The sequence below is a fragment of the Paenibacillus sp. BIHB 4019 genome (assembly GCF_002741035.1).
Lineage (GTDB): Bacteria > Bacillota > Bacilli > Paenibacillales > Paenibacillaceae > Pristimantibacillus.
Genome location: NZ_CP016808.1, coordinates 2,720,001 through 2,776,306 on the forward strand (window position 1 = coordinate 2,720,001; position 56,306 = coordinate 2,776,306).

Consider the following 56,306-nt stretch of genomic DNA (forward strand, 5'->3'; position numbering starts at 1 on the left):
CTCGGGAGTCAGACAGTGAGTGCTAAGATCCATTGTCAAGAGGGAAACAGCCCAGATCATCAGCTAAGGTCCCCAAGTGTGTGTTAAGTGGGAAAGGATGTGGAGTTGCAAAGACAACCAGGATGTTGGCTTAGAAGCAGCCACCATTTAAAGAGTGCGTAATAGCTCACTGGTCGAGTGACTCTGCGCCGAAAATGTAACGGGGCTAAACACACCACCGAAGCTATGACATGTACCGAATGGTACTTGGGTAGGGGAGCGTTGAATATAGGTTGAAGGTATACCGTAAGGAGTGCTGGACTGTATTCAAGTGAGAATGCCGGTATGAGTAACGAAAAGACAAGTGAGAATCTTGTCCGCCGAAAGCCTAAGGGTTCCTGAGGAAGGCTCGTCCACTCAGGGTAAGTCGGGACCTAACGCGAGGCCGAAAGGCGTAGTGGAAGGACAACAGGTTCAAATTCCTGTACCACCGTAAACCGTTATGAGCAATGGGATGACGCAGAAGGGCAGTGACGCGGACTGATGGAATAGTCCGTCCAAGCAGTGAGGCTGATGAGTAGGCAAATCCGCTCATCGTAAGGCTGGGCTGTGATGGGGAGCGAAAATTACAGTAGCGAAGGTCATGTACTCCGGCTGCCGAGAAAAGTCTCTAGCCAGGTGAAGGTGCCCGTACCGCAAACCGACACAGGTAGGCGAGCAGAGCATGCTAAGGCGCGCGGAAGAACTCTCGTTAAGGAACTCGGCAAAATGACCCCGTAACTTCGGGAGAAGGGGTACCTCGGTAGGGTGAATAGCCCGAGGGGGTCGCAGTGAAAAGGCCCAAGCGACTGTTTAGCAAAAACACAGGTCTGTGCGAAGCCGTAAGGCGAAGTATACGGGCTGACGCCTGCCCGGTGCTGGAAGGTTAAGGGGAGCGGTTAGGGGTAACCCGAAGCTGTGAACCGAAGCCCCAGTAAACGGCGGCCGTAACTATAACGGTCCTAAGGTAGCGAAATTCCTTGTCAGGTAAATTCTGACCCGCACGAATGGCGTAACGACTTGGGCGCTGTCTCAACGAGAGATCCGGTGAAATTTTAATACCTGTGAAGATGCAGGTTACCCGCGACAAGACGGAAAGACCCCATGGAGCTTTACTGTAACTTGATATTGAACTTTGGTACGATCTGTACAGGATAGGTGGGAGCCATTGAAGCATGAGCGCCAGCTTGTGTGGAGGCGACGTTGGGATACCACCCTGATCGTATCGGAGTTCTAACCTAGGACCATGAAACTGGTTCGGGGACCGTGTCAGGTGGACAGTTTGACTGGGGCGGTCGCCTCCTAAAATGTAACGGAGGCGCCCAAAGGTTCCCTCAGAATGGTTGGAAATCATTCGGAGAGTGCAAAGGCATAAGGGAGCTTGACTGCGAGACCTACAAGTCGAGCAGGGACGAAAGTCGGGCTTAGTGATCCGGTGGTACCGAATGGAAGGGCCATCGCTCAACGGATAAAAGCTACCCTGGGGATAACAGGCTTATCTCCCCCAAGAGTCCACATCGACGGGGAGGTTTGGCACCTCGATGTCGGCTCATCGCATCCTGGGGCTGAAGTAGGTCCCAAGGGTTGGGCTGTTCGCCCATTAAAGCGGTACGCGAGCTGGGTTCAGAACGTCGTGAGACAGTTCGGTCCCTATCTGTCGCGGGCGCAGGAAATTTGAGAGGAGCTGTCCTTAGTACGAGAGGACCGGGATGGACGTACCGCTGGTGTACCAGTTGTTCCGCCAGGAGCACCGCTGGGTAGCCAAGTACGGACGGGATAAGCGCTGAAAGCATCTAAGCGCGAAGCCCCCCTCAAGATGAGATTTCCCAATTAGTAAGACCCCTTGAAGACGACGAGGTTGATAGGTTCGGGGTGGAAGCGCAGCAATGCGTGCAGCTGACGAATACTAATCGGTCGAGGGCTTATCCTAACAACACGCTAAAGTTTCAGACTTGTCTTTCGCATCCAGTTTTCAGGGTAGCAATACCCGTTCTATCCGTTTGGTGGCGATGGCGGAGGGGAACCACGCGTTCCCATCCCGAACACGACCGTTAAGCCCTCCAGCGCCGATGGTACTTGGACCGCAGGGTCCTGGGAGAGTAGGACGTCGCCAAGCACGAGAAGCCTGCCGCAATCATTGCGGCAGGTTTTTTGTTGTCCTGTAAACTGATACATAATCTTATAGCGAAAATGCTGTGCACAACTTATCTACAGCCGTGGATGAGGGGCATAGTATTTTTTTGTGGAAAGAATAAGTCTGTATTCGCACGGTTGTTCACATGTGCGTAAGTTTAATTAGCTTTATATGAACATAATGTAAACACGAGTTATGCACATTCGTTCACTTTTTATGCACAGCCTGTTTATAAATAGGGCCGATCTATGCTGGTCGGGTATAAATAGTGCTTTTTCGCATCATGCTAAGTAGTAGCCTTGTGTATAAATGCTTGTGGATGAATAGTCAGAAAATTAAGATTCCATCTCTTGACCTTTCTTAAATTTTGCGTATAATAAAGTTAAAGTCAAAGAAAGTCAAAGTCAGTTGGAGCTGCATATGAATGAGCGTAAGCTTGTGCTCCATGCAGTACCAGGGAGGTTGGTGATATGCGAAACATTTCCGATCTCATTGAACAGTATTTGAAGAATATGCTGCAGGAAAGCACGGAAGGCTCGGTAGAAATACAGCGCAATGAGCTGGCTGAGAAGTTCTCGTGCGTCCCTTCCCAGATTAATTACGTTATAAGTACACGTTTTACGCTGGAGAAGGGTTACATGGTTGAATCGAAGCGTGGAGGCGGAGGTTATGTCCGGATTCAACGGGTAGAGCTGCCAGCCTTGCAGACGATTCAATTTCATATTCGGCAGACGATTGGAGATTGCGTGGAGCAGAGCGTGGCGGAAGGGCTGATTTATCAGCTTGAAGAAGCGCTGTTGGTGACGAAGCGCGAAGCACAGCTGCTGCGGGCAGCAATTGATCGGGAAACGATTGCCGTCAAGCTCCCGCTGCGTGATGAGGTAAGGGCCCGTTTGCTAAGAGCGATGCTTATATCGCTTCTGGTTAAATAACTTTACCGTGCGTAAGTGCATGGAAAGGGGTGATTTGTCTTGATTTGTCAGGAATGCGGCAAGAAGCCGGCAACGCTTCATTTTACGAAGATTGTCGGCGGAGAGAAGACAGAGTTTCACATTTGTGAAGCTTGTGCGCGTGAACGGGGTGAAGGCATTCCAGGAACGGCAAATGGCTTCTCTATCCACAGCTTGCTGTCGGGTCTGCTTGATTTTGACCCATCTGGAACATCGGGTTCAGCAGGGACGAAGCCTTGCCCGGTCATACGCTGTGACGAATGCGGCTTCACTTATGCACAGTTCAGCAAGATCGGACGCTTTGGCTGCAGCGCCTGCTATAAACATTTTTCAGATAAGTTAGATCCGCTGCTTAAAAGGGTACATGGTAGTACGGTGCATACGGGGAAAATTCCGAAACGCTCCGGAGGGCAATTGCAAAATAAACGAGAACTTGATCAGCTCAGACGCGAGTTGTATGATCGTATTGAGCAAGAAGAATTTGAAAGTGCGGCTCAAATCAGGGATCGTATTCGTGAGCTTGAGCGTAAAATAGCAGAGCTGTAAGTCGTGAAGTAAGGAGGATACCTCTTGAAGAGTCGTCGTTTTTCAGAGCAAGCGTTAAGCGATTGGATGAAAGGGGATGGTCCCGAGTCAGATATCGTCATCAGCAGCCGTATACGCATCGCCAGAAATTTAAACCATCATCCGTTTCCGTTGCTTGCTACGAAGGAGCAGTCGCTTGAGGTTATGGAGCAGTTGGCTGCGATCGGGGCATCTGGAAAGCTTGAGCCTATCGGCCATTTTGATACGATCGTGTTATCCGATCTTACGGAGCTGGAGAAGCGTGTATTGGTCGAAAAGCATTTGATCAGCCCTAATCTGGCTAATGAATCTCGAGGCGGAGCCTTCATCCTCAGCGATAATGAATCGGTGAGCATTATGATTAATGAAGAAGACCATCTGCGAATTCAATGCCTGTATCCGGGTTTTCAAATTCAGGAGGCTTGGACGCTGGCGAATCGGATCGATGATATTTTTGAGGCAGAGACCGAATACGCTTTTGATGAGAAACGCGGTTATTTAACGACATGCCCAACCAACGTTGGAACAGGCATTCGCGTATCCATTATGGTGCATTTGCCGGCACTCGTGCTATCATCGCAAATCAATCGGATTTTGCAGGCGGTCACGCAGGTAGGACTCGCGGTTCGCGGATTGTATGGGGAAGGCAGCGAAGCGCTGGGCAATGTGTTTCAAATCTCGAACCAAATTACACTCGGGCAATCGGAGTCGGAAATTATTGACAACTTGTACAGCGTAGCCAGACAAATTATTGAGCATGAGAAAGCAGCTCGAATACGGCTTCTTGCTGAGTCTAAGCTGCGCATTGAAGATAGAGTAAAGCGGTCCTATGGGATTTTATCCTATGCGGCTATTATGGATACGAAGGAAGCAGCACAGCGGCTTTCAGATGTAAGGTTGGGCGTTGATTTGGGATTGCTGGATAATATAACGCCTCAAGTCATGAATGAATTAATGATTATGACACAGCCTGGCTTCTTGCAGCAAGTATTTAAGGAAACGATGAATGCAGAGCAGCGGGATTATCGCCGGGCAGAACTTATTCGCAAGCAGTTGCGAAGTCAAATGGAACATGGGGGTGCGTAACGATGATGTTCGGAAGATTTACGGAACGGGCACAGAAGGTGCTTGCATTGGCGCAGGAAGAAGCGGTTCGTCTTGGACATAACAATATTGGCACAGAGCATATTTTACTTGGACTGATTCGTGAAGGGGAAGGCATTGCTGCGAAAGCGCTGATTGGACTTGGCCTGGGCCTAGAGAAAATCCAGGATGAGGTTGAAGCTTTAATCGGAAGAGGCCAGGAGCAGCCGACGAATATTGCCTATACGCCACGCGCGAAAAAGGTCATTGAGCTCTCTATGGATGAAGCGAGAAAGTTGGGCCATACGTATGTAGGTACGGAGCATATTTTGCTCGGACTCATTCGTGAAGGAGAAGGGGTTGCAGCCCGCGTGCTGAACAATCTCGGCATCAGCTTGAATAAAGCACGCCAGCAAGTGCTGCAGTTGCTTGGCAGCAGCGAAGCAATCTCCAGCAACCATGGCGCTCCATCTAATGTGAGCACGCCAACGTTGGACGGACTTGCCCGCGATTTGACCTCCTTCGCTAAGGAAGGCAATCTCGATCCGGTTATTGGCCGCAGTAAAGAAATCGAGCGCGTTATTCAGGTGCTTAGCCGCCGGACGAAAAACAATCCGGTTCTCATCGGGGAACCCGGCGTTGGTAAAACGGCGATCGCTGAAGGACTGGCGCAAAAAATCATTGCAAACGAAATTCCAGAAACGCTGCGCGACAAACGCGTAATGACGCTCGATATGGGCTCTGTCGTAGCTGGTACGAAATACCGCGGTGAGTTTGAGGACCGCTTGAAAAAAATTATGGATGAAATCCGCCAAGCCGGCAATATCATCCTCTTCATCGATGAGCTGCATACGCTGATCGGTGCAGGCGGGGCTGAGGGCGCGATTGATGCTTCGAATATTTTGAAACCGGCACTAGCACGGGGCGAGTTGCAATGTATCGGTGCGACTACGCTGGATGAATACCGCAAATACATCGAGAAGGATGCTGCGCTGGAGCGCCGTTTCCAACCGATTACGGTAGATCAGCCTTCTCCGGAAGAAGCGGTACAAATTTTGTACGGCCTGCGCGATCGTTATGAAGCCCATCACCGGGTGAAAATTACGGATGAAGCGATTGTTCAAGCGGTTAAGCTGTCCGACCGCTACATTACGGATCGTTTCCTGCCGGATAAAGCGATTGACTTAATTGATGAAGCGGGCTCGAAAGTTCGCCTCAATTCGTATACGATTCCGCCGAACCTCAAGCAGCTGGAGAACCGTCTGGAGGATATCCGCAAGGAGAAAGACTCCGCTGTTCAAAGCCAGGAGTTTGAGAAAGCGGCTGCGCTTCGCGATACCGAGCAGAAGATGCGTGAAGAGCTCGATATTACGAAAAACCAATGGAAAGAAAAACAAGGACGCACCGATTCCGAAGTGACACCTGAGGATATTGCACAGGTAGTAGCAAGCTGGACCGGCATTCCGGTAAGCAAGTTGGCAGAGGAAGAAACCGAGCGTCTGCTGAAAATGGAATCCATTCTTCACGGTCGTGTCATTGGCCAAGAAGAAGCAGTCAAAGCGGTATCGCGCGCTATGCGCCGTGCTCGTGCTGGACTGAAGGATCCGAAGCGTCCGATGGGTTCATTTATTTTCCTCGGTCCAACTGGTGTAGGTAAAACCGAGCTTGCCCGTGCGCTTGCAGAAGCGATGTTCGGCGATGAAAATGCGATTATCCGCATCGATATGTCGGAATATATGGAGAAGCATTCGACTTCCCGTCTCGTTGGAGCTCCTCCGGGATATGTTGGTTATGAGGAAGGCGGTCAATTGACCGAGAAAGTACGCCGTAAGCCATATTCGGTTGTATTGCTCGATGAGATTGAGAAAGCCCATCCAGAAGTATTCAACATTTTGCTGCAAGTGCTGGAAGATGGCCGTCTGACTGACTCTAAAGGCCGTGTAGTCGATTTCCGCAATACGCTGATCATTATGACGTCGAACGTGGGCGCGGATCAAATTAAACGGAATTCTTCGCTGGGCTTCACAGCTGTTCATGACGCTGGCCGTGACTTCATTCAAATGAAGGATAAAGTAATGGCTGAGCTCAAAAAGAGCTTCCGTCCGGAGTTCCTGAACCGGATTGACGAAACGATCGTGTTCCACTCGCTGGAGCAAGAGCATATCGCCGAAATCGTCACTTTAATGTCCGACGATTTGCGCAAACGCCTGCGTGAGCAAGATGTAGACTTCTTGCTGACCGATACAGCGAAGGCGTTCCTCGCGAAAGAAGGCTTCGATCCGCAGTATGGTGCTCGTCCATTGCGCCGTGCGATTCAGAAGCATATCGAAGACCGATTGTCCGAGGAATTGCTCGTTGGCAACATTCAAAAAGGCGACCGCTTCACGATTGATGAGAAGGATGGGGCGTTGACAGTAACGAAATCGGAGCCGCTTGATTTGGAGAAAGCGTCCGAAGAGCCGGCAGCTAAGTCATAATAAAAGTGAGGATGCTGCACAGCTGATTACAGGTTATCCGCACATCCGTCGAGCCAGCTTTATGCAGCTCGGCACAAAAATAGAAAGCTTCCAGAACCCGTGATCTTGACGGATTCTGGAAGCTTTTTTTATGCCTTACACAGACAATCCCCATTCATTTTTATTTGACAATGAGAATCATTATCGTGTATCTTATAAGAGTAGACATTACTTTGAACATACACTCTTTCATATACAAAGACGAAGACCGGAACAGATGACGGAAGGCGGTAATAAGGATGGGTTTGCATGCTGCCAGAATAACGGCTGAAGAGGCGTCATATTTATCAAATGAATATATTAAGCAGTTCGTTAGAGCTGCGCACATGGATTTTGACAAGGTAAAGCAAATGCTGAGTGAAGAGCCCGAGCTGCTGCACGCTTCCTGTGATTGGGGCGATGGCGATTGGGAAAATGCGCTAGGCGCAGCCGCCCATGTCGGGCGCAGGGATATTGCGCTGTACTTGCTGGAGCGTGGTGCAAGGCTGGATCTTTTTGCTGCTGCGATGTTAGGCAAGCTGGAAGTAGTTCATGCGATTTTAAGTGACGATCCTGCAGCGAAGGATGCCATTGGCCCGCATGGAATTCCACTCATCGTTCACGCCAAGATGGGTGGCGAGGAATCGCGCTTGGTTTATGCTTATTTGGAAAGCCTTCAGGCTTGATAGGAGGAGTAACAACATGATCGTGGTCACGAACACCATTAAAGTGAAGAAAGGGCACGGGGAAGCCGTTGCCGAGCGGTTCCAGCATACGAAGGGAATTGAGCTTTCTCCCGGCTTTATCCGGATGGAAGTGCTACTTATGGAAAACTTGGTGGACTATGATGAGCTGAGAGTCGGCACAACATGGGAAAATAAAGCGTCGTTTGAAGGCTGGGTCAACAGCGACTCCTTCCGTCAGGCACATGCGCATCGTCAAACGAAAGCAGGGGAAGGCTGCAAAAGTCAGCAAAATGAAGTCATTATGCTGGGCTCCCAGCTTTCAACGCACCGGGTTATTGTGGCGCGGCAAGCGGCTATCCAGGCTTAAACGATAGCGTGTATAGGTTATCTTTTTCAGAAAGTTCCCTTCTTCCTCTTGTGGATGACAGGGAACTTTCTTGCTGTATAAGGAAGAAAGGGTTTATACAATCCACATTAAATGGTAAACTTTTAATGATAGTGTTTTTAGTAAAAGGAGCCGGACATGGCAAAAATAAAAACGAAATTCGTATGCAATGAATGTGGAACAGAGTCGCCTAAGTGGATGGGCAAATGCCCAGGGTGCCAGTCATGGAATTCCATGATTGAAGAGAAGGAAACCGTTGTCAAGACGCAGGGAGTCGGTTTGCGTGTTGCGCAAACGAAAGAAAAGCCACAGTCGATCATACATATAGAGAGCGGGAAGGAACCGCGCATTGAAACGAGCTTGAAGGAGCTGAACCGCGTACTTGGCGGGGGCGTTGTGCCGGGCTCCCTTTTGCTGGTAGGGGGCGACCCCGGTATCGGAAAATCCACGCTGCTGCTGCAAACCTCGCATGCACTGGCAACGAAGGGATTGAAGGTTCTCTATATTTCAGGTGAGGAATCGGTGCGGCAAACAAGACTAAGAGCGGATCGGCTTGGTGCGCTGACGGAGTCCTTGTATGTGCTTTGCGAAACGAACATGGATCATATTAACGAGGCGATTGAATCGGTGGACCCCGATTTTCTCGTTATTGACTCCATCCAGACGGTTTATGATCCGGGTGTGCAATCAGCGCCGGGCAGCGTATCCCAGGTTCGGGAATGCACCGCGCATTTCATGCGAGTCGCCAAAATCAAAGGGATTGCAACGGTGCTGGTCGGACATGTGACGAAGGAAGGCGCCATCGCCGGACCGCGGATGCTGGAGCATATGGTCGATTGCGTATTGTATTTTGAAGGTGAGCGCCATCATACCTACAGGCTGCTGCGCGCGGTTAAAAACCGGTTTGGGTCGACGAATGAGATCGGAATTTTTGAAATGGGCGAGGAAGGCTTGCGTGAGGTGCTGAATCCTTCTGAGCTGTTTTTATCAGAGCGCCCGCTTGGCGTAGCAGGTTCTATTGTTGTAGCAAGCATGGAAGGAACACGTCCTGTATTGGTGGAATTGCAGGCGCTGGTGGCAACGACGAATTTCCCTTCGCCGCGCCGCATGACGGCCGGGCTTGACCATCATCGGATGGCGCTGATCATTGCAGTGCTTGAGAAGCGCAACGGGATGTTTCTTCAGACGCAGGATGCTTATCTAAATGTCGCGGGCGGCATTAAGCTCGATGAGCCAGCCGTTGATTTAGCAGCAGCGGTATGTCTCGCTTCGAGCTTTCGGGATGCGCCAACGAGACCTTACGATGTTGTGTTCGGGGAAGTTGGATTGACGGGCGAGGTACGTGCTGTCTCGCGGGCTGAGCAGCGGGTAAAGGAAGCCGAGAAACTGGGCTTCAAACGAGTTATTATGCCGGAGAAAAGCCTGAAGGGCTGGAAGCCGCCGGCATCCATTGAGATTATTGGTGTAAACACCGTAGCGGAAGCGCTCTCGGCAGCACTAGGATAGGGGGAAGATGATGAAGGAACAGAGCCAGCTAGAAACGATGAACCAGCTTTTGCAGCTAGTCGCGCCCGGTACCCCGTTCCGTGACGGCTTAGAGAACGTGCTGCGGGCGAAGACTGGAGCATTAATCGTTGTCGGATACAGTCCTGAGGTAATGGAAGTTGTAGATGGGGGTTTCTCCATCAACTGCGATTTCTCGCCCAACTATTTGTATGAGCTTGCGAAGATGGATGGCGCAATTATTTTGAGCGAGGATATGCGGCGGATTTTGTATGCCAACACGCAGCTTATTCCGAACAGCTCCATTCCGTCGATTGAGACGGGAATCCGCCACCGTACCGCGGAGCGGGTTGGCAAGCAGACGGGCAAGCTCGTCGTATCCATATCGCAGCGCCGCAATATTATTACGCTGTATCAAGGCAATTTGCGGTATGCGCTCAAGGAAATGGGCAACATTTTGACAAAAGCGAATCAGGCGATTCAGACGCTGGAAAAATATAAGGCGGTGCTGGGCCAATCGTTCAAAAATTTGTCTGTGCTTGAGTTCGAAGAGCTGGTCACCTTGCAAGAGGTTGCCCATGTCGTGCAGCGGGTAGAGATGGTGCTGCGAGTCAAAATGGAAATCAAGCGTTATGTGACCGAGCTGGGAACGGAAGGACGCCTCATTGCGATGCAACTGGAAGAGCTGGTCGACGGTGTAGATGAGGATGCTTGGTATTTGCTTAAGGATTATGCGAAAGATAATTCAGATGAGAAAATCCGGGAAATCCGGCTGGCGATGAAAAAACTGAGCTCGGATGAGCTGCTGGACGCATCGCCGATTATCCGGCTTCTTGGCTACCCGCATACCGGTTCCATGGCAGAAGAAGCTATTTCGCCGCGAGGCTTCCGCTTGTTGAACAAAATCCCGCGTTTGCCGCTCATTATTATGAATAATTTGATTGAGCGCTTCGCCAGACTGCCGCATATTATGATGGCGACCATCGGCGAATTGGATGATGTTGACGGAATTGGGGAAGTTCGGGCGCGGGCGATCAAGGAAGGTTTGAAACGGATTCAGGATCAAATGTTCATTGACAGGCAAATCTAAATCCCATACAATTGATGGAATGTGAACGGCCCGATCATCATACATTAGTATTTGGTCTTAGGGCATAGTAGAGAAGAGGTGGAACAGATGATTATAAAGTCAATACCGAGCCTTTTCACGGTGGGGAATTTGTTTCTTGGCGTAATCGCCATTATTATGGTGTTTAATGAGAAACCTGAAATTGCAGCGATGATGGTTATTATTGCAATGCTGCTGGATGGCGTAGATGGCAGAGTGGCACGTGCGCTTAATGCACAGAGCGAATTCGGCAAGGAGCTCGATTCGTTATCCGACGTCATTTCCTTCGGAGTCGCTCCAGCGTTCATTATGTATGTCGTCGCTTTTCAGGATTTAAATACAGCAGTGGCTTGGATTATTACCGCGTTATTTCCGATTTGCGGAGCTTTGCGCCTGGCGAGATTTAATGTCGTAACGAAGACGCCGAGCGGTTATTTCATCGGACTGCCGATTCCAGCAGCTGGTGGTGTTTTGGCAACGCTGGCTCTTTTCAAAAATGATATTTCGGTTATTGTGCTGTTAATCAGCACGCTCGTTCTTTCCATTCTTATGGTGAGTACGGTTCGTTACCCGAACTTCAAGAAAATTGGCATTCCGAAGAGTGCGATTTGGGTTGTGCCGATTATCGTCGTGTTTTCTCTTGTAATCGGTATTTGGTTCAATCAATATTTGTCGAAGCTGATTTTCATCCCGCTTTTGCTGTATGCGCTGTGGGGCTTAAAAAAAAACGTTGATCGGCGCATTAAGCCGCGCAGACGTAAAAACAAGCATGCGGAACTGAGCGAAGAGCAGGTGCAGTCGGAGACGATTGCCTAATATGCAGCGCTGCTAGCGTAGAAGCATTTTTCACAAGTAAACAAGAAACATCAAAAAAGCTGTAAACCATGTAAACGTGGTTTGCAGCTTTTTTTGTTGAAATGGCTTTGCCGCCAGAGGACGGCGACAGTCGGTTACACTTGTGCATCTTGCACCATTATGTTGAGGTAGCAATGGCTTTGCAGGCATTCGCTTTACGTTAAATTAAATAGGCCGAGCGTTGAGCATTTGTCATACTCATCGGCGATGACTTCGTCCAGCTGGATATCCAGCAGATTGCACATCGCGGTCATGTAGAACAGATTGCGTCCGAGGTCGGCCTTAAGCACATCGCGGCAGTGCTCGCACAGCTCGCCAGAAAGGTGGCTTTGCAGCGTTTCTTTCGCGTTGGTAAGATTCGGCTCATCGGAATAATGCTGCTTGCGGGCAGCAAGCTCAATGCAGCCGCAGTCGGTCACGGCTTTCGTTACCGCACGATTGACGGACGTTCCAGCCTGCCCAAACTTTGACATCACATCTAGCAGGCTCCGATGCCTTAGCAGTAACTCGGATACTTGCTGTTGAAATTGATCCAATGTTGGTGCGCTCATCGGTTACACCTCTTTCATCAACTTTAGCAACTTCTGATCTTGTTTCCATTATAAGCTTACTTGGTCCGCATTTCAAAATGAAAAATCATTTACCTTTGACGGTTAGAGTGTTCCCAATTGGAACATAATTGTAATGGAGGTGGATGAATATGGTAAGACGTATCATTCAATTAATTGGAATAATGTTAGGTGCAATGGCAGGACGCGAGCTTCACAGCATGACCAGTTTATCGGGATTATGGGCTGAGCCATCTATTGGGATGCTTGAGCATTCCGGCACTTATTACATGAATGTCGGAATCGGCGCATTGTGCGGGGTCATTCTCGCGACCTTGGCAGCAAATCCGCTCATTCGTTTAATGCAGCGTGGTGCGGAGCAGACTTCGGCTATGCCGGTCAAGGATCTGCTTGCTAGTGCAGCAGGATTGTTCGTAGGGCTGCTGCTGTCGGTGCTGTTGTACCCGGCGGTGTCGGACATTGGAGGCATAGGTGTTATGCTGCCGGCCATTATGGCGCTGCTCTTCGGCTATCTGGGCGTGCGCATTGCTTGGAACAAGCGGGATGAGCTGACGGAAAAGCTGATTGAGCTGTGGAACCAGCGCAAAGCGGCTCCTGCTATCGATGAGACGAGCGGGTTCGAGGAGCATAAGATTTTGGATACGAGCGTCATTATTGATGGGCGGATCGCCGACATTTGCAAAACCGGCTTTATTGAGGGAACGCTGGTCATTCCTGAATTTGTGCTGGAGGAGCTGCAGCATATTGCCGATTCTTCGGACTTGCTCAAGCGCAACCGCGGCCGCCGGGGGCTGGACATTTTAAACAAAATCCAGAAAGAGCTTGATGTGCGCGTGCTTATCTATGAAGGAGATTTCGAGGAAATCAGCGAGGTGGACAGCAAGCTGGTGAAGCTGGCGAAGGCGCTGCATGGCAAAGTGGTAACGAATGATTTTAACCTGAATAAGGTGTGCGAGCTGCAAGGCGTATCTGTGCTCAACATTAACGATTTGGCGAATGCGGTGAAGCCAGTTGTGCTGCCGGGCGAAGAAATTATTGTGCAGGTCATTAAGGACGGCAAGGAGCATGGACAGGGTGTCGCTTATCTCGACGATGGCACGATGATCGTAGTAGAAGGCGGACGCGAATATATCGGCACAACGATGGAAGTGCTTGTAACGAGCGTGCTGCAAACATCTGCGGGACGGATGATTTTCGCAAAGCCGAAGCTGTTGGAAAAAGCACAGTAAAAAAGGTATGATAGAGGGGATACAATACCGGCACACAGATTTGAGGGGAATAGGGCATGGGGGCAAAATGGGGAGTTGTCGTCGTCGCGGCCGGACGCGGTTCGCGAATGGGGACAAAAGAAAGCAAGCAGTACCTGGAAATGCAGGGCAAGCCGATCATTGTACATACGCTTGAGCTGTTTGCTTCGCTTGATAACCTTGCTGAAATTATCGTCGTTGTCGGCGCTGATGATGTGGGGCGCGTGGGAGAGCTGGTCAAGCGCTTTGGCATTGCCAAGGTGAAGGCAGTTGTTGCAGGCGGCAGCGAAAGGCAGCACTCGGTGTACAGCGGCATTCAGGCGCTTTCGCCTGCGATAGAGTGGGTCATGGTGCATGATGGCGTGCGGCCGCTTGTGACGGCAGCTGCGGTCGGCGCCTGCTGCTCTGTGGCGGAGCGTGAAGGAGCGGCTGTGCTGGCAGTACCAGTGAAGGATACGATTAAACAGGTGGGCGATAACGGCTTGATCGTATCGACGCCTGACCGCCGAAGCTTGTGGGCGATTCAAACGCCGCAGGCTTTTCGTCGTGAACTGCTTGTGCGTGCGCATGAGCTGGCCCATGCAGAGGGTTTTCTGGGGACGGACGACGCGATGGTTGTCGAGCGAATGGGCGCACCGGTTGCCGTAGCGGAAGGCGATTATACAAATATAAAAATTACGACGCCTGAAGACTTGCCATGGGCGGAGTTTTTGCTCGCAAAGCGGGAGAGAGGGGAACGCTGACTATGATTCGTGTAGGACAAGGCTTTGACGTTCATCAATTGGTAGAAGGCAGGCCGTGCATTATCGGCGGTGTAACCATTCCATATGAAAAAGGGCTGCTAGGGCATTCCGATGCCGACGTGCTGCTGCATGCGATTACCGATGCGATTTTGGGCGCATTGGCGCTGGGCGATATCGGGAAGCATTTTCCCGATACGGACCCTGAGTTCAAGGATGCGGACAGCTTGAAGCTGCTTGTAAATATTTGGGGACTCGTCAAGGAGCGCGGCTATAAGCTGGGCAACATTGACTCGACCATTATTGCACAGCGTCCCAAGATGCTGCCCTTTATTCCGCAAATGGCGGAAATTATCGCAGGCGCCTTGGAGGCAGATGTGTCCCAGGTGAATGTGAAGGCGACGACGACGGAGCAGCTCGGCTTCACCGGACGAGGCGAAGGAATTGCGGCGCAATCCGTTGTTTGCCTGATTAAAGATGTGATATAATCGCAATAATTTTTTAGTGCTGGGATGGGAAAAAGACTTCTTCACGCTCTTGGTTTATCTAGGGTGTGTATGCAAACCAGAATCCGGATACTCATGCACAGGTAGCTTTGCTGCCAGAGGCTGGCGACAGCCGTTACGCTTGAAATATAGGAAAGCATATGATTTCGCCATACTTTCACTATATTTCTCGGCATGAAACGCGCCACGCCGCAAAATGACAGCGAAAGCCGTTTCACCTTGAGGACTGAAGTTCCGCTATTCTGGCTTTTGAGAGGATTTGAGGTCTTGGGCGGACAGGAAATCCGTTATGCCCTTGATTTTCCTGTCAAAATAACGATCGGAAGCACATTAGCGTACTCTGAGTCCGCGTCCTCTGCCATATCCCGTGTTTCGGCTGTAATAGCGGCTGCTGTGTCCGCATAAAGCCTATGGCCTATGCATGAAGCTGACTTTGGATACGCAGGCTTCTGCTCATGTTTGATGCTATAATCGATCAAGATTATAATGGCTTGCTTACGTTTGCATACATGTCCTAAAGTGTTTTGCTAAAGATATAGCAAAAGCATTTTGTTTAAGGCAAGGCGAAGGTTATATTTAGGAAACGCAGCAGGCTTTTTTTTAAGGAAAGCTTAGTAATAGCTGATTTACTGCAAGGATGTAAGAAGTAGGGTGAAAAAGTCGTAGTGGAGAGTAAAGGGGTTTCTGGAGAAGCGGTAGCGTTCGTTTAAAGCTTTCCGTAGGAAAGCAGCATCGTAAGCTTATGCTTTTGGCCCTGAGTTTCAACGGCCTAGCCGGTTAATTCAAGGAAACCCAGGGGTAATGGCGATCGGAAGCAAGCTCTTTTCGCGCAGCGCAGACTCTTTTTCACCCTACTTATCTTATGAGTTTGGCAGTACTAAAAGCGCAAGACTGCAAGCGACTAGGGAGGGGCGATTTACCAATGACACAAGAAATTCGCGTACGATACGCACCGTCGCCGACGGGGCATCTGCATATTGGAAATGCAAGAACGGCCTTATTTAATTATTTATATGCCCGCAATTTGGGCGGAAAGTTTATTATCCGCATCGAAGATACGGATGTGAAGCGCAATATTGCCGGCGGAGAAGAAAGCCAGCTCACTTATTTGAAATGGCTCGGCATTGACTGGGATGAAAGCATCGACGTTGGCGGCGACTACGGTCCTTACCGTCAGACGGAGCGTCTTGATATTTACGAAAAATATTGGCAGGATTTGCTGGATCGCGGCCTGGCTTACCGCTGCTACTGCACCGAAGAGGAGCTGGAGCGTGAGCGCGAGGAGCAGACAGCCCGGGGCGAAACGCCGCGTTATTCCGGACTGCATCGCAATCTGACAGATGAGCAGCGCACGGCATTTGAGGCAGAAGGCCGCGTGCCAAGCATTCGTTTCCGCGTGCCGGAAGGCCGCACCTACAAATTTGACGATGTCGTAAAAGGGGAAATCAGCTTTGATACGGCGGAAACAGGCGATTTTGTCATTGTGAAAAAAGATGGCATCCCGACGTACAACTTTGCCGTTGCGCTGGATGACCACCTGATGAAAATTAGCCACGTGCTGCGGGGCGAAGACCACATTTCCAACACGCCGCGCCAATTGATGATTTATGAAGCATTTGGCTGGGAGCCGCCTCGCTTTGGTCATATGACGCTGATCGTTAACGAAACTCGCAAAAAGCTCAGCAAGCGCGATGAGTCGATTATCCAATTCATTGAGCAATACGATTCGCTGGGCTATTTGCCAGAGGCGATGTTCAACTTTATTACGCTGCTCGGCTGGTCGCCGGAAGGCGAGCAGGAGATCTTCACCCGTGAGCAATTAATTGAAGTATTCAATGCTGAGCGTCTCAGCAAAAGCCCGGCCGTATTCGATACGCAGAAGCTGAGCTGGATGAACAATGAATACTTGAAGAAAACAGATTTGGCGCGCGTCGTCGAGATGTGCCTGCCGCATTTGGTTAAAGCTGGCCGCGTATCTGAGCAGTTGGATGAAGCTGGCCGCGCATGGGTGAGCAGTCTCGTAGCGTTGTACCAGGACAAGCTGCGTTATGCAGCGGAAATCGTACCGCATACCGAGATTTTCTTCCAAGAGGCTGCCCAAGATGAAGAAGAAGCGACGACTGTGCTTGCAGAAGAGCAGGTGCCTGTCGTGCTTGCGGCTTTCCTCGCACAAGTAGAAGCAACTCCAGCCGAGGCATTTGATGAAGGCAGCGTGAAGGCTTCCATTAAAACGGTGCAAAAGGATACCGGCTTCAAAGGCAAACAGCTGTTTATGCCTATCCGTGCCGCTTTGACCGGACAGACGCATGGACCGGACTTGAACCAATCCATCGTGCTGCTTGGCCAAGCGAAAGTCATCGCGAGACTGAACGAGCGGTTGGGCCGCTAGGCTTGCTGCACGGAGAGAAGGCTGCGGCGCGAGTATTCGCGCTGGGCGTACTCTTTTTCACTATACGATTACGGCCGGACACAATGCCTCTTGTCACATAAGGGTGGATTGGGTATACTAGGGCTACTATTAGGAAGTTTACAGTTAACAAGCTATGAACAGGAAAAGTACGTTTTGCTGGATTTGCAGAGAGGACAACCGTCATTGCATCCAGGCCGGGTTACCCGCGGCTATTGGACAATGTAGCTGCAAGTTGTCTAATTCGGCGGGCGGAAAATTGCACCTGGGAGCTTTGTTCCGAGCCAGAGGCCCGAACAGCTGTCATGGAACGAGAGAAGTTTCGTTCGCATGCTGCGTCGGCGGCGCTTGTGGGGTAGGCGGCAACGTAGGCCTGCGTTAAAGGCTTTGAGATGGATAGCAGCTGAGCTATCTGGCAGCCATAGGTTGAAGCGGGCGAAGGCAGAAATGCCGAAGCTTGCTGCGAGCGGCGCAGATATGTTGTCAGGCTATTCAAGCAGAGTGGGACCGCGATTGAACACACGCCTCTGCAGCATGCAAATGCTGTGGGGGCTTTTTTATATGGATATGCGGCGGCCAGCTAGGCAGGACTAAGGAGCTGCGAGGAAATTAGCGTAAATCATTTCGTCGCAGTCTCTAAGAGGGGCAGCGGCCTGCTGGCTTGAGAGGAGATAAGCTGATGTTTCGCCATATTCGTTCAGATATTGAAGCGGTATTCGAAAATGATCCGGCCGCCAGAAGTCGCTTTGAGGTCGTCTTCACTTATTCCGGCCTGCATGCGATTTGGGCGCATCGGGCAGCGCATTATTTTTTTCGTCACAAATGGTTTACGGTTGCGCGTATCATATCTCAATTCAGCCGTTTTATGACGGGCATTGAAATTCACCCAGGCGCTACGATTGGCGAACGGCTGTTCATCGACCACGGGATGGGCATTGTCATCGGCGAAACATGCGAAATTGGCAATGATGTCGTCATTTATCAAGGGGTCACGCTTGGCGGTACGGGCAAGGAGAAGGGCAAGCGCCATCCGACCATCGGCAACAATGTCGTTATTGGCTCGGGCTCGAAGGTGCTGGGATCGTTCAAAATTGGCGATAATTCAAATGTAGGCTCGAATGCCGTTGTGCTGCGCGAGGTACCGCCTAATTGTACGGTTGTTGGCAACCCCGGCAGAGTGGTGAAACGAAATGGCGAGCGGGTGAAGGACAGATTGGAGCACAACCAGCTGCCTGACCCGGTTATCGAAATGCTGCGGGATATGCAAAATGAAATTGATCGTTTGAAAACAGAGTTGAAAGAGCTCAGGGAGCCTGTAACTGGAGGGGAATATCGAAAATGACGCTACATCTATATAACACGCTGACCCGCACGAAGGAAGCTTTTGAATCGCAGGAGCCGGATAAAGTTAAAATGTACGTTTGCGGGCCGACGGTATACGATTATATTCACGTTGGAAATGCAAGGCCGGTTATTTTCTTCGATGTCGTTCGGAGATATTTGGAGAGCACAGGTTATGAGGTTGATTATGTAGTCAACTTTACGGACGTGGATGATAAATTGATCCGCAAAGCGGAAGAGCTGGGATCTACCGTTCCAGAAGTGGCAGAGACCTTCATCGCGGCATTCAATGCGGATCTCGAAGCGCTTGCGGTGCATAAGGCAACGCTGAGCCCGCGCGTAACGGAGCATATTCCGGAAATCGTCGAATTTATTCAAGGCCTGCTGGACAAAGACATCGCTTATGAGAGCGAAGGCGATATTTATTTCCGCACCGCGAAGTTCGAGGACTATGGCAAGCTGTCGCATCAAAATCTGGAGGAGCTGCAATTCGGCATTCGGATTGAGGTAGGCGACCGCAAGGAGAATCCGCAGGATTTTGTGCTGTGGAAAGGGGCAAAGCCAGGCGAGATTTTCTGGGAAACTCCTTGGGGACCGGGCCGTCCCGGCTGGCATATCGAATGCTCGGCGATGGCGCGCAAATATCTCGGAGACACGCTTGATATTCATGGCGGCGGACACGACTTGCAGTTCCCGCATCATGAATGCGAGGTTGCACAATCGGAAGCATTAACGGGCAAGCCACTCGCGAATTATTGGATGCATAACGGCTATATTAACATTGATAATGTGAAAATTTCCAAGTCGCTTGGCAACGGAATCTCCGTACATGAGCTTGTAAAGCAAGTGAAGCCGCAAGCCATTCGTTATTTTGTTTTGTCGGGACACTATCGCAGCCCGCTTAATTTCAATGAAGAAGCGCTGAAGCAAGCAGTGAACAGCGTGGAGCGCATCGCGAACAGCGCATCCAATTTGCGCCATCGCCTGCAAGTGCTGGAGAGCGCGGAGCAGACGGGAGCTGCGGTTGCGGCGTTCGAGCTTGATGCTCGCTTGGCGGAAATTATGAGCGTATTTGAATCGAAAATGGACGATGATTTCAATACGCCGGATGCGATTACCGCAGTCTTTGATCTGGTTGGCGAAGCGAATCAATATTTGAATCGCGCAGATGTGAGTGCCGAGGGCGTGCAGGCTTTTCTGGATGTGCTGGAGCAAATGGACGAGGTGCTTGGCTTAATTCCGCCACAGTCGGCCGAAGCGGATCTGCTTGATGAGGAGATTGAGCAGCTGATTGTCGAAAGAACGGAAGCGCGCCAGTCGAAAAACTGGGCTAGAGCAGACGAAATTCGCGATTTGCTGACAGAGAAAGGCATCGCTCTTGAGGATACGCCGCAAGGCATCCGTTGGCGCCGCCTATGAGTGAACCGCATAACAGCGAGGCGCTAGCGAACGATTTATTGTTTTACTCGCCTTCGAAAAAAACAAACCTGCTGAATCCCGTCGTGCTCGCCTATGTGGGCGACAGTGTGTTCGAGCTGCTGGTTCGCCAGTATTTGGTGTCGCTGCCGAATCACAAGCCGCATCACCTGCACCGCGAAGCGACGGGCATCGTCTCGGCCAAGGCGCAGCGGCGGATTTTGCTGGAGCACTGGCAGCCGCTGCTGACCGAGGAAGAGGCAGATGTGGTGCGGCGCGGACGCAATACGAAGTCAGGTGCGCCGCCAAAAAATGCTGACCCCGCCGATTATCGTCAAGCTACCGCGCTTGAATGTCTCGTTGGGTATTTATATTATGAAGGCCGCATTCAGCGCTTGCATGAGTTATTCGCCTGTGCGATTGCAGCAAGAGAAGACGGAGAGGAACGGCCGGCACAGCCAGCCGCCCCTCCCACCGCAGCCAAGAAAACAAAGGAGGGCGAATAATGACTGAGACTACCCCGCAAGATGAAATTATTGCTGGCAAGCATCCCGTACTGGAGGCGCTTCGTTCCGGGCGTGAAATCAATAAAATTTGGATCGCCGAAGGCGCCCAGAAGAGCATGACACAGCCGATTACGGCAGAGGCGAAAAAAAGCGGAATTATCGTGCAATTTGTCGATAAAAGGAAGCTTGATGGCATGGCCGAGGGCGTTCAGCATCAAGGCGTTATTGCGCAGGCGGCTGCTTTTCGCTACGCCGAGATTGAAGAAATATTAGAAGCGGCGCGCAGCCGCAATGAGACGCCTTTTATTTTGCTGCTGGATGAAATTGAGGACCCTCATAATTTGGGCTCCATTCTGCGGACCGCGGAATGCACCGGCGTTCATGGCGTTATTATTCCGAAGCGCCGCGCGGTCGGATTAACGGCTACCGTCTCCAAAACGTCGGCGGGAGCGGCGGAATATGTGCCGGTTGCCCGCGTGACAAACCTGGCGCAAACGATTGATCGGCTCAAGGAAGAAGGCATATGGATAGCAGGTACGGATGTCAGTGCCAAGCAGGAAATTTATTCGATGAAATTCGACATGCCGCTTGCTGTCGTCATCGGCAATGAAGGCAAAGGGATTGGCCGCCTCATCAAAGAAAAATGCGATTTTCTGGTGAAGCTTCCGATGCAGGGCCAGCTTAATTCGCTGAATGCCTCCGTTGCTGCGGGCGTGTTCATGTACGAAGTGGTTAGACAGCGCCGGAGCGTTTAAAGCATGAAACGGCGTGACGATATTTTGCTAGTGGATGGCTACAACATGATTGGGGCCTGGCCCGTGCTGGAAAAGCTGAAAGCCATCGATCTCGAGGAAGCAAGGGACAAGCTGCTTGATATGCTCGCGGATTATCAGGGGTTTACCGGCATGGCGGTCTATGTCATTTTCGATGCGCATCAGGTGCCTGGGCTTGGAGCGACCTTTAAGCACCATAAGCTGACAATTGTGTATACGAAGGAAAAGGAAACAGCGGATGAATGCATTGAGCGTATGGTAGTTGAGCTGTTTCAAAAAAGACGCCATTTGTATGTCGCTACTTCTGATCTCGTAGAACAGCATGTCGCTTTCGCCCATGGGGCGCTTCGCCTCTCGGCACGAGAGCTGTTAATTGAAATTGAGCAGAACCGCAAGCAAATTGAGCTTACGCTGAGGGAAGAAACGAAGAGCCGCCGCAATACGGTGGACAACAGTCTTAGCCTTGAAATTCGCATGCAGCTGGAAAGGCTTAGGCGGGGCAAGAAATAACCGGGCGCCCTAAGGCTGCGGCGAATTATTTCTGGATGTATCTGTAAAATTTTCGACACTTTGAATAGGTTTTGTTATCGATTCGGGGTCTAAATCGGTTGACGTTGTCAGGTTACATAATGTATACTGGCTCTATATTTGCTGGCTATGAATCTAGCGGCGTACGCCTTGCAGGCCGGAGGGATAGTTTGTGAGCATCGACCTCAAAGAATGGAGTACGCTCGAATATGACTGCAGTACGGACGAGGAAATCGTAGAAGCGGTTCGCAATGGCGACAGTCTGGCGCTCGAATATTTGATTAACAAATATAAGAATTTCGTTCGAGCTAAAGCACGCTCTTATTTTCTTATCGGTGCGGACCGGGAAGATATTGTGCAGGAAGGCATGATCGGACTGTATAAGTCTATTCGCGACTTTAAAGGGGACAAGCTCGCAAGCTTTAAAGCATTTGCAGAGCTGTGCATTACGCGGCAGATTATAACGGCGATTAAGACGGCCACCAGGCAGAAGCATATCCCGCTCAATTCCTATGTCTCGCTCGATAAGCCCATTTACGATGAAGACTCCGATCGTACTTTGCTTGATGTCATATGCGGGACCCGGGTATCAGATCCGGAAGAGTTGATCATTAACCAGGAAGAGTTTAGCGGTCTGGAAGACAAAATGTCCGAGATTTTGAGTGATCTTGAACGCAAGGTGCTCATGCTTTATTTGGATGGAAGGTCCTATCAGGAAATAGCAGTTGATCTGGATCGTCATGTGAAGTCTATTGATAATGCACTACAGCGCGTGAAGCGGAAGCTGGAACGTTATTTGGAAGTCCGGGACATAAGCGGGTAACAGTGTCATCATACTTATAGCTTAAGTGAGAATGCAGAAGCTGTCCTTTTCTCTGTAATTGTAGAAGAGGATGGCTTCATTTCCGTTTTAAATCGGAAAATGCTGCCTATACTTGTAGAAACAGGGCGGACCCGATGCCGCCTTGTTTCCAGCTTTTGTACAAGCTCGCATTCTATCTTTTACATTGACATCCAGTATGTCGTGTGATAAAGTGTTCGGGTAGGCCTAAATATGAGGTTTTTTTTCGTGTTGGCCTTCATTTCATCTTGAGGTACTGCATGTTTCAGGGTGAACAGGTATTTAGTAGCAGTTCGGGAGGTGTAATTCAATGCGGGTTATTATCACGTTGGCATGCACAAACTGCAAACAGAGAAACTATGCGAGCAGCAAGAACAAACGCAATCACCCCGACCGCATCGAGTTGAAGAAGTTTTGCAAGTTTTGTAACGAGCAGACTCCTCATCGCGAGACGAGATAGTCAAATGGAGGTGTGACCGTGGCATTTTTGGCTAAAGTGAAGCAAAGCTTCGGAACAACGTTTGGTTTCTTTGCTGACAGCTGGGCAGAACTGAAAAAGGTTCGTTGGCCAAACCGTAAAGAGTTGACAAGCTATTCTATCGTTGTCGTTTTGACGATTACGGCTGTGACGATTTACTTTTGGCTTCTTGACATCGGGATCTCGTCTCTAGTTGAACTGATTGTTTAAGAAGGGTCCAAAGGTGAATTGAAATGGAAAAAAGATGGTATGTCGTACACACTTACGCCGGTTATGAGAACAAAGTAAAAGCCAATTTGGAACGCCGTTTGGAATCGATGGGCATGGAAGACAAGATCTTCCGCGTACTAGTTCCGATGGAAGAAGAAGTGGTCGAGAAGGACGGCAAGAAAAAAACCGTTCAACGTAAAGTTTATCCAGGCTACGTTCTCGTAGAAATGGTTCAAACTGACGATTCTTGGTATGTTGTTCGCAATACGCCGGGTGTTACAGGATTCGTAGGATCGACAGGATCAGGCTCGAAGCCGATCGCTCTTATGCCAGACGAAGTCGAACAGATTTTGAAGCATATGGGTATGGAGGAACCGAAGCCGAAGATCGAATTCGATCTGAAGGAAACTGTACGGGTCAAGGAAGGTCCGTTCGCGGATTTCGTTGGTACAGTAGAAGAAATTTTGCTGGACAAAGCGAAGCTCAAGGTTCATGTCAACATGTTTGGCAGAGAAACGCCAGTTGAGTTGGATTATACTCAAGTGGAGAAGATCTAGTTCCGGTATTTCTGTAGAACGCCAGCTTGCTGGAGTGATGCAGAAGCACCAAACTCGTTAGTTGTATGTTGTGGATTACCAGGGTAAGGAGGTGTATAGTCATGGCTAAGAAAGTCATCAAGATGGTCAAACTGCAAGTTCCTGCAGGTAAAGCGAATCCAGCTCCACCTATCGGTCCGGCGCTCGGTCAAGCAGGCGTTAACATTATGGCGTTCTGTAAAGAGTTTAACGCTCGTACAGCAGATCAAGCAGGTTTGATTATTCCGGTTGTTATTTCCGTATTTGAGGATCGTTCATTCACATTCGAAACTAAAACTCCACCGGCAGCAGTATTGCTCCGCGTAGCAGCAGGTATCGAAAAAGGATCAGGCGAGCCGAACAAGAAGAAAGTAGCTACCGTTAATCGCGCTAAGGTCCGTGAAATCGCGGAACAAAAAATGCCCGACTTGAATGCAGCTTCCGTTGAAGCAGCAATGCTTATGATCGAAGGCACTGCACGCAGCATGGGCGTTACAATCGTTGACTAATTGCGTTTGATCCGTTAGGATAACAAACGAAGGGCTGACTGTTACAAGGATGCTCGGACTGTGAAGCTTAGGCTTCACTGTGGGAGGATTTTCCCTAGGAGGATTTTCCGCTATAACCACTTGAGGAGGATATTTACAATGGCTAAACATGGCAAGAAGTATGTAGAAGCTTCCAAGCTGATCGATAGCGAAGCGACTTACGAGTCGTTAGAAGCGATTGAGCTTGTGAAAAAAGCAGCAACAGCTAAATTCGACGAATCCGTTGAAGTAGCTGTACGTCTGGGTGTAGACCCTCGTAAACAAGACCAAGCAGTGCGCGGCGTCGTTGTACTTCCGCACGGTACTGGTAAAACTAAACGCGTCCTCGTATTCGCAAAAGGCGACAAAGCGAAGGAAGCAGAAGCTGCTGGCGCTGATTTTGTCGGCGACGCAGACATGATTAACAAAATCCAACAAGGCTGGTTCGATTTCGACGTTTGCGTAGCAACGCCGGATATGATGGCTGAAGTTGGTAAACTTGGTCGTATTCTCGGTGGTAAAGGCCTTATGCCTAACCCTAAAGCCGGCACAGTAACGTTTGACGTTTCTAAAGCCGTGCAAGAGATTAAAGCCGGTAAAATTGAATACCGTCTGGACAAAGCTGGTCAAATCCATGCTCCAATCGGTAAAGTATCCTTTGATGCTGATAAGCTTGATGCTAACCTTCGCGCTCTTGTAGAAGCTTTGGTTCGTGCTAAACCAGCTGCAGCTAAAGGTGTATACTTGAAAAACATCGCCGTTTCCTCGACAATGGGCCCTGGCGCTCGCGTCTCCGCTGCTAGCTACCGCTAATAGCAAGGAACGGAACTAAAATCGAACACGCATACCGTAGACAGTAGGTGCCGAAAGGCTTAATTTCCTACCGAGGTGTTATGATAAAGCGTTTGGGTGCAGCCTTGGGTTGCACTAACGAACCATCATGGCCTTCGCTACTTATAGCGGAGGCTTTTCTCATGCATCGCGGCAAGAGATCTGACTCGTCAAATAACGGAATGTACAAATAATACAGGAGGTGTACAGTTTGGCAAACGCAAATATCATCCAAGAGAAACAACAAGCGGTTGAAGTTATTACAGCAAAACTTCGTGATAGCTCCAGCACTGTCGTTGCCGATTATCGCGGATTGAACGTTGCGCAAGTTACAGAACTTCGCAAACAACTGCGTGAGGCTGGCATCGAGTTTCAAGTTTTGAAAAACTCGCTAGTTCGCCGTGCTACTGAAGCAGCTGGTCTTTCTGAGTTGAATGAGATTCTAACTGGACCGACAGCTATTGCTTTCGGTAACGAAGATGCAGTTGCTCCAGCAAAAATTCTTAATGATTTCGCTAAAAAGAACGACGCTCTGAAACTTAAAGGCGGCGTTGTTGAAGGTAAAATCGTTGATATGGATCAAATCAAAGCGCTGGCGGAACTTCCGTCCCGCGATGGATTGCTTTCCATGCTCCTCAGCGTATTGCAAGCCCCAGTGCGCAACTTCGCGCTTGCGGTTAAAGCAGTTGGCGAGCAAAAAGAAGCTCAAGCTTAATTTTTTTCACACGTATCGAATCTGCTGCTCGTTTAAACTGGCAGCTTAAAAAAACTAAACCCACTTCTGGAGGTATAACCATGTCTAAAGATCAAATCTTGGAAGCCATTAAAGTTATGACCGTTCTTGAACTGAACGATCTTGTTAAAGCAATCGAAGAAGAATTCGGCGTTACTGCTGCTGCTCCTGTAGCTGCTGTTGGCGGCGGCGCAGCTGTTGAAGCTGAGCAAACTGAGTTCACTGTTATCCTTAACAACGCTGGTGCTTCCAAAATCAACGTTATCAAAGTCGTTCGCGAAATCACAGGTCTTGGCCTGAAAGAAGCGAAAGATTTGGTTGATAGCGCTCCTAAAGCAATCAAAGAAAACGTTGCTAAAGAAGAAGCAGAAGCAGTTAAAGCTAAGCTTGAAGAAGCTGGCGCAGCTGTAGAAGTTAAGTAATATCTCTTCTTTAGAAGATAGCGGGCCCCTTGAAACGCTACGTTTCAAGGGGTTCGTTCTATGTTTAAAATAAAAGTAATTATAAGCTAGACACTTATAAATGCTTTTATTTCATCGCGAAACGGAAGTTTTGCCACCAGAGGATGGCAACAGCCGTTTACGTTTGAATCTATGCAAGTATAAGGTTCGATCTTATCAGGTCAGGGGGGATTCGCATGTCAGACCATTACTATTCGCCAAGCCCCGGCGTGAAAAGTGACCGGCGCGTTCACGAAGAAAAGCTGCGCGGTTTTGAATTGAAATTTATGACGGATGCTGGCGTTTTTTCGAAAACGGGTGTCGATTATGGCACGCGTGTGCTGCTGGATGCACTGGAGCTGAAGGGCGAACGCAGCGTATTGGATGTCGGGTGCGGATACGGGCCGATCGGTCTTACCATTGCTCGGCTTGCTCCGGAAAGCCATGTTACGATGATAGATGTGAATGAAAGAGCGGTAGAGCTGTCCAAAGAAAACGCGCACAACAACGGCATAAAGAATATAACGGTTTATCAAAGCGACGTGTATGAAGCGGTTCGGCAGTCCACATTTGATATGATCGTCACTAACCCTCCTATACGGGCTGGGAAAGAGATTGTACATCGTATTTTTGAAGAAGGCTATGGGCTATTGGCTCCTGGCGGAACGATGTGGGTCGTCATTCAGAAAAAGCAGGGCGCCGCATCAGCGGAAGCGAAGCTTGAGACGTTGTTCAGTGAAGTAATCGAAGTGACGAAAGATAAGGGCTATCGAATTTACAAAGCTGTTAAATGAGTCATTTGATTTCTTGACTTGACTTTCTATATGTGGTAAGATTATAAAATGTCAGCATTAAATTGGGCTAAATCTCTTTAGTCAACTAAAATGTCAAGTGCGAATTTTTAGCGCAAAATGCATATAGAATGCGTAGTTGACGTATAATGTTTACATTTTGGGCAAAATTACTTGATATGGATTCTATACGCTTGCGCTGCGTATGGTTGGCTCGTGGAACATGCTCTTTTTTCGAACTATTCGATAAGGGCTTTTCTTTATTTGAATAAGTAAGCAGTTACGCAGTACGTTTCGTTGCTGTGAGACAGACATGAGGGGTGAGGTTAAGTTGGCAGGACAACTTGTTCAGTATGGTCGGCGCACGCGGAGAAGTTATGCCCGAATCAACGAGGTGCTGGAAGTCCCGAACCTGATTGAAATCCAACAAAAATCGTACGAAAAATTCTTGGAAACGGATTTAATTGAATTATTCCAAGATATTTCGCCGATTCAGGACTTTACGGGCAATCTATCGCTTGAGTTTATCGACTACAGCTTGGGCGAACCGAAATATTCGGTCGATGAATCAAAAGAACGCGATGTGACGTATGCTGCTCCACTACGCGTGAAAGTGCGTCTCTTTAATAAAGAGACGGGCGAAGTGAAGGAACAGGAAGTTTTCATGGGTGACTTCCCGCTGATGACAGAGACCGGCACGTTTATCATTAACGGAGCGGAACGGGTTATTGTCAGCCAATTGGTGCGCTCCCCAAGTGTGTACTTCAGCACGAAGGTTGATAAAAACGGGAAGAAAAACTACACAGCGACCGTTATCCCGAATCGTGGAGCTTGGTTAGAGCTGGAGACGGATGCTAAAGATATTGTCTACGTTCGTATCGACCGCACTCGGAAAATTCCGGTTACGGTACTTTTGCGTTCGTTAGGCTTCGGCACTGACGCTGAAATATTGGAATTGCTCGGCCATGACGAGTATATTCGCAATACGCTTGATAAAGACAACACGGATTCTACCGAGAAAGCGCTGATTGAAATTTATGAGCGCCTTCGTCCAGGTGAGCCGCCTACGCTTGATAACGCGAAGAGCTTGCTTGTAGCACGCTTCTTTGATCCGAAACGCTATGATCTAGCAAATGTAGGACGTTACAAGATTAACAAAAAGCTTCATATCAAAAACCGTCTGTTCAACCAGCGCTTGGCTGAAACGCTTGTCGATCCTTCGACAGGTGAAATTATTGCCGAAGCAGGTCAAATGATTGACCGCCGCTTGCTGGATGACATTTTGGAGAAGCTTGAAACGAATGTCGGCTTCAAAACGTATCATGTCGCCAATGGCGTACTTGATGCAGATAGTATTCCACTGCAAGCAATCAGTGTATTCTCGCCGCTTGACGAATCCAAAGTGATTAAAGTCATCGCGAACGGAATTATTGATAAAGCAGTGAAACACGTCACGCCGGCAGATATTATTGCTTCCATTAACTATTTCCTTAACCTGCTTCAAGGTGTAGGAAGCACGGATGACATTGACCACTTGGGCAACCGTCGTCTGCGTTCTGTAGGGGAGCTTCTGCAAAACCAATTCCGTATCGGTTTATCCCGTATGGAAAGAGTTGTGCGTGAACGGATGTCGATTCAGGATGCTAATGCAATTACGCCGCAGGCGCTGATTAACATTCGTCCCGTTATAGCTTCGATTAAAGAGTTCTTTGGATCCTCACAGCTCTCGCAGTTTATGGACCAAACGAATCCGCTTGCTGAACTGACGCACAAACGCCGTCTGTCTGCACTCGGACCCGGCGGTTTGACGCGTGAGCGCGCGGGCTTTGAAGTCCGTGACGTCCATCACTCCCACTATGGGCGGATGTGTCCAATCGAGACGCCAGAGGGACCGAATATCGGTCTGATCAACTCCTTGTCCTCCTTTGCCCGCATTAACGAATATGGCTTCATTGAAGCTCCTTATCGTTGGGTAGATGCGAAGACAGGAATTGTAACGGAACAAATTTCATATTTGACTGCAGATGAAGAAGACAACTATGTAATCGCGCAAGCGAATGCGAAGCTGACTCCAGAAGGAACATTCGAAGAGAGCAGCGTTATCGTTCGTTACAACAAGCAAGCTGATAACATCCTTACGATGCCAAGCGAGCGCGTTGACTACATGGACGTTTCTCCTAAGCAGGTAGTATCGGTTGCGACGGCGCTTATTCCGTTCCTGGAAAACGATGACTCCAACCGTGCGCTAATGGGTTCCAACATGCAGCGGCAAGCTGTACCTCTCTTGATCCCGAAAGCACCGCTTGTCGGTACGGGTATGGAGCATAAGTCGGCTAAAGACTCCGGTGTATGTATTGTCTCCAAACATGATGGAATTATTGAACGTGTATCTGCCAATGAAATTTGGCTTCGCCGTGTAGAGCAAATTGACGGCAAGTCGGTAACTGGCGATCTCGTTAAGCATAAGCTTCATAAGTTTACGCGTTCCAACCAAGGAACATGCATTAACCAGCGTCCGCTTGTACACAAAGGCGACGTTATCCAAAAAGGCGATATTCTCGCTGATGGACCGTCAACTGAGCAAGGCGAATTGGCACTGGGCCGCAACGTGGTCGTTGCCTTTATGACATGGGAAGGCTACAACTATGAGGATGCTATCCTTCTTAGTGAAAAGCTTGTTAAAGAAGACGTATATACCTCGATCCATATTGAGGAGTATGAGTCGGAAGCCCGTGATACGAAGCTTGGACCAGAAGAAATTACACGCGACATTCCGAATGTCGGGGAAGAAGCACTGAAAAATCTTGACGAGCGCGGTATTATTCGTGTTGGTGCAGAAATCAGTGCAGGCGATATTCTCGTTGGTAAAGTAACACCTAAAGGTGTAACAGAGCTGACAGCTGAAGAGCGTCTTCTTCATGCGATTTTCGGTGAAAAAGCTCGTGAAGTAAGGGATACTTCGCTTCGCGTACCGCATGGTACTGACGGAATCGTTGTGGACGTAAAAGTATTTACCCGCGAGAACGGCGATGAGCTGCCTCCTGGTGTAAATCAACTCGTTCGTGCATATATCGCTCAAAAACGGAAAATTTCCGAGGGTGATAAAATGGCCGGACGTCACGGTAATAAAGGGGTTATTGCCCGCATTATGCCGGAAGAAGATATGCCTTTCCTGCCAGATGGCACACCAGTAGAAGTTGTTCTCAACCCGCTGGGCGTACCTTCCCGTATGAACATCGGCCAAGCGCTGGAAGTTCACTTGGGTCTCGCTTGTAAACGTCTTGGCTTGCATGCTGCGACGCCGGTATTTGACGGCGCGCGGGAGAATGACGTTTTTGATGCCATGGAAGAAGCTGGCATGCAGCGTAATGGTAAGACTGTACTTTATGATGGCCGTACGGGTGAAAACTTCGAACGTGAAGTTACCGTTGGCGTCATGTACATGATCAAGCTTGCGCACATGGTTGATGATAAAATCCATGCTCGTTCCACAGGTCCTTACTCGCTCGTTACGCAGCAGCCATTGGGTGGTAAAGCTCAATTCGGCGGACAGCGTTTCGGTGAGATGGAAGTATGGGCGCTTGAAGCATATGGTGCTGCTTACACCTTGCAAGAAATTCTTACAGTCAAATCCGATGATGTTGTTGGTCGCGTGAAGACGTATGAGTCGATTGTTAAGGGCGAGAACGTGCCAGAGCCGGGCGTACCAGAGTCATTCAAAGTATTGATCAAAGAACTTCAAAGTTTGGGTATGGACGTCAAAATCCTGACCGAAAATGAAGAAGAGATCGAGCTGAGAGAGTCGGATGACGATGATGACGCAGCAGGAGATAAGCTGAATCTTAATTTAGAAGGCGCTGAAGTAGGCGCTCTTGAATAAAAACCTAGCCCAGCTGCGTGTGCGCTCTAGCGAATACGCAGCCGCTAGTATGCATGAAATAGCCATACATGACGAAGGAGGGTTGCTCCTTGTTGGACGTGAACAACTTCGAGTATATGAAAATTGGGCTTGCCTCGCCTGAGAAAATTCGTTCCTGGTCCCGCGGAGAAGTTAAAAAACCGGAAACGATCAACTATAGGACGTTAAAACCGGAGAAGGAAGGCCTCTTCTGCGAGAAAATTTTTGGTCCTACCAAAGACTGGGAGTGTCACTGCGGCAAGTACAAGCGCGTTCGCTATAAAGGCGTCGTCTGTGATCGCTGTGGCGTTGAAGTAACACGTGCGAAAGTTCGCCGTGAGCGTATGGGACATATCGAGCTTGCAGCTCCTGTATCCCATATCTGGTATTTCAAAGGGATTCCTAGCCGCATGGGCTTGGCATTGGATATGTCGCCTCGTTCGCTTGAGGAGATCATCTACTTTGCATCTTATGTTGTAACTGATCCTGGTGATACGCCGCTGGAGAAAAAGCAGCTGCTGTCCGAAAAGGAATACCGCAGCTACCGTGAGAAATATGGCTACGGCTTCCACGCTGGAATGGGTGCTGAAGCAGTCAAAAAACTGCTGCAGGACATTGAAGTGGAGAAAGAGCTGGAACAGCTTAAAGAAGAGCTTCGTACGGCTCAGGGCCAACGCCGTAACCGTGCGATCAAGCGTCTTGAAGTTATCGAAGCATTCCGTAATTCTGGCAATGAGCCGGAATGGATGATTCTCGATGTGCTTCCAGTTATCCCTCCTGAGCTTCGCCCGATGGTACAACTGGATGGCGGACGTTTTGCAACGTCTGACCTTAATGACCTGTACCGTCGTGTAATCAACCGTAACAACCGTCTGAAGCGTCTGCTTGATCTGGGTGCTCCTGACATTATCGTGCAAAATGAAAAACGCATGCTTCAAGAAGCAGTTGATGCGCTGATTGATAACGGCCGTCGTGGTCGTCCAGTGACTGGACCGGGTAACCGTCCGCTCAAATCGCTCAGCCATATGCTTAAAGGTAAGCAAGGACGTTTCCGTCAAAACTTGCTCGGTAAACGTGTCGATTACTCTGGCCGTTCCGTTATCGTAGTAGGACCGAACCTGAAGATGTTCCAATGCGGACTTCCGAAGGAAATGGCGCTTGAGCTGTTTAAGCCATTCGTTATGAAAGAACTCGTCAACAAAGGACTTGCGCACAACATTAAGAGCGCGAAGCGCAAAGTTGAGCGCGTAAGCCCTGAAGTATGGGATGTTCTTGAAGAAGTAATCAAGGAGCACCCGGTTCTTCTTAACCGTGCCCCGACCCTTCACAGACTCGGTATTCAAGCATTTGAGCCGATTTTGGTTGAAGGCCGCGCCATCAAGCTTCACCCGCTCGTATGTACCGCTTATAACGCGGATTTCGACGGTGACCAAATGGCCGTTCACGTACCTTTGTCTGCAGAAGCACAAGCGGAAGCTCGCTTGCTCATGCTTGCATCGGGCAACATTTTGAACCCTAAAGACGGCAAGCCAGTCGTTACGCCTTCCCAGGATATGGTTCTCGGCAGTTACTATCTGACGATGGACAACAAGGAAGCGCATGGTACGGGTTCGGTGTTTGCAACGGTGAATGAAGCGGTATCGGCGTACCAACGCGGTATTGTTTCGCTGCATGCACGGATCTTTATTCCGGTGAAAGTTTTGAAAAAGACTGTGTTCACCGAAAAACAACAGCAGTCGTTGATGTCAACGACGGTTGGTAAAGTTATTTTCAACGAAATTTTCCCGGAAGATTTCCCGTATATCAACGAGGCTACGAAAACGAACCTTTTGAACGGTACGCCGGATAAATATTTTGTTTACGAAAAAGGCAGTGATTTGAAAAAAATCATTGAAGAATTGCCGATAGCAGGCGGTGTAGGTAAAGATTATCTCGGTAATATTATTGCTGAGTGCTTCAGAAACTACCATACGACGCTGACGGCTGTCATCCTTGACCGTATCAAGCAGCTCGGCTTCACTTACTCCACGCGTGCAGGTATTACGATCGCCGTATCGGACGTTATCGTGCCGCCAGAGAAAACAGAGCTTCTTAAAAAATCGGATGATCAGGTTGCTATCGTTATGAATCAGTACCGTCGTGGTCTGATTACGAACGAAGAGCGTTATGACCGGATTATTAGCATTTGGAGCAAATGTAAAGACGAGCTGACGGAAATTTTGATGAAGTCTATGGATCGTTACAACAACATTATGCTCATGGTTGATTCGAAGGCACGGGGTAACAAATCGCAAATCACCCAGCTGGGCGGTATGCGTGGTCTGATGGCCAACCCATCGGGCCGCATTATCGAATTGCCAATCAAATCGAACTTCCGTGAAGGTCTGACGGTACTCGAGTACTTCATCTCGACGCATGGAGCGCGGAAAGGTCTCGCGGATACAGCTCTTCGTACAGCTGACTCCGGTTACCTGACTCGTAGGCTCGTTGACGTTGCACAAGATGTTATCGTTCGTGAAGAAGATTGCGGAACCGATAAAGGCTTCTCCGTGAGCAAAATTCAAGACGGTAAAGAGGTTATTGAGGATCTGTACGATCGTATTGAAGGCCGTTACGCTTTCGAGACGGTTCGTCATCCGAAGACTGGCGAAGTTATCGTCAGCCGCAATGATCTGATTGACTCGAACAGAGCCGATGCGATTATTGATGCGGGTATTGAAAAACTGCAAATCCGTTCCGTGCTTAGCTGCCGCGCTCGTCATGGCGTATGTAAAACTTGTTATGGCCGCAACCTGGCAACAGGCAAGCATGTTGAAATCGGAGAAGCAGTAGGTATCATTGCCGCTCAATCCATCGGTGAGCCAGGAACACAGCTCACGATGCGTACATTCCATACCGGCGGTGTTGCCGGAGACGATATTACGCAAGGTTTGCCGCGTATCCAGGAGCTTTTCGAGGCGCGTAATCCGAAAGGTCAAGCGATTATCACCGAGCTTGATGGTGTGGTCAAAGAAATTCGTGAAGCGAAGGATCGCCGTGAAATCGAAGTTCAAGGTGAAGCGGAATCCAAAACTTATGCGATCACTTACGGTTCGCGTATCCGTGTTGTAAAAGGTCAGCATCTGGAAGCCGGCGACGAGCTGACTGATGGTTCGATTGACCCTAAAGATATGCTTCGGATTAAAGGTATCCGCGGCGTTCAAAACTATATTTTGCAGGAAGTACAGCGCGTCTACCGGAACCAAGGGGTAGAAATCAATGACAAGCACATTGAAGTCATGGTTAAGCAAATGCTCCGCAAAATCCGTATCGTTGATGCGGGAGAAACGAAGCTTCTGCCAGGCGCATTCGTAGACATTCATGAATACGAGTCTGCCAACCGCGAAGCAATCTTTGCTGATAAAGAGCCAGCAGTAGCCAAACCGGTATTGCTCGGTATTACGAAAGCGTCTCTTGAGACGGATTCGTTCTTGTCGGCAGCTTCTTTCCAAGAAACGACTCGCGTCTTGACTGACGCTGCTATTAAAGGCAAAGTCGATCAATTGCTTGGTCTGAAGGAAAATGTTATTATCGGTAAGTTGATTCCAGCTGGTACGGGTATGCCGCGTTATCGCAATATCCGTCTGGTAGGGCTTGAGGATGAGCAGGAAACTGTTGTAAACCAAGGCGAATTGGAATCAGAAGCAGTTACCGTTGACTAAAGCTTGAAGCATGCATGCGGCGGCGGCCTCCCCTAGTAATTGAGGGGAAGCTGCCTGCGTATGCGTACATCGAGGCTATAGCAGCTTTTCAGAAGAGGCAATGACTAGCATTTGCGGTTTTTCTGATAAAGCTACTTGACACTCTAGGTGTACAGGTGATACTATATCGAAGTGTGCCTAATTGTGTGATCTTCTACCGCTAAAGGATAGGTGATTCCATGCAGTTTAAAGTTGGCGCGAAACAGACGACGAAGATGCTTGAGCAAGATAAAGCAGTCGAAGTCTACATTGCTCAAGATGCAGATCCGCGAATGAAAGAGAAAGTTATTCATTTGTGTGAGCGGTCGAGTATCCCGGTCAAATGGGTAGAAACGATGCAAGACCTTGGGAAAACCTGTGGAATTGATGTCGGAGCTGCTATGGCAGCGCTCGTAACCGATGATGAATAAAGGAAAAAAGCATTTTTGCTGGTGCAACTTCAACCTGATGATGGACTGGTAAGAATTTTTATTTGTTCTTTTATGAACCACCTGGATCTGTGGGCTTTAAAATTAGGTGTAATGTCTACCATATTAAATGACATGAATAACGGAAGGGGGTGGCAACATGCCAACAATTAACCAGCTAGTCCGTAAAGGACGCCAAGCTAAAGTCGTAAAATCGAAATCGCCAGCTTTGCAAAAAGGTTTCAACGCCTTGAAACGTGAAGCTACAAACATCAGTGCTCCGCAAAAACGCGGTGTGTGCACTCGTGTAGGTACAATGACTCCGAAAAAACCGAACTCTGCACTTCGTAAATACGCGCGTGTACGTTTGACTAACCGCGTAGAGGTTACAGCTTACATTCCGGGTATCGGACATAACCTTCAAGAGCACAGTGTCGTATTGATCCGTGGCGGACGGGTAAAAGACCTTCCGGGTGTACGTTATCATATCGTTCGCGGCGCTTTGGATACAGCGGGTGTTAACAACCGTAACCAAGCTCGTTCGAAATACGGTGCTAAACGTCCTAAAGTTAAGAAATAAAAATGGTTTTACCACTAATGAAATTATCATTCAAGAAAGGGGGACTTTCTCATGCCACGCAAAGGTCCTGTAACAAAACGCGATGTGCTTCCGGATCCGGTTTACAATAGCAAACTGGTAACGAGACTCATCAACCGCATTATGATCGACGGTAAACGCGGAACAGCTCAAACGCTGTTGTACGATGCCTTCAAACTGATCCAAGAACGCACGGGTAAAGATCCGATGGAAGTGTTCGAAGCAGCTTTGAAAAATATCATGCCAGTACTTGAGGTTAAAGCACGCCGTGTCGGCGGTGCCAACTATCAAGTGCCGATCGAAGTTAAACCTGAGCGCCGTACATCGCTTGGTCTCCGTTGGCTCGTGAACTACTCACGTAACCGCGGTGAGAAAACGATGGTAGAGCGTTTGGCTGCTGAAATTACTGATGCTTCCAATAACACTGGTGCATCCGTTAAGAAGCGCGAAGATACACACAAAATGGCAGAAGCGAACAGAGCGTTTGCTCACTACCGTTGGTAGGATTCGGCTAACGCTGAATCAACAAATAATCTCATTTAATGAGAGGAGATCAGTTCATGGCTAGAGAGTTCTCCTTGAAAAATACACGGAATATCGGGATTATGGCGCATATCGATGCGGGTAAAACCACTACAACTGAGCGTATCTTGTTCTACACAGGCCGTACTCACAAAATCGGAGAGGTGCATGAAGGCGCCGCTACGATGGACTGGATGGAACAAGAGCAAGAGCGCGGTATTACGATTACGTCTGCCGCGACGACTGCTCAATGGGATGGTCACCGCATCAATATCATCGATACCCCAGGACACGTTGACTTCACAGTAGAAGTTGAACGTTCCCTCCGCGTATTGGACGGGGCAGTTGGCGTTTTCAGTGCAAAAGAAGGCGTTGAGCCTCAGTCCGAAACCGTATGGCGTCAAGCAGACCGTTACGGTGTACCTCGGATCGCTTATATCAACAAAATGGACATTATCGGTGCAGACTTCTTGAACGTTATCAAGGATATGCGCGAGCGTCTACAAGCAAATGCTGTTGCGATTCAAATTCCGATTGGCGCTGAAAGTGATTTCGTAGGCGTTATCGATATCGTTGAACGCGTAGCTTACAAATACAAAGATGATCTCGGAAAAGACCCTGAGAAAATCGAAATTCCTGCAGAGTACGCCGACCAAGTCGAAGAACTCCGTACGGAATTGATCGAGAAAGTTGCCGAGCTGGACGAAGAATTAACAATGAAATATCTGGAAGGCGAAGAAATTACGATTCCAGAAATTAAAGCAGCGCTTCGTAAAGGCGTTTGTGAAGTTAAAATCTTCCCAGTTATCGTTGGCTCCTCGTACCGTAACAAAGGCGTTCAAATGATGTTGGATGCTGTTGTTGACTATCTTCCATCGCCACTTGATGTACCAGCTATTAAAGGTATGCTTGATGACGGTAGTGAGGAAATTCGTCAATCTTCGGATTCAGAACCGTTCTCGGCTCTGGCATTCAAAATCATGACGGATCCTTATGTAGGTAGATTGACGTTCTTCCGTGTGTATTCTGGCGTCCTGAAATCCGGTTCGTATGTTCTGAATGGTACAAAGAACAAACGTGAGCGTATTGGTCGGATTCTGCAAATGCATGCGAACAGCCGTCAAGAGATTTCCGAAGTTTACTCCGGAGATATCGCAGCTGCAGTTGGTTTGAAAGATACCATTACAGGCGACACGCTTTGTGATGAAAAACATCCGATTATTCTTGAATCGATGAATTTCCCTGAGCCAGTTATCTCGGTTGCTATCGAACCAAAAACGAAAGCTGACCAAGACAAACTCGGTATCGCGATTTCCAAGCTTGCGGAAGAAGATCCTACATTCCGTGCGCATACGGATGAAGAAACAAACCAAACGATTATCTCTGGTATGGGTGAGCTTCACCTTGAGATTCTAGTTGACCGTATGCTTCGCGAATTTAAGGTTGAGACAAACGTTGGTAAGCCTCAAGTTGCTTATCGTGAGACGTTCCGTCAAGCTGCAAAAGTCGAAGGTAAATTCGTACGTCAATCCGGTGGTAAAGGTCAATATGGCCATTGCTGGGTTGAATTCGTTCCACAAGAGCCGGGTGAAGGCTTCGTGTTCGAAAACAAAGTTGTGGGTGGATCGATTCCTCGTGAATTTATCGCTCCAATCCAAGCTGGTATCGAAGAGTCGATGAAAAACGGCGTTATCGCTGGATTCCCGCTCGTTGATGTTAAAGCAATTGTTTTCGACGGATCTTATCATGATGTTGACTCCTCGGAGATGGCGTTTAAAATTGCAGGTTCGATGGCGCTTAAAGCTGCCAAAGAAAAATGTAAGCCAGTTCTGCTTGAGCCAATCATGAAAGTTGAAGTTACTGTTCCTGAAGAGTACATGGGCGATGTAATGGGTATGTTGAACTCCCGTCGTGGTCGCATTGAAGGTATGGATACTCGCGCAGGTGCGCAAATTATCCGTGCTAAGGTGCCTCTCTCCGAGATGTTCGGTTATTCCACAACACTTCGTTCCGGTACACAAGGACGCGGTGTATTCTCGATGGAGCTTTCTCACTATGAAGAAGTTCCTAAATCGATTGCTGAAGAGATTATTGCCAAAAACAAAGGCGAATAATATTTTCCTTTGTCTTAGGTTAGTCTTTTTTACTCCGGTTGGCATTACAGCTTGCTAAGCAAGCAAGTGTTCAGCCACTATATAAAACCTTTTAAATATTGAGGAGGATTAAGTTCAATGGGAAAAGCTAAATTTGAACGTAACAAACCGCACGTTAATATCGGTACTATTGGTCACGTCGATCACGGTAAAACGACTCTGACTGCAGCAATCACTACTGTACTTTCCAAAAAATACGGCGGTGCTGCTATCGCTTTTGACCAAATCGATAAAGCTCCAGAAGAGCGCGAGCGTGGTATCACGATCTCGACAGCTCACGTTGAGTATGAGACGCCAGCTCGTCACTACGCTCACGTTGACTGCCCAGGTCACGCCGACTATGTAAAAAACATGATCACTGGTGCTGCACAAATGGACGGAGCAATCCTAGTAGTTTCCGCAGCTGATGGCCCTATGCCACAAACTCGTGAGCACATCTTGCTGTCCAAGCAAGTTGGCGTTCCTTACATCGTTGTATTCCTGAACAAATGCGACATGGTTGAAGACGAAGAGCTTCTTGAACTGGTTGAGATGGAAGTTCGCGACCTTCTTTCCGAGTATGAGTTCCCAGGCGACGACACTCCAATCATCCGTGGTGCAGCTCGTGAAGCTTTGCAAAACCCTGATGGTCCTTGGGCTGAAAAAATCATCGAGCTCTTCGAGCAAGTTGATACTTACATCCCAACTCCTGAGCGCGATGTTGCAAAACCTTTCCTTATGCCTGTCGAGGACGTATTCACAATCACTGGCCGTGGTACAGTAGCAACTGGCCGTGTTGAGCGTGGCGTTATCAAAGTAGGCGACGAGATCGAAATTATCGGTCTTGCTGAAGAGTCCCGCAAATCCGTAGTAACAGGCGTTGAAATGTTCCGTAAATTGCTTGACTCCGCTCAAGCAGGCGACAACGTTGGCGCATTGCTTCGTGGTGTAGACCGTAAAGATATTGAGCGTGGACAAGTATTGGCTAAACCGGGTTCGGTTAAACCACACACTAACTTCACTGCACAAATCTACGTTCTGACTAAAGAAGAGGGTGGCCGTCACAAGCCTTTCTTCACTGGATACCGTCCACAGTTCTACTTCCGTACAACTGACGTTACTGGTATCATCAACCTGCCAGAAGGTACTGAAATGGTTATGCCTGGCGACAACATCACAGTTACTGTTGAGCTTATCGCTCCAATCGCGGTTGAAGAGGGAACTCGTTTCTCCATCCGTGAAGGCGGCCGTACTGTAGGCGCTGGCGCTGTAGCAACTATCCAAAAATAATCGCGTGCGGCTTTAAGCCGCGCACGAATCAAACCTCTCACCTCGGTGAGAGGTTTTTTATTTTCCAAGGACAAGTCATTGACGGGGCTGCTGCATCGCCCTTAATATGAGAGAAGATGTATACAGCTGCGATAGAGGGAAACCTTATGGGAACGTAAGACAGATGCAGCTTATTATGTAGGGGAGGTTTTAAAGAAGATGAGAAAAAATATGTGGGTAGGATTAATGCTGGTCCTCGTTTTGGTCATTTCGGCATGTGGGGGCAGCAAAGGAAACGGCAATACAGGGGAACAGGCTTCAACTGCACCAAGCAGTTCTGCTGAAGCAACGGACAGTGGGGCGAAAGAAAATTATAAAATTTCAATCTCGCAATATGTAGAGCATCCGTCGCTTGATGCAACAAGAGAAGGATTTATTGCTGCCTTGAAGGATGCGGGCTTGGTTGAAGGACAGAATTTAACCATTGATTTTAATACGGCTCAAGCAGATCAAGCAAACAACCAAACGTTGGCTCAAAAGATCGCGGCTGATAAAAGTGATTTGGCGTTAGGTATTGCTACACCATCAGCACAAGCGCTTGTTAAAGAAGTGACTGATCGTCCTGTGCTGTTCGCAGCTGTTACCGATCCGATTGATTCAAAGCTCGTTACAAACCTTGATGCACCAGGCGGTCTTGTTTCGGGAGCGTCCGATACAAATCCTGCAGCGATTACAGAGCTAATGGACTTTGTAGCTGCTAATTTCCCTAATGTTAAAAACGTGGGCCTAGTTATTAATGAAGGTGAGCCAAATGCCGTTGTTATGGCTAAAATTGCTGAAGAAGCGCTAGCTAAGCATGAGATTAAGCTCGTTCGTGCAGCTGTAAGCAACACAGCAGAAGTTCAGCAGGCAGCAGCTTCCCTTGTGGGTAAAGTGGACGCCCTGTATATTACGCTGGATAACTCAGTAGTGAGCAGTCTGGATACTCTGATTAAAGTAGCAAATGATAATGATCTTCCGTTTTTTGCGAGCGATCGCGATACGGTTGAGCGCGGCGCCTTTGCAACAATTGGTTTCAAATATTATGATCATGGTTACCAAGTAGGTCAAATGGCTGTGGATATTTTGAAAAACGGCAAGAAGCCGGGCGATATGAAAGTAACTGTGCCGGACAAGCTTGATCTTATTTTGAACATGAAGGCAGCTAAGGAACAAGGCATTACGGTGACCGATGAGATGAAAAATCAAGTCAAGGATGCTGCTTCCAACATTATTGAATAGTTCGCAACTTAACGGAAAATTTTATTGCAAAGTAACGTAACGGCTATTGTCGCCATTAGACGGCAGTAGCCGTTTACAATTGGCCCGTTTTTCATGAGGAGGTTTCCTATTGCTTAGTTTGTTGAAATCGATGCCTGGTGCAATTGAGCTTGGCTTAATTTATGCGTTGATGGCGCTGGGCGTCTACATTACGTATCGGATTTTAGATTTTCCCGATTTGACCGTGGAAGGCAGCTTCACTACAGGCGGCGGCATTGCAATGATTTTGATAACGAATGGCATGTCGCCTTGGGTGGCTACTATTGCTGCTTTTGGCGGTGGTGCGGCTGCGGGAGCCATTACCGGGCTTTTGCATACGAAAGGCAAAATAAATGGGCTGCTCTCCGGCATTATTATGATGATTGCCCTATATTCCATTAATCTGCGAATTATGGGCAAGCCGAATGTGTCGGTATATGGAATGGATACGATTTTTACGACTAGCAACGTGCTTGTTATTGTCGTAATCGTTGTTATTGTGACGAAGCTTCTGCTGGATTTGTTTCTGCATACGGACTTAGGGCTAAGCTTGCGTGCAACGGGAGATAATGAGCGGATGATTCGGAGCTTTGGCTCCAATACGGATACGACTAAAATTATCGGCATATCCCTCTCCAATGCACTTGTTGCTTTGTCTGGAGCCTTATTCGCACAGCAGTCAACTGCTGCTGATATTTCTATGGGGATCGGCGTTATCGTCGTCGGCTTGGCATCGGTTATTATTGGCGAGGCTATTTTTGGAGCCCGGAAGGTGTTTTGGGCCACGCTGGCGGTTGTTCTTGGTTCCATTGTGTATCGGATCATCATTACAATTGCCTATCGGGTGGAGTGGCTCAAAGCTTCTGACTTAAAGCTGATTACAGCGGTAATCGTTATTGTTGCCCTTGTCGTTCCAACCATTCAGAAATCGTTTAAGCAGAAAAAAATGGCACGCAAACGCTCGGCGGAGCTGCTGACTGATCCTGTACAACGTGGAGGTGGGCAGTAATGCTGAACATTTCAAAAGTGTCCAAGCTGTTTAATCCAGGAACTGTTGATGAAAAGACAGCTTTGATTAACATTAATCTGCATCTGATGCCGGGCGATTTTGTAACGGTTATTGGAAGCAATGGAGCAGGGAAATCTACTTTAATGAACATTATCTCGGGTGTCATGCGTCCAGATGCCGGCGATGTTGAAATAGCTGGGGATAAAATGACACTGCTGCCCGAATTTAAACGCAGCAAGTGGATCGGGAGAGTCTTTCAAGATCCTATGGCGGGTACAGCGCCGCGCATGACGATTGAGGAAAACCTGGCTATGGCCTATAAAAGAGGCAAGCCGCGTACGCTATTGATAGGTGTGACACCGGCCAAGCGCGCTTTTTTCAAGGAGCAGCTTTCTAGGCTCGGCATAGGGCTTGAGAATCGCTTGGGCGCGAAGGTTGGACTTTTGTCCGGTGGCGAGCGGCAAGCGCTTAGCCTGTTGATGGCGACCTTTACGAAGCCACAAATTTTGCTGCTTGATGAGCACACGGCGGCGCTTGATCCTTCGCGTGCAGAGCTGATTACAGCGCTCACCGATTCGCTTGTACACGAGATGAAGCTGACGACGCTGATGGTGACGCATAATATGGAGCAGGCGATACGTCTGGGCAACCGTCTTATTATGATGGACAAGGGCCGGATCATTCTCGATGTTAATGAACACCGCAAAAAGGATCTTACGGTAGCGCAGCTGCTTAACGAGTTTGAACAAATTAGCGGCAAGAAGCTGGCTGACGACCGGATTGTGCTAGGTTAATAAGCATAGAGTAAAGCGGATTGAGTAGAGCAGTAGTAATACATTGTCCATAAAGCAAAGAAGATCGCTTTTCTGCCGGGCCATGGGTGAGAGGTTGCCGATGTACGGACAGAAGTGCGATCTTTTGCTGTTTTAGCGGTTTGCAGCCGTTAGTTGAAGGTATTCAGGTGAGTTTCTTCTATTATATATAGAAGGCACAGCAATCGTTTTGTTTATGAAGCGGGCAATGTGTCGAAGCTAATAACCTAAAAGACGTTATATTCTTGCCTAAAAGGATGAAAGAACGCTAATTTAATTGAAAATAGCATGAAAGCAAAGTTCTGCTTGCATTTGCCTATTCATTTCGTTATAATAATGTCTGTTGGTCTGTGACGTTGCGATGATGTGAGAGGTTGCCGACACACCCGGCCCCTTTGCCATGGGGCATGTGCCGGGTTTTCTCATGGAGTATGTCCGATAATAAATTGGGCGATAGAAGGAGGGACTTATATGGCAAAGCAAAAGATTCGTATTCGCTTGAAAGCGTACGATCACAGGATTCTTGATCAATCCGCAGAGAAAATTGTGGAAACTGCAAAACGTTCCGGAGCGAGTGTTTCCGGGCCGATTCCGCTTCCAACGGAAAAGCAAATCATCACCATTCTCCGTGCGGTGCACAAGTACAAGGATTCCAGGGAGCAATTCGAAATGCGTACACATAAACGCTTGATCGACATTGTTAACCCTACGCCGCAAACGGTTGATGCGTTGATGCGCCTGGATTTACCATCCGGTGTAGATATCGAAATCAAACTGTAAAAGCAACACCAGTATATGTGATATAGAAGGGAAATGAGGTGTCAACATGAAAGGTATCTTAGGTAAAAAACTTGGAATGACTCAAGTGTTTACTGCTGAAGGTAATGTAATTCCGGTTACTGTTATCGAAGCTGGACCATGTGTCGTTTTGCAGAAGAAAGACCAGGAAACTGATGGTTACGAAGCTGTTCAACTCGGTTTTGCCGACAAGAAAGAAAGCAGAACTATTAAGCCGGAAATTGGCCACGCTAAAAAAGCGGGAGCTACTCCTAAGCGCTACGTTCGTGAAATTCGCGGCATCCAATTGGGTGACTACGAAGTTGGTCAAGTGGTTAAAGCTGACCTTTTCGCAGAAGGCGAATTCGTTGACGTAACAGGTATTTCTAAAGGTAAAGGCTTTGCCGGCGTTATTAAACGTTGGGGACAAAGCACGGGTCCTATGTCTCACGGTTCCCGTTACCACCGCGGTCCAGGTTCCATGGGTTCGATTCAAGCGAACCGCGTACCGAAAGGCAAACGCCTTCCAGGTCACATGGGTACTGACGCTATCACGATTCAAAAGCTTGAAGTTATTCGCGTAGACGCTGAGCGTAACGTGTTGCTAGTTAAAGGTTCTGTACCAGGCCCTAAAAACGGTTTTGTGAAAGTTAAACTTACCGTTAAGAAATAAATTCTTAGAAGAAAGGAGGAACAATAAATGCCTAAAGTATCATTATACAATGTGAGCGGTTCGCAAGTAGGCGAGGTTGAATTGGCAGATAGCGTTTTCGGTATCGAGCCTAACAAACACGTTCTACACAGCGCTGTTACGCTTCAGCAAGCTGCTGAGCGTGCAGGTACTCACAAAACTAAAGGACGCTCTGAAGTACGTGGTGGCGGTCGTAAACCTTGGAAACAAAAAGGAACTGGCCGTGCTCGTCAAGGTAGCATTCGCTCCCCGCAATGGGTTGGCGGCGGTACAGTATTTGGACCGACTCCACGCTCTTACGGTTTCAAGCTTCCTAAGAAAGTTCGCCGTTTGGCAATCAAATCGGCTCTATCTTCGAAGGTGATCGCTAACGAAATTATCGTTCTTGATCAATTGTCGTTCTCGACTCCTAAGACGAAAGAATTCGTAGCGATTCTGAACAATCTGAAAGTGGCTCGTAAAGCGCTTGTTGTTTTGCCTAGCTATGATGACAATGTAGCATTGTCTGCTCGTAACATCCCAGGTGTGAAATTCGTCGCAGCTGACGGCATTAATGTTCTGGATGTACTTGTATATGACAAGCTCATCATCACTAAAGATGCTGTAGAGAAAGTACAGGAGGTGTTTGCGTAATGAAAAACCCTCGCGATATTATTAAACGTCCTGTTATTACAGAACGTACTAGCGAATACATGGTTTCCAAACGTTACGTGTTCGAAGTTGATCTTCGCTCTAACAAAACAGAAATCAAAAACGCTATTGAGCAAATTTTCAAAGTTAAGGTTACTAGCGTTAACACAATGCGTGTTGCTGGCAAACCTAAGCGCTATGGTAAATATAGCGGTTATAGATCCGAATGGAAAAAAGCAATCGTTCAACTGAGCGATGATAGCAAAGAACTTGAGTTCTTTGAAACGTCTGTTTAGAAAAGGAGGAAATTCAAGTGCCAATTAAAAAGTATAAACCGACCTCTCCTGCACGTCGTGGTATGTCGGTCTCGACTTTCGAAGAGATCACAACAGACACACCGGAGAAATCGTTGCTAGCACCACTTTTCAAAAAAGCTGGTCGTAACAACCAAGGTAAAATTACGGTTCGTCATCAAGGCGGCGGACACAAACGTAAATATCGGATTATCGACTTCAAGCGTCTTAAGGATGGAATTGCTGGTAAAGTGGCAACGATCGAATACGATCCAAACCGTACTTCCAACATCGCTCTAATCCACTACGCTGATGGTGAGAAAGCCTACATTATCGCTCCTAAAGGTCTTAAAGTTGGAGATCAAGTAATGTCCGGCCCTACTGCTGATATCAAAGTAGGTAACACTCTTCCACTTGGTAACATTCCTGTTGGTTCGGTTATCCACAACATTGAATTGCAACCAGGCAAAGGCGGACAATTGGTTCGTGCTGCTGGTACAGAAGCTCAGCTTCTTGGTAAAGAAGAAGTTTACGTATCGATCCGTCTTTCTTCCGGTGAGGTTCGTCGCATTCTGAAAACTTGTCGTGCAACAATCGGTTCTGTTGGTAACGAAGATCACGAACTCGTGAAAATCGGTAAAGCCGGCCGTTCCCGTTGGATGAACAGACGTCCAGAAGTCCGCGGCGTAGTAATGAACCCTAACGATCACCCACACGGTGGTGGTGAAGGTCGCGCTCCGATCGGTCGTAAATCGCCAATGTCTCCTTGGGGCAAACCAACACTTGGTTACAAAACCCGCAAGAAGAAAAAAGCTTCGAGCCAATATATTATTCGTCGTCGTACGAAGTAATAACTGCTTAATAGAAGCTGCGTGACCTTGAGTCACGCTATGTTTCCGCGAAGGGAGGACTCCAAATGGGTCGCAGTTTGAAAAAAGGGCCGTTTATTGACGGTTACCTGCTCAAAAAAGTCGAGGATTTGAATGAAGCAAACAAAAAAGTCGTGGTCAAAACTTGGTCCCGTCGCTCGACAATTTTCCCACAATTCATTGGTCACACTTTCGGCGTTTATGACGGTCGCAAGCACGTGCCAGTATACGTAACGGAAGATATGGTTGGACACAAGCTTGGTGAGTTTGCACCAACTCGTACGTACAAAGGTCATGATGACGATAAGAAGACGGGCAGAAGATAATTTTGCCTATAAGATCTTTATCGATTGAAAGGAGGTTCACACATGTCTGAAGCTAAAGCGCATTTGAGATTCGTACGTATTGCTCCTCGTAAAGCTCAACTCGTTGCGGATTTGATTCGTGGCAAGAAGGTTGGCGAAGCAATCGCGATTCTGCGTCACACGCCTAAATCTGCTTCCCCGATTTTGGAGAAGCTGCTGAACTCTGCTATTGCTAACGCTGAGCATAACTATCAATTGGACGTTAACAAGCTGGTTATTTCCCAGGCTTTCGTTAACCAAGGTCCAACTATGAAACGTTTCCGCCCACGTGCAATGGGACGTGCAAGCAAAATCAACAAAAGAACCAGCCACATCACTTTGGTGGTATCTGAGAAATAAGGAGGGATAACGTGTGGGTCAAAAGGTAAATCCGGTCGGTCTTCGTGTTGGGATTATCCGTGATTGGGAATCCAAATGGTACGCAGGCAAAGACTTCGGCGATCTTCTGATTGAAGACGTAAAAATTCGTGAATACCTGAAGAACAAACTTAAGGATGCGGCAGTATCCCACATCGAAATCGAGCGCGCGGCTAACCGTGTTAACGTGACGATTCAAACTGCGAAGCCGGGTATGGTTATCGGTAAAGGCGGTTCTGAAGTGGAGAACCTGCGCACGGAGCTTGGCAAGATCACTAAAGGCAAAAAAGTTCACATTAATATTTCTGAAATTAAACAAGCAGATATGGATGCTATTCTTGTAGCAGAAAGTATCGCACAACAGCTGGAGCGTCGTGTTTCTTTCCGTCGTGCTTTGAAACAAGCGATCCAACGTTCGATGCGTGCTGGCGCTAAAGGGATCAAAACCGCTGTTAGCGGACGTCTCGGTGGTGCTGAAATTGCTCGTTCAGAAGGCTATAGCGAAGGTACAGTTCCACTTCATACCCTTCGTGCTGATATCGATTATGGTACAGCTGAAGCGCATACGACTTATGGTCGTATCGGTGTAAAAGTTTGGATCTACCGTGGCGAAGTCCTTCCGGTTAAGAAGAAAGCTCCCCAGGAAGGAGGCAACTAATCATGTTGGTACCTAAACGTGTCAAACACCGCAAGCAACAACGCGGACATATGAAAGGTCGCGCTAAAGGCGGTACTGAAGTTTCTTTCGGAGAATACGGTCTTCAAGCGCTTGAGCCGTCATGGATTACGAACCGTCAAATCGAATCGGCTCGTATTGCTATGACTCGTTACATCAAACGTGGTGGTAAAGTATGGATTAAGATTTTCCCTGCTAAGCCAATCACTCAAAAGCCTCTCGAGGTTCGTATGGGTAGCGGTAAAGGTAACGTTGAGAAATGGGTTGCTGTAGTTAAGCCAGGCAAAATTATGTTTGAGCTTGCTGGAGTACCTGAAGAGGTTGCTCGCGAAGCAATGCGTCTTGCGTCACACAAACTGCCTGTTAAAACGAAGTTCGTGAAACGCGAAGAAGTAGGTGGTGAAGCAAATGAAGGCTAGTGAATTTCGTAACCTAACCTCTGCTGAGATCGAACAAAAGGTAAATGGTTTTAAAGAGGAGCTATTCAACCTTCGTTTCCAATTGGCTACTGGCCAACTGGATAATCCGACACGGATTCGTGACGTACGGAGAGAAATTGCTCGTGCTAAAACCATCTTGCGTGAAAGAGAACTCGGAATCAGCAGCTAAATAGTAGTCCTTAACTAAGGAAAAATTGCCAAGGTTTAAGGAAGGAGGAAGAACATGAGCGAACGTAATGCCCGCAAAGTGTTAGTCGGTAAAGTGGTGAGTGACAAAATGGATAAAACAGTTGTTGTTGCTATTGAAACATATAAAAAACACAACCTGTACCATAAACGCATTAAATCCACGAAAAAGTTCAAAGCCCATGATGAGAACAACGAAGCTAAAATCGGCGATGTTGTAAAAATTATGGAAACTCGTCCGCTTTCGAAAGACAAACGCTTCAGACTCGTGGAGATTGTTGAAGTAGCGATTGTCCTTTAAGTTTGAAAATGTAATCTAGTTTTGTCCGAAAGGAGGACGTTGACATGATTCAACCATTTTCCCGTTTGCGTGTCGCTGATAACTCAGGTGCAAAAGAACTGATGTGTATCCGTGTACTTGGTGGAACTGGTCGTCGCGTAGCGGCTATCGGTGATTTGATCGTTTGTTCCGTTAAACAAGCAACACCAGGCGGCGTTGTCAAAAAAGGTGATGTTGTTAAAGCAGTTATCGTTCGTACAAAGCGTACGGTTCGTCGTAAAGACGGTTCCTACATCGCGTTTGACGAAAATGCAGCTGTAATCGTTAAGGAAGACAAGAGCCCACGTGGTACTCGTATTTTTGGACCAGTTGCCCGTGAGCTTCGCGATAAAGATTTCATGAAAATCGTATCGCTTGCACCAGAAGTTATCTAATAAAAGTCCCCAAGGGATTGCAATAGCTTGATCATCAAGCATGCAGGAGGTGTAACTCATGCCAAGATTGAAAAAAATTCTTGAATCGCATAACAATAAATTGCACGTTAAAAAAGATGATACGGTCATCGTCATTTCCGGTAAGGATAAAGGCAAAAAAGGCCGTGTAATCGCTGCATATCCGCGTGAAAACCGCGTACTTGTAGAAGGCGTCAATATGGTTAAAAAGCATACTCGTCCATCGCAGGCTAACCCGCAGGGCGGTATCATCGAGCAAGAAGCGCCGATTCACGTATCGAACGTGATGCACATTGATCCGAAGAGCGGTAAAGTAACTCGCATTGGATACAAAGTGCTTGATAACGGCAAAAAAGTTCGGATCGCAAAACGTTCCGGCGAAGTAATCGACTAACGTTACTGTAGGAAGGAGGACCATGAATCATGGCTGCAAGAATGAAGGATCGTTTTCTTAACGAGATCACTCCTGCTCTGATGCAGAAGTTTAACTATACAACAGTTATGCAAGTGCCTAAAATCGAGAAAGTCGTCATCAATATGGGTGTCGGCGAAGCGGTTGCTAACTCGAAAGTACTTGATGTTGCTGTTGATGAGCTTCGTCAAATCGCCGGTCAAAAACCGGTTGTAACACGCGCGAAGAAGTCCATTGCCGGCTTCAAACTTCGTGAGAACATGCCAATCGGGGTTAAAGTAACACTGCGCGGCGAGCGTATGTATTATTTCCTGGATAAGCTGTTCAACATCTCCCTCCCACGTGTACGTGACTTCCGTGGCGTATCATCGAAAGCATTCGATGGTCGCGGTAACTACACACTGGGTTTGAAAGAGCAATTGATCTTCCCGGAGATTGAATACGATAAAGTTGATAAAGTTCGTGGTATGGATATCGTCATCGTGACGACGGCAAAAACGGACGAAGAATCTCGCGAATTGCTCACCCAATTGGGTATGCCGTTTGCGAAGTAATCCACTTTTAGGAGGTGTAATACCCAGTGGCAAAAACTTCGATGAAAGTGAAGCAACAACGTACACCGAAATTTAAAGTGCGTGCTTACACGCGCTGTGAACGTTGTGGCCGTCCGCACTCTGTTTTGCAAAAGTTTAAAATTTGCCGGATTTGTTTCCGTGAGTTAGCATACAAAGGCCAGATCCCTGGCGTTAAGAAAGCAAGCTGGTAATAAGCCTAGTTCGGGAAGGAGGTTAACACAAATGGTTATGTCTGATCCGATTGCAGATATGCTGACACGCATTCGCAACGCGAACGTTGTTCGTCATGAAACCGTTGAAATGCCCGCTTCGAAAGTGAAGAAGGAAATCGCTGAAATTCTGAAGCGTGAAGGTTTCATCCGCGATGCTGAATATATCGAGGATAACAAGCAAGGGATTATCCGTATTTTCTTGAAATACGGCCCGAGCCAAGAGCGCGTAATCACTGGTCTGAAACGTATTTCTAAACCAGGTCTTCGCGTTTATACAAAATCTAATGAGATCCCTCGTGTACTGGGCGGTCTGGGAATTGCTATTATTTCCACGTCCAAAGGGATTATGACTGATAAAGAAGCACGTCAAGGCAAAGCTGGCGGCGAAGTCGTCTGCTACGTTTGGTAATTAACAAGTCACAAAGATTGGAGGTGTAACGATGTCCCGTATTGGTCGCAAACCAATCCAAGTGCCTAACGGCGTAACAATCAACTTGGAAAACACAGTTATTACTGTTAAAGGACCTAAAGGAACGCTTTCCCGTGAATTTCACAAAGATATGAAAGTCAATGTGAGTGAAACTGAAATCGTCATTGAACGTCCTTCTGACAATAAATTGCATCGCTCTTTGCACGGTACTACTCGCAGCATCATCGCTAACATGGTGAGCGGAGTTACTGACGGATTCTCGAAAAATCTTGAACTCGTTGGCGTAGGTTATCGTGCAAGCAAAAATGGTGAGAAAATCGTTCTTAACGTTGGTTACTCTCACCCAGTGGAAATCGCTCCTGAAGGCGGAATCGAATTCGACGTTCCTGCGAACACGAAAATTACTGTTCGCGGAATCGATAAAGAACTCGTTGGCGCATTTGCTGCCAAAATCCGTTCCGTACGTGAGCCTGAGCCGTATAAAGGTAAAGGTATCAAGTACGAAGGCGAGCGCATTATCCGCAAAGAAGGTAAAGCTGGTAAGAAGAAATAAGCAGTCTGACATGGCTGCTTAACATAGCGGTATGAGGAATTGGAAAGGAGTGAACCTTGAATGATTACGAAAGGCGATAAAAACAAGGCACGTCTGAAAAGACACTTGCGTGTTCGTAAAAAAATCAATGGAACGGTTGCACGCCCACGTCTGTCTGTGTTTCGTTCCGCTAAGCATATGTATGCTCAATTGATCGACGATGTACAAGGAGTAACACTTGCTGCTGCTTCTACACAAGACAAAGAGCTGACTGAAGCTATCGGCAACGGCGGCAGCGTTGAAGCTGCTCGCAAAGTCGGCGAATTGCTTGCAAAACGCGCTCAAGCGAAAGGTGTAAACCAAGTAGTATTTGATCGTGGTGGTTACTTGTATCACGGAAGAATTCAGGCGCTTGCTGATGCAGCTCGCGAAGCTGGTCTGGAATTCTAATCGACTTTACTTATAAGGAGGTTAAACGACTTGCGTATAGATCCGAATACGTTAGAACTTACTGAAAAAGTTGTCAACATCAACCGTGTTGCCAAAGTTGTTAAAGGCGGACGCCGCTTCAGCTTTAGTGCACTGGTAGTAGTAGGCGACGGCAACGGCTATGTTGGCGCAGGAATCGGTAAAGCAGGCGAAGTACCTGATGCAATCCGCAAAGGTATCGAAGATGCTAAGAAAAACCTGATTCATGTACCAATCGTTGGTACAACAATTCCTCACCTTGTGCTAGGACATTTCGGCGCTGGAGAAGTTCTCCTGAAGCCGGCATCCGAAGGTACAGGTGTTATCGCTGGTGGCCCAGTTCGTGCAGTTCTTGAACTTGCTGGCGTTGGCGATATTTTGACGAAATCCCTCGGTTCTTCGAACTCCATGAACATGGTTAACGCAACGCTCGAAGGTCTTTCACGTTTGAAACGTGCTGAAGATGTTGCGAAGCTTCGTGGTAAAACTGTCGAAGAGCTGTTAGGTTAAGGAGGGGTATACGATGGCAAAATTGCAAATCACCCTCGTTCGCAGTTTGATCGGCCGTAACGAGAAACAGCGTGCTACTGTAGCATCGCTGGGACTTCGTAAAATCCGTCAAACCGTTGAATTGAACGATACTGTAGCTATTCGCGGCATGGTTAAACATGTTAGCCACTTGGTTAAAGTCGAAGAAGTATAAGATAGTCATTCCTACAAAGAAATAAACAAGGAGGTGCAAGAACGATGAAATTGCATGAACTCGCACCAGCACCAGGTTCCAAGCAAACACCAAAACGTAAAGGTCGCGGTATTGGTACCGGTAACGGTAAAACAGCTGGACGTGGTCACAAAGGTCAAAATGCTCGCTCCGGCGGTGGTGTTCGTCCTGGTTTCGAGGGTGGTCAAAACCCATTGTACCGTCGTGTACCGAAACGCGGATTTAACAACCGTTTCCGTAAAGAGTATGCCATAATCAACATTGAAGAGCTGAACAGCTTTGCAGCAGGCACCGAAGTCACTCCAGAAGTTCTTCTTGAGCAAGGGATTGTTAAAAATCCACTGGCAGGCATTAAGATTTTGGGTAACGGTGAAATCAACGTCCAACTGACTGTAAAAGCAAGCAAGTTCTCTCAATCTGCGGTAGAGAAAATCCAGGCTGCCGGCGGTAAAACCGAGGTGATCTAATTGTTCAAAACCGTGTCCAACATTTGGAAAGTAGCGGATTTGCGCTCGCGCATTCTATTTACGCTTTTCATCCTGCTCATCTACCGGATTGGTTCTTTCATTCCGGTACCGGGCATCAATAAAGAAGTGTTCAAACAAGTTGATCGCGCAGGTGCAGATTTGTTCGGCTTGCTTAACACGTTTTCTGGTGGAGCGCTTTTCAAATTCTCTATCTTTGCAATTGGGATTATGCCATATATCACAGCTTCGATTATCGTGCAGCTGTTATCGATGGATGTTATTCCTAAATTTGCAGAGTGGGCGAAGGAAGGCGAGAACGGCAAACGTAAGCTCGCGCAAATTACTCGTTACGGCACGGTTATTCTTGGTTTGGTTCAAGGTTTTGCAACAGCAATCGGCTTCAACCGCCAATATGGCAATGAAATGATTCCTGGAGCGACCTTCGTTGATTATTTGGTTGTTGCTATCATCTTGACTGCAGGTACTGCTTTCTTGATGTGGCTTGGCGAGCAAATTACTGAGCGTGGTATTGGTAACGGTATTTCGATCCTGATTTTCGCAGGTATCGCTGCTGGTATCCCAGGCCACATCCGTACAATTTGGCAAGATCAATTTATTGGTCAAGAAGCTGCTTTGTTCTGGAATATCGGTAAAATGGTTCTGATCCTTATTGCGATCATTGCCATAATCGTCGGTGTTATCTTTGTTCAGCAAGGGATTCGTAAAATTCCGGTTCAATACGCTAAACGCGTAGTGGGCAGAAAAATGTACGGTGGACAATCGACTCATATCCCGATGAAAGTAAACGGAGCAGGCGTTATTCCGGTTATTTTTGCGGTATCGCTTCTGATGTTCCCTGTTACGATTGCTCAGTTCTGGAATGGATCGGCATGGGCAAACTGGATTATCAATAATATGTATTATGACAAACCGCTTGGTATGGTCTTGTATGTACTGTTGATTATCGGTTTCACTTTCTTCTATACCTTCGTTCAAATTAATCCGGTACAAATGGCGGATCAAATGAAAAAGAACGGTGGCTACATCCCAGGTATTCGCCCGGGTAAACCAACTTCTTCTTATCTGACTCGCGTTATGTCACGTATTACATTGACGGGCGCGCTTTTCCTAGCGGTTATCTCGATTTTGCCAGTGCTCTTCGGAACGCTTGCAGGATTGCCGCGTACGGTGCAACTTGGAGGAACTTCGCTTCTGATCGTTATCGGCGTTGCGCTTGATACGATGAAGCAAATCGAAACCCAGTTGATCAAACGCCATTACAAAGGGTTTATCAATAAATAACAATAGGTTCTGTTCGGGCTTCCGTGACGTCGCTTGCGATGGTACGGACCCGCATGAGCCTATTGTGTTTAAAGCGAGGAACACGAATGAACATTTTATTCATGGGCCCTCCGGGAGCCGGTAAAGGAACGCAAGCTGAACGAATCGTTTCCGAGTTTGGTATACCACACATCTCGACAGGCGATGCATTCCGCCTTGCTATGAAAGAAGGCACTGCGCTCGGTCTCAAAGCGAAAGAGTATGTCGATAAAGGACTGCTTGTACCTGATGAGATTACGAACGGTATCGTAAAAGAACGTCTTGCACTAGACGATTGCAATAAAGGGTTTTTGCTGGACGGTTTTCCACGGACATTGCAACAAGCCGAAGCGCTTGATGGCATGCTCAAGGAACTTGACCGAGGCATTCACCATGTCGTTAATTTAAAGGTTGATCGTGGATTTCTCTTGGCACGCCTAACTGGAAGACGCATTTGCAAAACATGCGGAACGACGTATCACATTCTGTTCAATCCGCCGAAGCAAGAAGGCGTCTGTGATAAAGACGGCGGCGAATTGTATCAGCGTTCGGATGATACGGAGGAGAAGGTTGGAACGCGTCTGGATGAGTACATTTCCAAAACTGCTCCACTTCTTGACTATTACAGTGATAAAGGTCTTCTTCGCGAAGTCGATGGCGAGAAGGAAATTGATGCGGTAACGTCCGACATCACTTCCATCTTGCGAGGTTCATTGTAATGATTATACGCAAATCCGAATCGGAGCTGCGCTATATGAGAGAAGCAGGCAGAATTGTTGCGGATGCCCATCAGTTGATGGCGAGGTCGGTGAAGCCGGGTATTACTACCATGGAGCTTGATCAACTAGCTGAAGACTACATTCGCAGTCAAGGAGCCGTGCCTTCTTTTAAAGGTTACAATGGTTTTCCCGCCAGCATTTGCGCTTCTGTAAATGACGAGCTGGTACATGGTTTTCCAGGACCTCGGAAGTTGAACGAAGGCGATATTATTAGCATCGATATCGGAGCGCAGTACAATGGCTATCATGGCGACTCTGCCTGGACCTACCCGGTTGGCGCAGTAACGCCTGAAGTACAAAGGCTGCTGGATGTAGCGGAACAGTCGCTTTATGCGGCCGTAAATCTCATCCGTCCGAATGAGAAGCTATTTACAATATCCCATGCTGTTCAACAAGTTGTCGAAGCGGCTGGCTTCTCGGTTGTACGCGAATTTGTTGGTCATGGAATTGGAGCGAAGCTTCATGAGGAGCCGCAAATTCCGAACTATGGTATGCCAGGTCGCGGACCGAAGCTTGAGCCAGGAATGGTGCTTTGCATCGAACCTATGGTGAACATCGGTGAACGATATGTCCGCACGCTTGAAGACAATTGGACGGTCGTAACGGAAGACGGCTCGATGTGTGCCCATTTTGAGCATACGGTTGCCGTAACGGAGAATGGTTTTGAAATTTTGACGCTATCGAAGCCACAGGCGGACTGAGCCAGAGATGGATAAGTTTCCGCAGGTAGGCCAAATTGTCAAAGTGCTTCGGGGCAAGGATGAAGACAGCTATGCGGTGGTCATATCCGTCATTGACGAACGTTTCGTTATGATTGTAGATGGCGATAAGCGGCGCTTCGACTCGCCAAAGAAGAAGAACGTTCTGCATCTCGAGTTACAGCCTGTGATAAGCAGCGAAGTTGTAAACAGCTTGCTTGAATCAGGCAGGGTGACCAATACCAAGTTACGTTATGTTATACAGAAGTTTGCACATGCGAAAGGAGAATGACGGTTGGCTAAGGAAGACATCATTGAGGTCGAAGGTACGGTGATTGAACCGTTGCCGAATGCCACATTCAAGGTGGAGCTGGAGAACGGTCATCAAATTCTCGCACATGTTTCCGGTAAGCTCAGAATGCACTTTATTCGTATTCTGACAGGAGACAAGGTGGTTATACAGTTATCGCCTTATGATTTAACAAAAGGGCGCATCACCTATCGTAAGTAGACCGCATTGCGGTTTGCGAGCGAAAGATTCGGGAGGTAATCACAATGAAGGTTAGACCTTCGGTTAAGCCGATTTGCGAAAAATGCAAAGTCATTCGTCGCAAAGGCAACGTTATGGTGATTTGTGAAAATCCGAAACACAAACAAAAACAAGGATAGAAGGAGGGATAACGGCCTATGGCACGTATAGCTGGTGTAGACTTGCCGCGTGATAAGCGCGTCGAAATCGCTCTGACATAC

The 56,306-nt window shown here is 48.1% G+C and carries 66 protein-coding genes, 2 rRNA genes and 1 other annotated feature (2 of these 69 cut by a window edge); of the genes, 67 read left to right on the forward strand and 1 reads right to left on the reverse strand.

Annotated elements, in window-relative coordinates; all coding sequences use genetic code 11:
* The 11 genes from BBD42_RS11520 to pssA all read left to right on the forward strand — a co-directional run.
* Window positions 1–1,948: ribosomal RNA gene (locus BBD42_RS11520) — 23S ribosomal RNA — on the forward strand; it begins 985 nt to the left of the window's first position.
* 69 nt (window positions 1,949–2,017) lie between these two features.
* A 5S ribosomal RNA gene (gene rrf, locus BBD42_RS11525) occupies window positions 2,018–2,134 on the forward strand.
* A 488-nt stretch (window positions 2,135–2,622) separates the two neighbouring features.
* Complete coding sequence (locus tag BBD42_RS11530) at window positions 2,623–3,084, forward strand: CtsR family transcriptional regulator (protein WP_056035708.1); 462 nt, start codon at window positions 2,623–2,625, stop codon at window positions 3,082–3,084.
* Between the two features lie 39 nt (window positions 3,085–3,123).
* Complete coding sequence (gene mcsA, locus BBD42_RS11535; protein WP_046234191.1) at window positions 3,124–3,648, forward strand: protein-arginine kinase activator protein McsA; 525 nt, start codon at window positions 3,124–3,126, stop codon at window positions 3,646–3,648.
* Between the two features lie 24 nt (window positions 3,649–3,672).
* Window positions 3,673–4,752: a protein-arginine kinase McsB gene (gene mcsB / locus BBD42_RS11540; protein WP_099518279.1), complete on the forward strand. Its 1,080-nt coding sequence runs from the start codon at window positions 3,673–3,675 to the stop codon at window positions 4,750–4,752.
* 2 nt (window positions 4,753–4,754) lie between these two features.
* Window positions 4,755–7,226: an ATP-dependent protease ATP-binding subunit ClpC gene (gene clpC, locus BBD42_RS11545; protein ID WP_056035710.1), complete on the forward strand. Its 2,472-nt coding sequence runs from the start codon at window positions 4,755–4,757 to the stop codon at window positions 7,224–7,226.
* A 278-nt stretch (window positions 7,227–7,504) separates the two neighbouring features.
* Window positions 7,505–7,930, forward strand: coding sequence for a hypothetical protein (locus tag BBD42_RS11550; protein ID WP_099518280.1), 426 nt, complete (start codon window positions 7,505–7,507; stop codon window positions 7,928–7,930).
* 16 nt (window positions 7,931–7,946) lie between these two features.
* Window positions 7,947–8,297, forward strand: a complete 351-nt coding sequence (locus tag BBD42_RS11555; RefSeq protein ID WP_056035716.1) for an antibiotic biosynthesis monooxygenase — start codon at window positions 7,947–7,949, stop codon at window positions 8,295–8,297.
* 156 nt (window positions 8,298–8,453) lie between these two features.
* Window positions 8,454–9,821 carry a DNA repair protein RadA gene (radA, locus tag BBD42_RS11560; RefSeq protein ID WP_046234195.1) on the forward strand — a complete coding sequence of 456 codons (1,368 nt, stop codon included), beginning with the start codon at window positions 8,454–8,456 and terminating at the stop codon, window positions 9,819–9,821.
* Between the two features lie 10 nt (window positions 9,822–9,831).
* Window positions 9,832–10,908, forward strand: coding sequence for a DNA integrity scanning diadenylate cyclase DisA (gene disA, locus BBD42_RS11565; protein WP_056035719.1), 1,077 nt, complete (start codon window positions 9,832–9,834; stop codon window positions 10,906–10,908).
* An 87-nt stretch (window positions 10,909–10,995) separates the two neighbouring features.
* Window positions 10,996–11,742, forward strand: coding sequence for a CDP-diacylglycerol--serine O-phosphatidyltransferase (gene pssA, locus BBD42_RS11570; protein ID WP_099518281.1), 747 nt, complete (start codon window positions 10,996–10,998; stop codon window positions 11,740–11,742).
* A gap of 194 nt (window positions 11,743–11,936) precedes the next feature.
* On the opposite strand, the gene BBD42_RS11575 is transcribed toward pssA, so the two are convergent.
* Window positions 11,937–12,332 (reverse strand): DUF1573 domain-containing protein, encoded by a 396-nt coding sequence (locus tag BBD42_RS11575; RefSeq protein WP_099518282.1) that lies wholly within the window; start codon window positions 12,330–12,332, stop codon window positions 11,937–11,939.
* 149 nt (window positions 12,333–12,481) lie between these two features.
* On the opposite strand from BBD42_RS11575, the gene BBD42_RS11580 reads away from it, so the two are divergent.
* The 56 genes from BBD42_RS11580 to rpsM all read left to right on the forward strand — a co-directional run.
* The gene (locus tag BBD42_RS11580; protein WP_099518283.1) at window positions 12,482–13,579 is read left to right on the forward strand and encodes a PIN/TRAM domain-containing protein; all 1,098 of its coding nucleotides are present in this window, start codon (window positions 12,482–12,484) and stop codon (window positions 13,577–13,579) included.
* Between the two features lie 56 nt (window positions 13,580–13,635).
* Complete coding sequence (gene ispD, locus BBD42_RS11585) at window positions 13,636–14,340, forward strand: 2-C-methyl-D-erythritol 4-phosphate cytidylyltransferase (RefSeq protein ID WP_099518284.1); 705 nt, start codon at window positions 13,636–13,638, stop codon at window positions 14,338–14,340.
* Window positions 14,341–14,342: 2 nt separating this feature from the next.
* A complete protein-coding gene (gene ispF / locus BBD42_RS11590) occupies window positions 14,343–14,825 on the forward strand; it encodes a 2-C-methyl-D-erythritol 2,4-cyclodiphosphate synthase (protein ID WP_099518285.1) in 483 nt (160 codons plus the stop codon).
* Window positions 14,826–15,765: 940 nt separating this feature from the next.
* Window positions 15,766–17,232 carry a glutamate--tRNA ligase gene (gene gltX / locus BBD42_RS11600; protein ID WP_099518287.1) on the forward strand — a complete coding sequence of 489 codons (1,467 nt, stop codon included), beginning with the start codon at window positions 15,766–15,768 and terminating at the stop codon, window positions 17,230–17,232.
* 697 nt (window positions 17,233–17,929) lie between these two features.
* Window positions 17,930–18,592 (forward strand): serine O-acetyltransferase, encoded by a 663-nt coding sequence (cysE, locus tag BBD42_RS11610; RefSeq protein WP_099518289.1) that lies wholly within the window; start codon window positions 17,930–17,932, stop codon window positions 18,590–18,592.
* A complete protein-coding gene (gene cysS, locus BBD42_RS11615) occupies window positions 18,589–20,010 on the forward strand; it encodes a cysteine--tRNA ligase (protein ID WP_099518290.1) in 1,422 nt (473 codons plus the stop codon). Before cysE ends, cysS begins: the two co-directional genes overlap by 4 nt.
* Complete coding sequence (locus tag BBD42_RS11620) at window positions 20,007–20,513, forward strand: Mini-ribonuclease 3 (RefSeq protein ID WP_099518291.1); 507 nt, start codon at window positions 20,007–20,009, stop codon at window positions 20,511–20,513. Before cysS ends, BBD42_RS11620 begins: the two co-directional genes overlap by 4 nt.
* Window positions 20,513–21,268, forward strand: coding sequence for a 23S rRNA (guanosine(2251)-2'-O)-methyltransferase RlmB (gene rlmB / locus BBD42_RS11625; RefSeq protein ID WP_056035755.1), 756 nt, complete (start codon window positions 20,513–20,515; stop codon window positions 21,266–21,268). The genes BBD42_RS11620 and rlmB overlap by 1 nt, the downstream gene beginning before the upstream one ends.
* Window positions 21,269–21,271: 3 nt before the next feature.
* Window positions 21,272–21,796, forward strand: a complete 525-nt coding sequence (locus BBD42_RS11630) for an NYN domain-containing protein (RefSeq protein ID WP_056035757.1) — start codon at window positions 21,272–21,274, stop codon at window positions 21,794–21,796.
* 190 nt (window positions 21,797–21,986) lie between these two features.
* The gene (sigH, locus tag BBD42_RS11635) at window positions 21,987–22,637 is read left to right on the forward strand and encodes an RNA polymerase sporulation sigma factor SigH (RefSeq protein WP_056035760.1); all 651 of its coding nucleotides are present in this window, start codon (window positions 21,987–21,989) and stop codon (window positions 22,635–22,637) included.
* Window positions 22,638–22,965: 328 nt separating this feature from the next.
* Window positions 22,966–23,115: a 50S ribosomal protein L33 gene (rpmG, locus tag BBD42_RS11640; RefSeq protein WP_015847242.1), complete on the forward strand. Its 150-nt coding sequence runs from the start codon at window positions 22,966–22,968 to the stop codon at window positions 23,113–23,115.
* 18 nt (window positions 23,116–23,133) lie between these two features.
* Window positions 23,134–23,343 carry a preprotein translocase subunit SecE gene (gene secE, locus BBD42_RS11645; RefSeq protein WP_046234208.1) on the forward strand — a complete coding sequence of 70 codons (210 nt, stop codon included), beginning with the start codon at window positions 23,134–23,136 and terminating at the stop codon, window positions 23,341–23,343.
* 23 nt (window positions 23,344–23,366) lie between these two features.
* Window positions 23,367–23,900, forward strand: coding sequence for a transcription termination/antitermination protein NusG (gene nusG, locus BBD42_RS11650; RefSeq protein WP_046234209.1), 534 nt, complete (start codon window positions 23,367–23,369; stop codon window positions 23,898–23,900).
* Between the two features lie 101 nt (window positions 23,901–24,001).
* Window positions 24,002–24,427, forward strand: coding sequence for a 50S ribosomal protein L11 (gene rplK, locus BBD42_RS11655; RefSeq protein WP_046234210.1), 426 nt, complete (start codon window positions 24,002–24,004; stop codon window positions 24,425–24,427).
* 138 nt (window positions 24,428–24,565) lie between these two features.
* Entirely contained in the window at window positions 24,566–25,258 is a 693-nt protein-coding gene (gene rplA / locus BBD42_RS11660) for a 50S ribosomal protein L1 (RefSeq protein WP_056035763.1), read from the forward strand.
* A gap of 16 nt (window positions 25,259–25,274) precedes the next feature.
* Window positions 25,275–25,427, forward strand: a sequence feature (ribosomal protein L10 leader region).
* A gap of 60 nt (window positions 25,428–25,487) precedes the next feature.
* Window positions 25,488–25,991, forward strand: a complete 504-nt coding sequence (rplJ, locus tag BBD42_RS11665) for a 50S ribosomal protein L10 (protein ID WP_099518292.1) — start codon at window positions 25,488–25,490, stop codon at window positions 25,989–25,991.
* Window positions 25,992–26,071: 80 nt separating this feature from the next.
* Window positions 26,072–26,431, forward strand: a complete 360-nt coding sequence (gene rplL, locus BBD42_RS11670; RefSeq protein WP_046234213.1) for a 50S ribosomal protein L7/L12 — start codon at window positions 26,072–26,074, stop codon at window positions 26,429–26,431.
* Between the two features lie 215 nt (window positions 26,432–26,646).
* Window positions 26,647–27,243 carry a class I SAM-dependent methyltransferase gene (locus BBD42_RS11675; RefSeq protein ID WP_099518293.1) on the forward strand — a complete coding sequence of 199 codons (597 nt, stop codon included), beginning with the start codon at window positions 26,647–26,649 and terminating at the stop codon, window positions 27,241–27,243.
* A gap of 310 nt (window positions 27,244–27,553) precedes the next feature.
* Window positions 27,554–31,120, forward strand: a complete 3,567-nt coding sequence (gene rpoB / locus BBD42_RS11680) for a DNA-directed RNA polymerase subunit beta (protein WP_099518294.1) — start codon at window positions 27,554–27,556, stop codon at window positions 31,118–31,120.
* A gap of 89 nt (window positions 31,121–31,209) precedes the next feature.
* Window positions 31,210–34,839, forward strand: a complete 3,630-nt coding sequence (rpoC, locus tag BBD42_RS11685; RefSeq protein ID WP_046234216.1) for a DNA-directed RNA polymerase subunit beta' — start codon at window positions 31,210–31,212, stop codon at window positions 34,837–34,839.
* A 218-nt stretch (window positions 34,840–35,057) separates the two neighbouring features.
* Complete coding sequence (locus tag BBD42_RS11690) at window positions 35,058–35,288, forward strand: ribosomal L7Ae/L30e/S12e/Gadd45 family protein (RefSeq protein WP_056035776.1); 231 nt, start codon at window positions 35,058–35,060, stop codon at window positions 35,286–35,288.
* Window positions 35,289–35,445: 157 nt separating this feature from the next.
* The gene (gene rpsL, locus BBD42_RS11695) at window positions 35,446–35,865 is read left to right on the forward strand and encodes a 30S ribosomal protein S12 (RefSeq protein WP_046234218.1); all 420 of its coding nucleotides are present in this window, start codon (window positions 35,446–35,448) and stop codon (window positions 35,863–35,865) included.
* Window positions 35,866–35,916: 51 nt separating this feature from the next.
* Window positions 35,917–36,387, forward strand: coding sequence for a 30S ribosomal protein S7 (rpsG, locus tag BBD42_RS11700; protein ID WP_046234219.1), 471 nt, complete (start codon window positions 35,917–35,919; stop codon window positions 36,385–36,387).
* Window positions 36,388–36,443: 56 nt separating this feature from the next.
* Window positions 36,444–38,519 (forward strand): elongation factor G, encoded by a 2,076-nt coding sequence (gene fusA, locus BBD42_RS11705; protein WP_056035778.1) that lies wholly within the window; start codon window positions 36,444–36,446, stop codon window positions 38,517–38,519.
* A gap of 117 nt (window positions 38,520–38,636) precedes the next feature.
* Window positions 38,637–39,827 carry an elongation factor Tu gene (gene tuf, locus BBD42_RS11710; protein ID WP_056035781.1) on the forward strand — a complete coding sequence of 397 codons (1,191 nt, stop codon included), beginning with the start codon at window positions 38,637–38,639 and terminating at the stop codon, window positions 39,825–39,827.
* Window positions 39,828–40,025: 198 nt separating this feature from the next.
* Window positions 40,026–41,087: an ABC transporter substrate-binding protein gene (locus BBD42_RS11715; RefSeq protein ID WP_099518295.1), complete on the forward strand. Its 1,062-nt coding sequence runs from the start codon at window positions 40,026–40,028 to the stop codon at window positions 41,085–41,087.
* Window positions 41,088–41,196: 109 nt separating this feature from the next.
* Window positions 41,197–42,114, forward strand: coding sequence for an ABC transporter permease (locus BBD42_RS11720; protein ID WP_056035785.1), 918 nt, complete (start codon window positions 41,197–41,199; stop codon window positions 42,112–42,114).
* The gene (locus BBD42_RS11725; RefSeq protein WP_056035789.1) at window positions 42,114–42,908 is read left to right on the forward strand and encodes an ABC transporter ATP-binding protein; all 795 of its coding nucleotides are present in this window, start codon (window positions 42,114–42,116) and stop codon (window positions 42,906–42,908) included. Before BBD42_RS11720 ends, BBD42_RS11725 begins: the two co-directional genes overlap by 1 nt.
* A 489-nt stretch (window positions 42,909–43,397) precedes the next feature.
* On the forward strand, window positions 43,398–43,706 hold the full coding sequence (gene rpsJ / locus BBD42_RS11730) for a 30S ribosomal protein S10 (RefSeq protein ID WP_046234225.1): 309 nt from the start codon (window positions 43,398–43,400) through the stop codon (window positions 43,704–43,706).
* A 46-nt stretch (window positions 43,707–43,752) separates the two neighbouring features.
* The gene (rplC, locus tag BBD42_RS11735) at window positions 43,753–44,376 is read left to right on the forward strand and encodes a 50S ribosomal protein L3 (protein WP_056035792.1); all 624 of its coding nucleotides are present in this window, start codon (window positions 43,753–43,755) and stop codon (window positions 44,374–44,376) included.
* 27 nt (window positions 44,377–44,403) lie between these two features.
* Window positions 44,404–45,027, forward strand: coding sequence for a 50S ribosomal protein L4 (rplD, locus tag BBD42_RS11740; protein WP_056035794.1), 624 nt, complete (start codon window positions 44,404–44,406; stop codon window positions 45,025–45,027).
* Window positions 45,027–45,320, forward strand: a complete 294-nt coding sequence (rplW, locus tag BBD42_RS11745; RefSeq protein WP_046234228.1) for a 50S ribosomal protein L23 — start codon at window positions 45,027–45,029, stop codon at window positions 45,318–45,320. Before rplD ends, rplW begins: the two co-directional genes overlap by 1 nt.
* Before the next feature lie 17 nt (window positions 45,321–45,337).
* Entirely contained in the window at window positions 45,338–46,168 is an 831-nt protein-coding gene (rplB, locus tag BBD42_RS11750) for a 50S ribosomal protein L2 (RefSeq protein WP_056035796.1), read from the forward strand.
* A gap of 65 nt (window positions 46,169–46,233) precedes the next feature.
* Entirely contained in the window at window positions 46,234–46,512 is a 279-nt protein-coding gene (rpsS, locus tag BBD42_RS11755) for a 30S ribosomal protein S19 (protein ID WP_046234230.1), read from the forward strand.
* 42 nt (window positions 46,513–46,554) lie between these two features.
* Window positions 46,555–46,890, forward strand: a complete 336-nt coding sequence (gene rplV, locus BBD42_RS11760; protein ID WP_046234231.1) for a 50S ribosomal protein L22 — start codon at window positions 46,555–46,557, stop codon at window positions 46,888–46,890.
* 13 nt (window positions 46,891–46,903) lie between these two features.
* Entirely contained in the window at window positions 46,904–47,566 is a 663-nt protein-coding gene (gene rpsC / locus BBD42_RS11765; RefSeq protein WP_046234232.1) for a 30S ribosomal protein S3, read from the forward strand.
* A 2-nt stretch (window positions 47,567–47,568) separates the two neighbouring features.
* Window positions 47,569–48,003: a 50S ribosomal protein L16 gene (gene rplP, locus BBD42_RS11770; protein ID WP_046234233.1), complete on the forward strand. Its 435-nt coding sequence runs from the start codon at window positions 47,569–47,571 to the stop codon at window positions 48,001–48,003.
* Entirely contained in the window at window positions 47,993–48,193 is a 201-nt protein-coding gene (rpmC, locus tag BBD42_RS11775; protein WP_046234234.1) for a 50S ribosomal protein L29, read from the forward strand. The genes rplP and rpmC overlap by 11 nt, the downstream gene beginning before the upstream one ends.
* A 54-nt stretch (window positions 48,194–48,247) precedes the next feature.
* Window positions 48,248–48,511 carry a 30S ribosomal protein S17 gene (rpsQ, locus tag BBD42_RS11780; protein ID WP_056035800.1) on the forward strand — a complete coding sequence of 88 codons (264 nt, stop codon included), beginning with the start codon at window positions 48,248–48,250 and terminating at the stop codon, window positions 48,509–48,511.
* A gap of 44 nt (window positions 48,512–48,555) precedes the next feature.
* Window positions 48,556–48,924, forward strand: coding sequence for a 50S ribosomal protein L14 (rplN, locus tag BBD42_RS11785; RefSeq protein WP_046234236.1), 369 nt, complete (start codon window positions 48,556–48,558; stop codon window positions 48,922–48,924).
* Window positions 48,925–48,982: 58 nt separating this feature from the next.
* A complete protein-coding gene (gene rplX, locus BBD42_RS11790; RefSeq protein ID WP_074905002.1) occupies window positions 48,983–49,336 on the forward strand; it encodes a 50S ribosomal protein L24 in 354 nt (117 codons plus the stop codon).
* Between the two features lie 29 nt (window positions 49,337–49,365).
* Complete coding sequence (gene rplE / locus BBD42_RS11795) at window positions 49,366–49,908, forward strand: 50S ribosomal protein L5 (protein WP_046234237.1); 543 nt, start codon at window positions 49,366–49,368, stop codon at window positions 49,906–49,908.
* 26 nt (window positions 49,909–49,934) lie between these two features.
* Complete coding sequence (locus BBD42_RS11800) at window positions 49,935–50,120, forward strand: type Z 30S ribosomal protein S14 (protein WP_013312154.1); 186 nt, start codon at window positions 49,935–49,937, stop codon at window positions 50,118–50,120.
* A 31-nt stretch (window positions 50,121–50,151) separates the two neighbouring features.
* Window positions 50,152–50,550 carry a 30S ribosomal protein S8 gene (gene rpsH, locus BBD42_RS11805; RefSeq protein ID WP_046234238.1) on the forward strand — a complete coding sequence of 133 codons (399 nt, stop codon included), beginning with the start codon at window positions 50,152–50,154 and terminating at the stop codon, window positions 50,548–50,550.
* A 31-nt stretch (window positions 50,551–50,581) separates the two neighbouring features.
* Window positions 50,582–51,124, forward strand: coding sequence for a 50S ribosomal protein L6 (gene rplF / locus BBD42_RS11810; RefSeq protein WP_046234239.1), 543 nt, complete (start codon window positions 50,582–50,584; stop codon window positions 51,122–51,124).
* Window positions 51,125–51,184: 60 nt separating this feature from the next.
* Window positions 51,185–51,553 (forward strand): 50S ribosomal protein L18, encoded by a 369-nt coding sequence (gene rplR / locus BBD42_RS11815; RefSeq protein ID WP_046234240.1) that lies wholly within the window; start codon window positions 51,185–51,187, stop codon window positions 51,551–51,553.
* Window positions 51,554–51,583: 30 nt separating this feature from the next.
* Complete coding sequence (rpsE, locus tag BBD42_RS11820) at window positions 51,584–52,081, forward strand: 30S ribosomal protein S5 (protein ID WP_046234241.1); 498 nt, start codon at window positions 51,584–51,586, stop codon at window positions 52,079–52,081.
* 13 nt (window positions 52,082–52,094) lie between these two features.
* Complete coding sequence (gene rpmD, locus BBD42_RS11825; protein WP_046234242.1) at window positions 52,095–52,274, forward strand: 50S ribosomal protein L30; 180 nt, start codon at window positions 52,095–52,097, stop codon at window positions 52,272–52,274.
* A 44-nt stretch (window positions 52,275–52,318) separates the two neighbouring features.
* Entirely contained in the window at window positions 52,319–52,759 is a 441-nt protein-coding gene (gene rplO, locus BBD42_RS11830; protein ID WP_046234243.1) for a 50S ribosomal protein L15, read from the forward strand.
* The gene (gene secY, locus BBD42_RS11835) at window positions 52,760–54,061 is read left to right on the forward strand and encodes a preprotein translocase subunit SecY (RefSeq protein WP_056035803.1); all 1,302 of its coding nucleotides are present in this window, start codon (window positions 52,760–52,762) and stop codon (window positions 54,059–54,061) included.
* A gap of 86 nt (window positions 54,062–54,147) precedes the next feature.
* Window positions 54,148–54,798: an adenylate kinase gene (locus BBD42_RS11840; protein ID WP_099518296.1), complete on the forward strand. Its 651-nt coding sequence runs from the start codon at window positions 54,148–54,150 to the stop codon at window positions 54,796–54,798.
* Window positions 54,798–55,559, forward strand: a complete 762-nt coding sequence (map, locus tag BBD42_RS11845; RefSeq protein WP_056035809.1) for a type I methionyl aminopeptidase — start codon at window positions 54,798–54,800, stop codon at window positions 55,557–55,559. The genes BBD42_RS11840 and map overlap by 1 nt, the downstream gene beginning before the upstream one ends.
* Before the next feature lie 7 nt (window positions 55,560–55,566).
* Window positions 55,567–55,848, forward strand: coding sequence for a KOW domain-containing RNA-binding protein (locus BBD42_RS11850; RefSeq protein WP_056035813.1), 282 nt, complete (start codon window positions 55,567–55,569; stop codon window positions 55,846–55,848).
* 3 nt (window positions 55,849–55,851) lie between these two features.
* Window positions 55,852–56,067, forward strand: a complete 216-nt coding sequence (gene infA, locus BBD42_RS11855) for a translation initiation factor IF-1 (protein ID WP_046234248.1) — start codon at window positions 55,852–55,854, stop codon at window positions 56,065–56,067.
* A gap of 44 nt (window positions 56,068–56,111) precedes the next feature.
* Complete coding sequence (gene rpmJ, locus BBD42_RS11860; RefSeq protein ID WP_003333770.1) at window positions 56,112–56,225, forward strand: 50S ribosomal protein L36; 114 nt, start codon at window positions 56,112–56,114, stop codon at window positions 56,223–56,225.
* Window positions 56,226–56,243: 18 nt separating this feature from the next.
* A protein-coding gene (gene rpsM, locus BBD42_RS11865; protein ID WP_046234249.1) for a 30S ribosomal protein S13 crosses the window boundary here: on the forward strand, window positions 56,244–56,306 show its beginning. The gene runs 306 nt beyond the window's last position; only the first 63 of its 369 coding nucleotides appear in the window; it begins with the start codon at window positions 56,244–56,246; its stop codon lies off the right edge, out of view.

Bases quoted from the DNA above. Each gene is read 5' to 3' on its own strand.
- BBD42_RS11690 (WP_056035776.1), top strand. From the start codon at position 35,058: ATGCAGTTTAAAGTTGGCGCGAAACAGACGACGAAGATGCTTGAGCAA.
- rpmD (WP_046234242.1), top strand. From the start codon at position 52,095: ATGGCAAAATTGCAAATCACCCTCGTTCGCAGTTTGATCGGCCGTAAC.
- rpmJ (WP_003333770.1), top strand. From the start codon at position 56,112: ATGAAGGTTAGACCTTCGGTTAAGCCGATTTGCGAAAAATGCAAAGTC.
- rpmC (WP_046234234.1), top strand. From the start codon at position 47,993: ATGAAGGCTAGTGAATTTCGTAACCTAACCTCTGCTGAGATCGAACAA.
- BBD42_RS11580 (WP_099518283.1), top strand. From the start codon at position 12,482: ATGGTAAGACGTATCATTCAATTAATTGGAATAATGTTAGGTGCAATG.
- rlmB (WP_056035755.1), top strand. From the start codon at position 20,513: ATGACTGAGACTACCCCGCAAGATGAAATTATTGCTGGCAAGCATCCC.
- rpsQ (WP_056035800.1), top strand. From the start codon at position 48,248: ATGAGCGAACGTAATGCCCGCAAAGTGTTAGTCGGTAAAGTGGTGAGT.
- clpC (WP_056035710.1), top strand. From the start codon at position 4,755: ATGATGTTCGGAAGATTTACGGAACGGGCACAGAAGGTGCTTGCATTG.
- rplK (WP_046234210.1), top strand. From the start codon at position 24,002: ATGGCTAAGAAAGTCATCAAGATGGTCAAACTGCAAGTTCCTGCAGGT.
- gltX (WP_099518287.1), top strand. From the start codon at position 15,766: ATGACACAAGAAATTCGCGTACGATACGCACCGTCGCCGACGGGGCAT.
- BBD42_RS11840 (WP_099518296.1), top strand. From the start codon at position 54,148: ATGAACATTTTATTCATGGGCCCTCCGGGAGCCGGTAAAGGAACGCAA.
- rplF (WP_046234239.1), top strand. From the start codon at position 50,582: ATGTCCCGTATTGGTCGCAAACCAATCCAAGTGCCTAACGGCGTAACA.
- radA (WP_046234195.1), top strand. From the start codon at position 8,454: ATGGCAAAAATAAAAACGAAATTCGTATGCAATGAATGTGGAACAGAG.
- rplR (WP_046234240.1), top strand. From the start codon at position 51,185: ATGATTACGAAAGGCGATAAAAACAAGGCACGTCTGAAAAGACACTTG.
- rplV (WP_046234231.1), top strand. From the start codon at position 46,555: ATGTCTGAAGCTAAAGCGCATTTGAGATTCGTACGTATTGCTCCTCGT.
- nusG (WP_046234209.1), top strand. From the start codon at position 23,367: ATGGAAAAAAGATGGTATGTCGTACACACTTACGCCGGTTATGAGAAC.
- BBD42_RS11675 (WP_099518293.1), top strand. From the start codon at position 26,647: ATGTCAGACCATTACTATTCGCCAAGCCCCGGCGTGAAAAGTGACCGG.
- rpsG (WP_046234219.1), top strand. From the start codon at position 35,917: ATGCCACGCAAAGGTCCTGTAACAAAACGCGATGTGCTTCCGGATCCG.
- rpoB (WP_099518294.1), top strand. From the start codon at position 27,554: ATGAGGGGTGAGGTTAAGTTGGCAGGACAACTTGTTCAGTATGGTCGG.
- BBD42_RS11715 (WP_099518295.1), top strand. From the start codon at position 40,026: ATGAGAAAAAATATGTGGGTAGGATTAATGCTGGTCCTCGTTTTGGTC.
- rplP (WP_046234233.1), top strand. From the start codon at position 47,569: ATGTTGGTACCTAAACGTGTCAAACACCGCAAGCAACAACGCGGACAT.
- rplA (WP_056035763.1), top strand. From the start codon at position 24,566: ATGGCTAAACATGGCAAGAAGTATGTAGAAGCTTCCAAGCTGATCGAT.
- ispD (WP_099518284.1), top strand. From the start codon at position 13,636: ATGGGGGCAAAATGGGGAGTTGTCGTCGTCGCGGCCGGACGCGGTTCG.
- ispF (WP_099518285.1), top strand. From the start codon at position 14,343: ATGATTCGTGTAGGACAAGGCTTTGACGTTCATCAATTGGTAGAAGGC.
- rplL (WP_046234213.1), top strand. From the start codon at position 26,072: ATGTCTAAAGATCAAATCTTGGAAGCCATTAAAGTTATGACCGTTCTT.
- disA (WP_056035719.1), top strand. From the start codon at position 9,832: ATGAAGGAACAGAGCCAGCTAGAAACGATGAACCAGCTTTTGCAGCTA.
- pssA (WP_099518281.1), top strand. From the start codon at position 10,996: ATGATTATAAAGTCAATACCGAGCCTTTTCACGGTGGGGAATTTGTTT.
- fusA (WP_056035778.1), top strand. From the start codon at position 36,444: ATGGCTAGAGAGTTCTCCTTGAAAAATACACGGAATATCGGGATTATG.
- rpsS (WP_046234230.1), top strand. From the start codon at position 46,234: ATGGGTCGCAGTTTGAAAAAAGGGCCGTTTATTGACGGTTACCTGCTC.
- rpsH (WP_046234238.1), top strand. From the start codon at position 50,152: ATGGTTATGTCTGATCCGATTGCAGATATGCTGACACGCATTCGCAAC.
- BBD42_RS11575 (WP_099518282.1), bottom strand. From the start codon at position 12,332: ATGAGCGCACCAACATTGGATCAATTTCAACAGCAAGTATCCGAGTTA.
- BBD42_RS11550 (WP_099518280.1), top strand. From the start codon at position 7,505: ATGGGTTTGCATGCTGCCAGAATAACGGCTGAAGAGGCGTCATATTTA.
- cysE (WP_099518289.1), top strand. From the start codon at position 17,930: ATGTTTCGCCATATTCGTTCAGATATTGAAGCGGTATTCGAAAATGAT.
- rpsL (WP_046234218.1), top strand. From the start codon at position 35,446: ATGCCAACAATTAACCAGCTAGTCCGTAAAGGACGCCAAGCTAAAGTC.
- BBD42_RS11850 (WP_056035813.1), top strand. From the start codon at position 55,567: ATGGATAAGTTTCCGCAGGTAGGCCAAATTGTCAAAGTGCTTCGGGGC.
- BBD42_RS11555 (WP_056035716.1), top strand. From the start codon at position 7,947: ATGATCGTGGTCACGAACACCATTAAAGTGAAGAAAGGGCACGGGGAA.
- rplD (WP_056035794.1), top strand. From the start codon at position 44,404: ATGCCTAAAGTATCATTATACAATGTGAGCGGTTCGCAAGTAGGCGAG.
- rpmG (WP_015847242.1), top strand. From the start codon at position 22,966: ATGCGGGTTATTATCACGTTGGCATGCACAAACTGCAAACAGAGAAAC.
- cysS (WP_099518290.1), top strand. From the start codon at position 18,589: ATGACGCTACATCTATATAACACGCTGACCCGCACGAAGGAAGCTTTT.
- map (WP_056035809.1), top strand. From the start codon at position 54,798: ATGATTATACGCAAATCCGAATCGGAGCTGCGCTATATGAGAGAAGCA.
- BBD42_RS11630 (WP_056035757.1), top strand. From the start codon at position 21,272: ATGAAACGGCGTGACGATATTTTGCTAGTGGATGGCTACAACATGATT.
- tuf (WP_056035781.1), top strand. From the start codon at position 38,637: ATGGGAAAAGCTAAATTTGAACGTAACAAACCGCACGTTAATATCGGT.
- rplC (WP_056035792.1), top strand. From the start codon at position 43,753: ATGAAAGGTATCTTAGGTAAAAAACTTGGAATGACTCAAGTGTTTACT.
- rplX (WP_074905002.1), top strand. From the start codon at position 48,983: ATGCCAAGATTGAAAAAAATTCTTGAATCGCATAACAATAAATTGCAC.
- rpsJ (WP_046234225.1), top strand. From the start codon at position 43,398: ATGGCAAAGCAAAAGATTCGTATTCGCTTGAAAGCGTACGATCACAGG.
- rplN (WP_046234236.1), top strand. From the start codon at position 48,556: ATGATTCAACCATTTTCCCGTTTGCGTGTCGCTGATAACTCAGGTGCA.
- BBD42_RS11620 (WP_099518291.1), top strand. From the start codon at position 20,007: ATGAGTGAACCGCATAACAGCGAGGCGCTAGCGAACGATTTATTGTTT.
- rplO (WP_046234243.1), top strand. From the start codon at position 52,319: ATGAAATTGCATGAACTCGCACCAGCACCAGGTTCCAAGCAAACACCA.
- rplE (WP_046234237.1), top strand. From the start codon at position 49,366: ATGGCTGCAAGAATGAAGGATCGTTTTCTTAACGAGATCACTCCTGCT.
- BBD42_RS11725 (WP_056035789.1), top strand. From the start codon at position 42,114: ATGCTGAACATTTCAAAAGTGTCCAAGCTGTTTAATCCAGGAACTGTT.
- BBD42_RS11530 (WP_056035708.1), top strand. From the start codon at position 2,623: ATGCGAAACATTTCCGATCTCATTGAACAGTATTTGAAGAATATGCTG.
- rplW (WP_046234228.1), top strand. From the start codon at position 45,027: ATGAAAAACCCTCGCGATATTATTAAACGTCCTGTTATTACAGAACGT.